Consider the following 57,671-nt stretch of genomic DNA (forward strand, 5'->3'; position numbering starts at 1 on the left):
TGCCCTGAACCTCAATGAAGCCGCCCGAGCTGGTCATGACCACGTTGAGGTCAGTCTCGGCTGCTGAGTCTTCAAGATAGTCCAGGTCAAGAACTGGCTCGCCCTGATACATGCCAACCGAAACGGCGGCGATCATTTGCTTGAGCGGGTCGCCGCCTTTGAGGCCGCCACGTTTCTTGATTACTTTCAGCGCATCAACCAGGGCGACCATGGCGCCAGTGATGGACGCTGTGCGGGTGCCGCCATCAGCCTGGATGACATCGCAATCGACGTACAGCGTAACGTCGCCCAGCTTGGACATGTCCAGTGCGGCGCGCAGTGAGCGACCGATCAAGCGCTGGATTTCCAGGGTGCGGCCGCCTTGTTTGCCACGGCTGGCTTCGCGCTGGTTACGCTCGCCGGTTGCGCGTGGCAGCATGCCGTATTCTGCGGTCAACCAGCCTTGGCCCTGGCCTTTGAGGAAGCGAGGTACGCCATTTTCGACGCTGACCGTGCAGATCACTTTGGTGTCACCGAACTCGACCAGCACAGAACCCTCGGCGTGCTTGGTGTAGTTGCGGGTGATGCGGATCGAGCGGAGCTGATCGGCGGCGCGACCACTTGGACGTTTCATCTGGATACCTGTACTGAGACGGAAAACTGCCGAGCATTATAGAGGCGCAAGTCGGCGCTGGGCACATCTAAAACCATTGGATACCAAACCGTTGGGCTGGCAGGGCTCTGATTCAGGCGTTTGCCCGGTTGAGCAAATGCCATGCATCGCATGTCGCATTAGTGGATTGGGGGCAGGGGTCGCACTGCGCTACAATCCTGCGCCTTTACAGACTGCCGTTTTTTCGTGACATCCAGTCATCGCGGATCGCGGCCTATTCTGTTCACCGAATTACAGAGGTATTCCCATGGTCCACAGCATGACGGCTTTTGCCCGGGTCGAACGGGCCAGTACTCAGGGCACACTGAGCTGGGAGCTACGCTCGGTGAATCATCGCTATCTGGAGCCCCATCTGCGTCTGCCGGAGTCCTTTCGCGACCTGGAAAGTGCCATCCGTGAAGCGCTACGCCAGGGCCTGTCCCGCGGCAAGGTGGAATGCACGCTGCGTTTCGTTGAAGAAACCGCTGGCAAGCCGCTGCAGGTTGATCGCGAACGCGCCGGTCAGTTGGTTGCTGCGGCGGAAATCGTTGCCAGCCTGATCAAGCAGCCTGCTGCCTTGAATCCCCTGGAAGTACTGGCCTGGCCTGGCGTTCTGGTGGGTGATGCTGTTGACCCGCAAGCCCTCAACAAAGAAGCCCTGACGCTGTTTAATGAGGCCTTGGCCGAGTTGAAAAACGGTCGGGGCCGCGAAGGTGCCGATCTGGCCAAGTTGCTCAATGAGCGTCTGGATTCCATCACCACCGAGGTTTCGACCCTGAAAAGTCTGGTGCCGCAGATGCTGGCGACCCAGCGTCAGAAGGTGCTGGATCGCTTCGCCGACATGAAGGCCGAGCTTGATCCGCAGCGCCTTGAGCAGGAAATGGTTCTGCTGGCCCAGAAAAGCGATGTGGCCGAAGAACTAGATCGCCTCAACACCCACGTCACGGAAGTGCGTCGCGTGCTCAAGGCGGGTGGTCAGGCCGGGCGCCGGCTGGATTTTCTGATGCAGGAACTCAACCGCGAGGCCAATACCCTCGGCTCCAAAGCTTTCGATCCGCGCAGTACCCAGGCTGCGGTCAACCTCAAAGTGTTGATCGAGCAGATGCGTGAACAAGTCCAGAATATTGAGTAAGGCTAATTCCGACATGACACACAGCACCGGCACCCTGTACATCGTTTCCGCACCCTCGGGTGCAGGCAAGACCAGTCTGGTCAATGCCCTGGTCAACGCGCAGCCGCAGATTCGGGTTTCCGTTTCGCACACCACCCGGGCCATGCGTCCGGGCGAAGTCGACGGCGTGAACTATCACTTTGTTGATCGCGCTGAATTTGTGCGCATGATCGAGCACGGTGATTTCCTTGAGCAGGCGGAAGTTTTCGGCAATATGTACGGCACTTCCCAGAGCCGCTTGCAGCAGACCCTGGACGAAGGTCATGACCTGATTCTGGAAATCGACTGGCAGGGTGCCGAGCAGGTACGCAAAGTCATGCCTGATGCGCGCTCGATCTTCATTTTGCCGCCGACCCAACAGGCATTGCGTCAGCGCCTGACGAATCGTGGGACGGATAGCGATGAGATCATCGAGGGGCGGATGCGTGAAGCGGTCAGCGAAATGAGCCATTACGCCGAATACGACTACATCGTGATCAACGATGACTTCGCCTCGGCGCTGGAAGATCTCAAGGCGATTTTCCGGGCCAACCTGTTGACGCAGACCCATCAGCAGCAGCGTTTCAGCGGTCTGCTTGAGCAATTACTGGCCTGAAACAGGGGCTTTGAGTGCCATGGGCGGCGAGCTAAATAATACCGCTCGTGGCTTGGCGCTTGAAGCTTATGGCTTGCAGCTTGTAAACTACCGAGTCCGCTCGCCCATCCGGGCATCGCGCATCCGCATTTGCTACGAGGAATACCCATGGCCCGCGTAACCGTTGAAGACTGCCTAGAACACGTGGATAACCGCTTTGAGCTGGTCATGCTCTCTACAAAGCGTGCCCGTCAACTGGCTACCGGCGGCAAAGAACCAAAGCTGGCGTGGGAAAATGACAAGCCTACCGTTATGGCACTGCGCGAAATCGCAGCCGGCCTGATGGATTACGCTGTAATCGCAGAAGCTGAAATCGTTGAAGATGAACCATTGTTCGCGGCGTTCGAAGACGAGTCCAACGAGGCCGTCTAAGCCTATGCCGTGTCGACGTAGTACGGCGCAGGGTAAAAGTCATTGGCAGGGGGTAGCGCCTTGCCGAGCATAGACGCCCTCGCCGATCGTATTTCGACCTATCTCGGCAAGGAACAGGTAAATCTGGTCCGCCGCGCGTATTTCTACGCCGAGCAAGCCCACGACGGCCAGCGCCGTCGCAGCGGTGAAGCTTACGTCACGCATCCTCTTGCGGTGGCGAACATTCTTGCCGATATGCACATGGACCATCAAAGCCTGATGGCTGCCATGCTGCATGACGTCATTGAAGACACCGGTATAGCCAAAGAGGCGCTTTGCGCGCAGTTCGGCGAGACCGTGGCTGAATTGGTCGACGGGGTCAGCAAGCTGACCCAGATGAATTTCGAGACCAAAGCCGAAGCCCAGGCTGAAAACTTCCAGAAAATGGCCATGGCCATGGCGCGCGATATTCGCGTGATCCTGGTCAAGCTCGCTGACCGCCTGCATAACATGCGCACGCTTGAAGTGTTGTCCGGGGAAAAACGCCGACGCATTGCCAAGGAAACCCTGGAAATCTATGCGCCCATCGCCAATCGGCTGGGTATGCACAGCATCCGTATCGAATTCGAAGACCTCGGCTTCAAGGCAATGTATCCGATGCGCTCCTCGCGGATTGGCCAAGCGGTCAAGCGCGCCCGGGGCAATCGCAAAGAGCTGGTCAACAAGATCGAAGATTCCCTGAGCCATTGCCTGGCGGTGGATGAAATCGAAGGCGAAGTCAGCGGGCGGCAGAAACACCTGTACGGCATCTACAAGAAGATGCGCGGCAAGCGTCGCGCCTTCAATGAAATCATGGATGTCTACGCGTTCCGCATCATCGTCGACAAGGTCGACACCTGCTACCGCGTGCTGGGCGCTGTACATAATTTGTACAAGCCCCTGCCCGGCCGCTTCAAGGATTACATCGCGATCCCCAAGGCCAACGGCTATCAGTCGTTGCACACCACGTTGTTCGGCATGCATGGCGTGCCCATTGAAATCCAGATCCGCACCCGTGAAATGGAAGAGATGGCCAACAACGGGATCGCTGCGCACTGGCTGTACAAATCCTCGGATGACGAAGTGCCCAAGGGCACCCACGCCCGTGCTCGTCAGTGGGTCAAGGGCGTGCTGGAAATGCAGCAGCGCGCCGGCAACTCTCTGGAATTCATCGAGAGCGTGAAGATCGACCTGTTCCCGGACGAGGTCTATGTCTTCACGCCTAAAGGCCGGATCATGGAGCTGCCTAAAGGCTCCACGGCGGTCGACTTTGCTTATGCCGTCCACACTGATGTGGGCAACAGCTGCATCGCGTGTCGGATCAATCGTCGACTGGCGCCGCTGTCTGAACCCTTGCAGAGCGGCTCGACTGTGGAGATTGTCAGCGCGCCGGGCGCCCGTCCGAATCCTGCCTGGCTGAACTTCGTGGTCACCGGCAAGGCGCGAACGCACATTCGTCACGCACTCAAGCTGCAGCGTCGCTCCGAGTCCATCAGCCTGGGCGAGCGTCTGCTTAACAAGGTGTTGAACGGCTTCGAAAGCAGTCTGGAAAAAATCCCCGCCGAGCGCGTTCAGCCGGTGCTGGCCGAATACCGGGTCGAGGTCATTGAAGACCTCCTCGAAGATATCGGCCTCGGCAATCGTATGGCGTACGTGGTCGCTCGTCGACTGCTGGGCGAAGGCGATCAGTTGCCTGGCACCGAAGGCCCGCTGGCGATTCGTGGCACAGAAGGCCTGGTGCTCAGTTACGCCAAGTGCTGCACGCCGATCCCGGGCGACCCGATTGTGGGTCATCTATCGGCGGGCAAAGGCATGGTTGTTCACCTGGACAACTGCCGCAATATCAGTGAAATCCGCCATAACCCGGAAAAGTGCATTCAGCTGTCCTGGGCCAAGGACGTTACCGGCGAATTCAATGTCGAATTGCGCGTCGAGCTGGAGCATCAGCGCGGCTTGATCGCCCTGCTGGCCAGCAGCGTCAACGCGGCCGACGGCAACATCGAGAAAATTAGCATGGACGAGCGCGATGGCCGTATCAGCGTCGTCCAGCTGGTGGTCAGCGTGCATGACCGTGTGCATCTGGCCCGAGTCATCCGAAAACTGCGTGCCTTGGCCGGGGTCATTCGAATTACCCGCATGCGTGCGTAGCCAATCATTCAACAGGAGTTCTTCATGACCAAGACCGTAATCACCAGCGACAAAGCCCCTGCGGCCATCGGCCCTTACTCTCAGGCGATCAAAGCTGGCAATACCGTCTACATGTCCGGGCAAATTCCACTCGACCCTAAAACCATGGAACTGGTTGAAGGCATCGAAGCCCAGGTCGTCCAGGTCTTTGAAAATCTGAAGTCGGTTGCCGAAGCTGCGGGCGGTTCGTTCAAGGATATCGTCAAGCTGAACATCTTCCTGACCGACCTGAGCAACTTCGCCACGGTCAACGAAATCATGGGCAAATACTTCGAGCAGCCATACCCGGCCCGCGCCGCCATTGGTGTTGCCGCATTGCCGCGTGGTTCGCAGGTCGAGATGGACGCGATTCTCGTCATCGAATAACACTCCCGCGGGGCTCGCAGCCCCGCTGCAGCTGATTAAGGAAGGACCTGTTATGCGCTTCGCGCTTGCCCTCTCGCTGACGGCCGTTTTTTTGAGCGGCTGTGCCAGCCACGCCGACCGCAATCCTGACGGCACGTGGATCAATCAAGCGGCTATCGAAGCCGCCGTAAAAGGCGACAACCTGCGCCAGGCACTGCTTGCCAACGGCCCGAATCTGGAATGGCAGATCGATACCAAAACCAGCCAGGCCTTGTACTCCAACGGCTTTGAAGTGGGCGAAGGTAAAATCACCAGCGCCGCCGACGGCAAGTTGCGCATCGACTATTACAACTTTGTCGAAGACCTGCAGGTCAAGGGCGACGAACTGGTTCAAGCGGCCAGCGAGTCAGGTCCTGAGCAGCGCTTCGAAAAGCCGAAAACCCCTGCTGCCGAAGGTGCGCCGACTGGTGCCAGTTTCGAAGCTGCGCTGTACAACGCCTACATGGGCGGAAAATGGACCATCGTCAATGGCGATGGCCAGGGCAATACCGTGGAATTCAAGCCGGATGGCAGCATCCAGGGCTTGCCGGATAATGACCGTTACGCGTTGTGCCTGGCTGGCGATTGCGCAGCCATGAGCGGCGAGTACGACAGCATGTGGCTGGAAAAGAATGAGCAGGGCAACCCGTGGATCTTCTCCCGCAAAGGCAAGCAGCTGGAGATTTTCCAGGCCGTCAATGCCGCAGAAGCTGACCAGATGCCAGAGCTCCGCCCAGGCCCGCGCCGCTGGTTGCTTGAGTTGAATTGATCAGCAACACGGTTTTTCTGTAGGAGCTGCCGAAGGCTGCGAATAATGGTGTGTCAGGCATACTGATTTCGCAGCCTTCGGCAGCTCCTACAAGATTTTCGTTTAATCAGCCTTCAGTAACACCTCATACCCTTCCTTATAAGTCGGATACCTCGGCACCCAGCCCAGTGCTTTAGCTCTCGCATTACTGCATCGTTTGCTGCCCGCCCGGCGCACGGCGGCGCCTTCGGCCCAATGCGTCACGCCCAGATACTCGCGGATCCACTGCACGACTTCGGCCAGCGGTACGGGCGCATCGTCCACGCCAATATAGCAATCCTCAAGCGCGACACCCTGAGCGTCTGCCTTCAGCAGCAAAGCCAACAATCCCGCGGCGTCGTCGGCGTGTATCCGGTTGCCATATAAAGGCGGGTCGATTGCCACGCTGTAACCCTGGCGCACCCGATTCGACAGGTCATTGCGGCCGGGGCCGTAAATGCCGGTCAGGCGCACGATGCTCGCCGGCAAGCCGCTGTTCAGCGCCACTTGCTCTGCCTCCAGCATGATTTTGCCCGAGAAGGTGTCGGCTTCCGTTGGCGATGTTTCGTCAACCCACTCCCCGTTTTGCTGGCCATAAACACCGCTGCTGGACACAAAAATGATCCGTTTTGGCTGCTGGCCTCGCTCTTTCAACCACTGAAGCGCCCGCTGCTGGCCTTCGACATACGCGGCCCGATAGCCGGTCTCATCACGCTCGGTGGGCGTGGCGCAATACACCAGATAGTCGATGGCCGTGTTGGGCCAGGTGGCAGGAATGGTCGGGCTGAACAGGTCGCCAGCCACGCCGTTCACGCCATCGGGCAGCAGGGCAGTAGTGCGCCGCAGGCCATGAACCACCCAGCCTGAAGACAGCAGCTGCGTGGCCAGACGACTTCCAATATCGCCGCAGCCAGCGATCAGGACAGAAGGTGTAGACATGATGAACTCCCTACAAACAAGGCGGGTCAGACGGCCACGAAACATGGGCCAAAGCTGACCCGCCAGATGCGTATGATGGAAAAAAAGATACTCTATTACTTTTGTTAACAAGAATTACTTGCAATAATACCGGCCCGTTTGTTCTCCTCCTGACGTCGAACGCATAGCGCGACGTAGCAGAGCGACCCACCTTCTTCTTTACTCAGGTCCGGCCAGCATGACACGTACTACCTCCTCCGCTTCGCCAACCCAGCTACCCAGCCTGCCGCGTGCATGGCGTGGTATCGCAGCACTGCTGCTGAGCCTGATGCTTGCACCTGCTGCTTTCGCTGGTCAGGCTGCTCCCGCTAATCCAGCCGCCGCCCCGGCGCCAGCAACTGCTCCAGCGACGACCACTGCGCCGTCGTCGCAAACCACTGCACCGGTTGCTCAGGAAGGCGCGGCGCCGGTTGAAGGCCCCGCGATTGTCGAGCCCGAGGATAACAGCCTCGGCATGTCCCACGACCTGTCGCCTTGGGGCATGTACCAGAACGCAGACATCATCGTTAAGGCCGTAATGATCGGACTGGCGATTGCGTCGATCATTACCTGGACTATCTGGATCGCCAAGGGTTTCGAATTGCTGGGTGCCAAGCGTCGTCTGCGCACCGAGATCGCCAACCTGAAAAAGGCCCGCACCCTGTCCGAAGCCAGCGAAAGCGCTGCCAAGGAAGGTACGCTGGCCAACCTGCTCGTCCATGACGCCATGGAAGAGATGCGCTTGTCGGTGAACAGCCGCGAGCGTGAAGGCATTAAAGAACGTGTGAGCTTCCGCCTCGAGCGTCTGGTTGCTGCGTGCGGCCGTAACATGAGCATGGGCACCGGCGTTCTGGCCACCATCGGTTCGACTGCGCCGTTCGTAGGTCTGTTCGGTACCGTGTGGGGCATCATGAACAGCTTCATCGGTATTGCCAAAACCCAGACCACCAACCTTGCTGTCGTTGCGCCGGGTATTGCCGAGGCTCTGCTGGCGACGGCACTGGGTCTGGTCGCTGCGATTCCTGCGGTTGTTATCTACAACGTCTTCGCTCGCTCCATCGCCGGTTACAAAGCACAGGTTTCCGATGCGTCGGCACAGGTTCTGCTGTTGGTCAGCCGTGATCTCGATCACCAGCCAACTGCCGACCGTACTCAGTCGCCACACATGGTCAAGGTGGGCTAAACCTTGGGCATGCATCTGAAAGAAGGCGACGACGATCTCGCCGAAAACCACGAAATCAACGTAACGCCGTTCATCGACGTCATGTTGGTCCTGTTGATCATCTTCATGGTGGCAGCGCCTTTGGCGACGGTTGATATCAAAGTCGACCTGCCCGCCTCGACCGCCAAACCGCAGCCCCGGCCCGAGAAGCCGGTCTTCCTTAGCGTCAAGGCCGATCAGAGTTTGTACCTGGGCGACGACAAAGTCGCTCCTGAGCAGTTGGGTCAGATCCTCGACGCCCGAACCAAGGGCAAAAAGGACACCACGATCTTCTTCCAGGCCGATAAAGGCGTGGATTACGGTGACCTGATGGAAGTGATGAATGCCCTGCGCTCTGCGGGCTACCTCAAAGTCGGTCTGGTCGGTCTCGAGACGGTTGGTAAGAAATGATCAGTACGCGCCAAAAACTGACGCGCTATAGCGGTAGTCTGTTGTTGGTGCTGGCCGTGCATGCCATCGCGATCGTGGTCGCACTCCGATGGCCTGCATCCCAGGCCATCGAGTTGCCGCCGGCGGCCATGATGGTGGAGTTGGCACCTGAGCCAGAACCGGCCCCGCCGCCGCCACCGCAAGTGGTTCAGCCGCCTCAACCTCCAGCCCCCGAGGAAGAAATCATTCCCAAGGTGGCTGAAGTCGAAAAGGCAGAGATTGCTGTGCCCAAGCCGGTGGTCAAGCCGAAGCCAAAACCTCAGCCGCCAAAGCCGGTGAAAAAGCCTGAGCCTCCGAAGGATTTACCAGCCGACGAGAAGCAGGTCGATACACCGCCAACGACAGCCAAGGTCGAGAAATCGGCTGCGCCAACGCCACCCAGTCAGCCAGCACCGCCAAGCAATGCGCTGCCAACCTGGCAGGGTGATTTGTTGAAGCATCTGGCCAAGTTCAAGAAGTACCCGGAAGACGCTCGACGTCGCGGCATGCAAGGGGTCGCTCGTCTGCGCTTTGTGGTTGATGCCGATGGCAACGTGCTGTCGTATTCGATTGCAGGCAGTTCAGGCAGTCCATCGCTGGACAGGGCCACCATGGAGATGATCCGTCGTGCCCAGCCATTGCCTAAACCGCCAGCGGAAACGCTGAACAACGGCACTATCGAGATCCTGGCGCCGTTCGTTTATTCACTTGATCGGCGTTAACTCGTAATTTTGATACAACGCAGTTACTTGATAACGTGCGTCTATCGATTGCAGCCGCTATGCTGGGGCCGCAACTTCATGGACGCACGTTATGACTCTCACAGAATTGCGCTACATCGTTACCCTCGCTCAGGAACAGCACTTCGGCCACGCTGCTGAACGCTGTCACGTCAGTCAGCCGACATTGTCGGTGGGCGTCAAAAAGCTTGAAGATGAACTGGGTGTGCTTATTTTTGAGCGCAGCAAGAGTGCCGTGCGTCTGACCCCCGTGGGTGAAGGCATCGTCGCTCAGGCACAAAAGGTTCTGGAACAAGCCCAAGGCATCCGTGAGTTGGCCCAGGCTGGCAAGAACCAGCTGACCGCGCCACTCAAAGTCGGTGCGATCTACACCGTCGGCCCTTACCTGTTCCCGCATTTGATTCCGCAACTGCACCGGGTCGCCCCGCAAATGCCGTTGTATATCGAAGAAAACTTCACTCACGTGCTGCGCGACAAACTGCGTAACGGTGAGCTGGATGCGATCATCATCGCCCTGCCGTTCAATGAAGCCGACGTGCTGACCATGCAGCTTTATGACGAGCCGTTCTACGTCCTGATGCCTGCAGATCACCCATGGACTCAGAAAGAAACCATCGACGCTTCGGCGCTCAACGACAAGAGCCTGTTGCTGCTGGGCGAAGGTCATTGCTTCCGTGATCAGGTCCTTGAGGCTTGCCCGACCCTGACCAAGGGCAGCGAAGGTGCCAAGCACACGACGGTGGAATCCAGCTCCCTGGAAACCATTCGCCACATGGTTGCTTCTGGTCTGGGGATTTCGATCCTGCCGATGTCGGCGGTGGACAGCCATCACTACGCGCCTGGCGTAATAGAAGTGCGTCCGCTGACGCCACCGGTTCCGTTCCGCACAGTAGCGATTGCCTGGCGCGCCAGCTTCCCGCGGCCCAAGGCGATCGAGATCCTCGCTGACTCCGTGCGTCTGTGCTCGGTGGCACGTCCGAAAACCCAAGCGAGCTGAGTGGTCCCATGAGCGAGTTGTCTCAAGTCTCGGTCACCGCGCTGAAGGGTGTCGGCGAGGCCATGGCCGAGAAGCTCGCCAAGGTCGGTCTGGAAAATCTGCAGGACGTACTGTTTCACTTGCCGCTGCGCTATCAGGACCGCACCCGTGTTGTGCCTATCGGTCAGTTGCGTCCCGGCCAGGACGCGGTGATTGAAGGAACGGTCAGCGGCGCTGATGTGGTGATGGGCAAGCGGCGCAGTCTGCTGGTGCGTCTGAACGATGGCACCGGAAGCCTGAGCCTCAGGTTTTATCACTTCAGTAACGCGCAGAAAGATGCGCTCAAGCGCGGCACCCACATCCGCTGTTTCGGTGAGGCCCGGCCCGGCGCATCAGGTCTGGAAATCTATCACCCGGAATACCGTGCGCTGACCGGCAGCGAACCCGCTCCCGTGGAGCAAACGCTCACGCCGATCTACCCCACGACCGAAGGCCTGACTCAGCAGCGCTTGCGCCAGTTGAGCCAGCAAACGCTGACCCTGCTTGGGCCGAAAAGTCTGCCCGACTGGCTGCCTGAGGAGCTCGCCCGGGATTATCAGCTTGCGCCGCTGGATGATGCGATTCGCTATCTGCACCATCCGCCTGCAGACGCCGATGTTGAAGAGCTCGCCCTCGGCCATCACTGGGCCCAGCATCGGTTGGCGTTTGAAGAGCTGCTGACCCATCAGCTTTCCCAACAGCGTTTACGCGAAAGCCTGCGTTCGCAGCGTGCTCCGGCGTTGCCGCTGGCCAAGAAGCTTCCGAAGCAGTTTCTCGCTAATCTTGGCTTCCCGCCCACCGGAGCCCAGCAGCGTGTTGGCAAGGAAGTGGCCTACGATTTGAGTCAGCCGGAGCCCATGCTGCGTTTGATTCAGGGCGATGTGGGCGCGGGCAAAACCGTGGTGGCTGCACTGGCCGCGCTTCAGGCGCTGGAGGCTGGTTACCAGGTCGCGCTGATGGCACCGACCGAGATTCTTGCCGAGCAGCACTACATCAACTTCAAGCGCTGGCTGGAACCACTGGGCATTGAAACTGCCTGGCTGGCGGGCAAGCTCAAGGGCAAAGCTCGGGTCAGCTCGCTGGAGCAGATCGCGGGCGGCACGCCCATGGTGGTCGGCACTCATGCGCTGTTCCAGGACGAAGTGCATTTCAAGAATCTCGCCTTGGTGATTATCGACGAGCAGCACCGCTTCGGTGTGCAGCAACGTCTGGCCCTGCGCAAGAAAGGCGTTGGTGGCCTGATGTGTCCGCACCAGTTGATCATGACCGCCACACCGATTCCACGCACGCTGGCGATGAGCGCCTACGCGGATCTGGATACGTCAATCCTTGATGAGCTGCCGCCCGGACGTACCCCGGTCAACACAGTGCTGGTGGTCGACTCCCGGCGTATCGAAGTGATTGAGCGCGTGCGTGCGGCCTGTGCCGAAGGTCGGCAGACTTATTGGGTCTGCACATTGATCGAAGAGTCCGAAGAGCTGACGTGTCAGGCGGCGGAAACGTCCTTCGAAGAGTTGACCAGTGCATTGGGTGAATTCCGCGTTGGCTTGATTCACGGCCGTATGAAGCCGGCTGAAAAGGCTGCCGTCATGGCCGAGTTCAAGCAGGGCGCGCTGCAATTGCTGGTGGCGACGACCGTGATCGAGGTTGGCGTGGATGTGCCCAATGCCAGCCTGATGATCATCGAGAACCCTGAACGACTGGGGCTGGCTCAACTGCACCAGCTGCGCGGCCGGGTCGGACGTGGCAGCGCCGTCAGCCATTGCGTGCTGCTTTACCATCCTCCGCTTTCGCAAATAGGCCGCCAGCGGTTGGGCATCATGCGTGAAACCAATGATGGTTTCGTGATTGCCGAGAAGGATCTGGAATTGCGCGGCCCCGGCGAGATGCTGGGCACCCGGCAAACCGGGCTGCTGCAATTCAAAGTGGCCGACCTGATGCGCGACGCAGACCTGTTGCCTGCCGTACGTGATGCGGCTCAAGCCCTGATCGAACGCTGGCCGCAACATGTCAGCCCGCTCCTGGAGCGCTGGTTACGTCACGGCCAGCAATACGGCCAGGTGTGATGCAAATCGTCGCTTTGATGATCGCATCACACCGGAAACATCCAAGCTGGTTATACTTCAGCGACTGTAGGAAATTGGATACCCGTCATGACAGAAGTTGCCCACGTCGATGAAGCGCCTCACGCCCCGTCCGTCATTCGGCAGTTGCTTGGCAAACTAGCGATCAGCTACCGCGAGGTCGATGAATCCCCGCACCTGCCAGCAGCACGAAGAGTCCAGGCCGTCCTGGTCGAGGATGCCGTTGGCGCACTTCTGATCCTTTTCCCGCAAAGCCAATTGCTGGACCTCAGCCGCATTACCGAGCTGACCGGTCGCAAGCTGGTGGCCGTGCCGCACTCGCGCATGCTGAAGATGCTGGCCAAGCACAGCCTGCAAGTGCTGCCGGGCTTGCCTGCCCTGACCAGCTCGCCGTGCCTGTACGATGATCGTTTGCTGCAAGAGCCTTCGGTGCTGATAGGCTCGGGTGAGCCCGGCGTCTTGCTGGAAATCAGCAGCGACGACTTCAAGACCATGTTGAACAAGGCCAGCGCTGCTCATTTTGGTGAGCTGCTGAGCACTATTCATCCCAATCTCGATCGTCCTGATGATGATCGCGAAGAAATTACTCAGGCCATGCAAGCCTTCACGGCGCGCCGCATCCAGCAGCGTCTGGAAGCGACCCTGGAAATCCCGCCGCTGGCCGAAACCGCGCAGAAGATCATCAAGCTGCGGGTCGACCCCGATGCAACCATTGATGACATTACCGGCGTCGTCGAGACCGATCCGGCGCTGGCTGCTCAAGTCGTGAGCTGGGCGGCATCGCCTTACTACGCTTCTACCGGCAAGATCCGCTCGGTTGAAGACGCCATCGTGCGCGTGCTCGGGTTTGATCTGGTCATCAATCTGGCACTGGGCCTGGCCTTGGGCAAAACCCTCAGCCTGCCCAAGGATCACCCGCAACAGACCACGCCTTACTGGCAGCAGTCGATTTATACCGCCGCTGTCATTGAAGGCCTGACCCGTGCGATGCCTCGCGCACAGCGCCCGGAAGCGGGCCTGACGTACCTGGCGGGTCTGCTGCATAACTTCGGTTATTTACTGCTGGCCCACGTGTTCCCGCCGCATTTCTCGCTGATCTGCCGCCAGCTCGAAGTTAACCCGCACTTGCACCATAGCTTTGTCGAGCAACATTTGCTGGGGATCAGCCGTGAGCAGATGGGCTCCTGGTTGATGCGCTACTGGGACATGCCGGATGAGTTATGCACAGCCCTGCGCTTTCAGCACGATCCAGGCTATGACGGCGAGCACAGCGCTTACGCCAACCTGGTTTATCTCTCGGTACGTCTGTTACGCCAGAACGGCATCGGTTCCGGTCCCAAGGAAGATATCCCCGACGAACTGTTCGCCCGCTTGAGCCTGAGCCGCGAAAAAGCAGAAGAGTCAGTGCGCAAGGTGCTTGAAGCCGAAGTGCTGCTACGGGAACTGGCTTCGCAGTTTTCTAGCTGATTCCTGTAGGAGCGCGCTTGCCTGCGACCGACTCGGACAGTCAGCTGACATCTTCGTCGACTGACCTGACGCTATCGCGGGCAAGCGCGCTCCTACAGTTAATATTCACCTTACACGCTCAATATTGAGTATTGCGCCGACCTGTTGGAGCGAGGCTTGCCCGCGATAAGGCTCGACGCGTTTCACTTTAGATCGCACTGTCCTTATCGCGAGCAAGCTCTGCTCCCACAATCGCTCGCGTTTAAACAGTCTCCTCCGTCTCACCAGGCAACTGCTCATCCAGATGCAGCCACGTCAGGCGATTGTCCGTCCGGCCGGCCCCGCGTCATCGCGCTAATGTTGAGTATCGCGCGGAACCTGTGGGAGCGAGGCTTGCCCGCGATAAGGCTGGACGCGTTTTACTTTAGATCGCAGTGTCCTTATCGCGAGCAAGCTCTGCTCCCACAATCGCTCGCGTTTAAACAGTCTCCTCCGCCTCCCCAGGCAACTGCTCATCCAGGTGCAGCCACGGCAGGCGATTGTCCGTCCAGATATGGCGGTCCGCAGGTGCCAGCTCGGGTTGATCGAAGGTGGCGACGGTGACGTCTATCTCTTCCGGGCTGTTGCGCGAGAGCAGAGCCAGTTGCGCCCCGCAGTTATTGCAGAAGTAGCGCACACAGGTCGGGCCGGAGTCGTAGGTCGCGGGGCTGCCCTCGGTCCATTCGAATGAACTGACCGGCACTGAAATCCAGGTCATGACAATGCCGCCCGACGTGCGACGGCATATGGAACAGTGACAGTGAGCGATGTCTTGCAGTGGCGCATCGAACTGATAACGCAGGTTGCCGCAATGGCATCCGCCGGTAGTGATCTGGCCCATATCCCTTTTCCCTTGTGCTAGACGTGCTGATGGAGTTCTGACCGTTCAGGCTCGCATTCGTCATTAAAAACTAACGCTCAAAGGTTTCAGCGGCGAAAGCTGAATGAAAGCTTGGCCGATTAGGATCAGCTCACCGCCGGCAACAGACCGGTCAGCCACATGTGCGTTTCACAACGTACTAAGGCCCAGTTAACAACAACAAATGGTGACCCTGATGTGCTCTAGTGCCTTGCTGCATTCCCCGCTTTCGCCCCCACTCCCTGCGCCGCTCTTTTTGAGCTGATTAGCCTTTCGCCTTAGCCAATCGCGTACCGCCTGGAGTATTTACTATGTTGACCTTCCTCGGCTTTGCCATGGTCATTGCTTTCATGTACCTGATCATGAGCAAGCGCCTTTCCGCGCTGATTGCCCTGATTCTGGTGCCGATCCTGTTCGCCATCTTCGGCGGTTTCGCTACCGAAATCGGCCCGATGATGCTGGCTGGTATCACCAAGCTTGCGCCAACCGGCGTCATGCTGATGTTCGCCATTCTGTACTTCGCCTTGATGATCGACTCGGGTCTGTTCGACCCGGCCGTGCGTCAGATTCTGAGGTGGGTCAAAGGCGACCCGATGAAAGTATCGGTGGGCACTGCGGTGCTGGCACTGGTGGTTTCTCTGGACGGTGACGGCGCAACGACCTACATGATCTGCGTCGCAGCCATGCTGCCGCTCTACAGCCGTATCGGCATGAGCCCGCGGATCATGGCCGGCCTGATCATTCTGGCAGGCGGCATCATGAACATGACCCCATGGGGTGGGCCGACCGCCCGCGCAGCCAGTGCGCTGCATGTGGAAGCATCCGATATTTTCGTACCGATGATTCCTGCCATGTTCGCCGGTGTGGTTGCACTTCTGTTGATCGCCTACTTCTATGGCAAGCGTGAGCGCGCTCGCTTGGGCGAGCTCCATCTGCAGGGCGATGAAGCCGATCACAGCGAAATCAGTGTTTCGCAGTTTCCGGATGCCCGTCGTCCGAAGATGATCTGGTTCAACGGTGCGCTGACTCTGTTGCTGATGATCTCTCTGATCATGAGCGTGTTGCCGCTGCCAGTCCTGTTCATGATTGCGTTCAGTATCGCGATGATCATCAACTACCCGAACATGCAGGATCAGAAAGATCGTGTGGCAGCTCACGCTGGTAGCGTGCTGTCAGTGGTCGGCCTGATTTTCGCCGCAGGTATCTTTACCGGCATTCTGACCGGCACCGGCATGGTTGATGCCATGTCCAAGAGCCTGTTGGCAGTGATTCCGGACGCAATGGGCCCGTACCTTGCGGTCATTACTGCTCTGGTCAGCATGCCGTTCACCTTCTTCATGTCCAACGACGCGTTCTACTTTGGCGTGTTGCCGGTACTGACTGAAGCGGCTGCTCACTACGGTATTTCGCCGGTGGAAATGGCCCGTGCCTCCATCGTCGGTCAGCCGGTTCACTTGCTCAGCCCGCTGGTTCCTTCGACTTACCTGCTGGTAGCTCTGGCCGGTATCGAATTTGGTGATCACCAGCGCTTCACCTTGAAGTGGGCAGTTCTGGTTTGCCTGTGCATAATGGTCGCCGCTTTGCTGATGGGGATCTTTCCTTTCTACAGCAGTCTATAAAGTCGGCTCACTTGTTTTGCGGCCCATGCCCCGGTCTTCATCGTCGGGTCTGGGCCGCAAAAGTTTAAACGCTCAAAGGATTACAAAATGGAATGGCTGACCAATCCTGAAATATGGATTGCTTTCTTTACCCTGACTGCCCTGGAAATCGTCCTGGGCATCGACAACATCATCATGATCTCGATTCTGGTCAGCCGCATGCCCAAGCATATGCAGGCGCGCACCCGGATTTTCGGTCTGGCGCTGGCCATGGTCACGCGCATACTGTTGCTGCTGTCGATCACATGGGTCATGCGTCTTACCGCTGACCTGTTCGTCGTCATGGGCCAGGGGATTTCGGGTCGCGACCTGATCCTGTTCTTCGGTGGTCTGTTCCTGCTGTGGAAAAGCTCGCAAGAGATCTACCACGGTCTGGAAGGCGAAGAAGAGTCGACAGACGAGCCGGGTGGCAAAGGTGGCAAGTTCATCTACACCATCATCCAGATTGCGATCATCGACATCGTGTTCTCGCTGGACTCAGTGATCACTGCTGTCGGCATGGTGTCCCACGTGCCGGTCATGGTTGCGGCCATCGTGGTTGCCGTTCTGGTGATGATGTTGTGCGCAGGCACCATCAGCGACTTCATCGAGAAGCACCCATCGTTGAAGATGCTGGCGCTGTCGTTCCTGATCGTTGTCGGTACCGTATTGATCGCCGAAGCGTTCGACGTGCATGTGCCTAAAGGCTACGTGTACTTCGCTATGGCGTTCTCGCTTGCTGTTGAAGCGATCAACATCAAAATGCGCGTTGCGCATGCGAAGAAGAAGGCGCAAAGCGACCCTGTAAAACTGCGTAAGGACGTTCCGGGCCAGTAAGCCGGTGTGTCACTGAAAAAAGGGGCGCACTGATGCGCCCCTTTTTTTGCCTGCAATCGCAGTTCGTGCATTGTAAATGCGGTTCTGGTGGGAGCGAATTCATTCGCGAAGGGGCGATTACAGATGATAAATATCCATCGGATGTACCGGCCTATCGCGAATGAATTCGCTCCCACAGGGATCGCGTTCTTTTTTTGCCTGCAATCGCAGTTCGTGCATTGTAAATGCGGTTCTGGTGGGAGCGAATTCATTCGCGAAGGGGCGATTACAGATGATAAATATCCATCGGATATACCGGCCTATCGCGAATGAATTCGCTCCCACAGGGATCGTGTTTCCTTGCACGCAAATGTAGATGGCTGATTTATTACATATTTGTTTCAATGGCTGGATGCCAATCATTGTTGGCATTTAAGTCAAAGGCCGACTAAAGGTTAGTAAGGCCTGGCAAGCGCGACATTCGCTGCACCTTCAATTCATTGCCCGTATGGGCACACTTCAGGGGGCTTTCCGTATGCTGACCCTGCTCGATTTGCTTTCGGCCGTGGCCTTGCTGATCTGGGGCACTCACATTGTTCGTACCGGCATTTTGCGCGTGTACGGCGCGCAGTTGCGTCAGGTCATCAGTCAGAACATGTCCAAGCGTCCGCTGGCGTTTATCGCCGGCATTCTGGTGACCGCGGTTGTGCAGAGCAGCAACGCCACCGCCATGCTGGTGACTTCATTTGTCGGTCAGGGCCTCATGGCGCTGACGCCTGCCCTGGCAATCATGCTGGGCGCGGATGTCGGCACGGCCTTGATGTCGCGCATCCTGACGTTCGATTTATCCTGGCTGTCGCCGCTGCTGATTTTCCTGGGCGTAGTGTTCTTTCTGTCTCGCAAGCAGACCCGTCTAGGTCAGATGGGGCGCGTTGCCATTGGCCTTGGGCTGATTGTGCTGGCGCTGCAACTGATCGTCGCCGCCGCCGCCCCGATTACTCAAAACGCTGGCGTGAAAGTACTGTTTGCTTCGCTCACCGGCGATTTGTTGCTGGATGCGCTGGTGGGCGCGCTGTTCGCGATGATTTCCTACTCCAGTCTGGCCGCCGTGCTGCTGACCGCAACGCTGGCAGGCGCTGAAATCATCAGCTTGCCGGTGGCTATCGGCCTTGTGATCGGCGCCAACATCGGCAGTGGCATGCTGGCCTTCCTGAGCACCAGCATGCAGAACGTTGCCGGTCGCCAAGTGGCCTTGGGCAGCTTGCTGTACAAATTGTTTGGCCTGCTGCTGGTCATTCCGGTGCTCGACCCACTCGTACGCTGGATCGACAGCCTGGGCTTCAGCCCGCAAGACATGGTCATTGGCTTCCACCTGGTCTACAACACCGCCCGCTGTCTGATCATGCTGCCCACCGTCGGCCCGATGGCGCGGCTGTGTTCGGTCATCTTGCCGGAGCGTCCCGAGGTCAACGGGCTGGCCAAGCCGCGCCATCTGGACCTGACAGCCCTGTCTACGCCTAGCCTTGCGTTGGCGAATGCCGTGCGGGAAACCCTGCGCATGGGTGACCTGATTGAAGGCATGCTCGGCTCGATGCTGGAAGTCCTGCGCGGTACGCAAACGTCCATGACTCAGGAAATGCGTCGCCTCAACGATGACGTCGAAGCGCTGTACAGCGCGATCAAGCTTTATCTGGCGCAGATGCCCCGGGAGGACCTCGGTGAGCAGGACAATCGGCGCTGGGCGGAAATCATCGAGCTGACCATCAACCTGGAACTGGCTGCCGGATTGATCGAACGCATGCTGCGCAAAATCCAGCAGCAGAAAACCTCCCAGCGTCGCTCCTTCTCCGAGGTCGGGCTGGAAGAGCTGGCGGGCCTGCAATCGCAGTTGCTGGCCAATCTGCGTCTGGGTTTGTCGGTGTTCCTCAGCGGTGATCCGGAAAGCGCTCGCCAGTTGCTGCGTGAAAAACGTCGCTTCCGCGCTCAGGAGCGTCGCCTTGCCCATGCCCACGTCAGCCGCCTGCAACGCAAAGTGGTGCAGAGCCTTGAAACCAGTTCGCTGCACCTTGAACTGATTGCCGACATGAAACGCCTCAATTCACTGTTTTGCAGCAGCGCCTACGCCGTACTGGAAACCGCCGACACTGGTGCATTGTCCAGCGAAAGCGAGCCAGAGCAGCCCGCGTAAAAGTGGTGATGTGAACGTACCGGGCACATCGAAGTCTGTTAGACATACCGATCCGCAAGGAAGCAATGTTTTATGCGTTGCCTGCTGTTCGCTTGTCTGTTTCTGATCGCACTGCCTTCCTCCGCTCTCGACCGTTTTCAGGTCGAGGGCTATATGCTGCCCAACGGTTTGCAACTGCTGCTCAAGCCGGGCTATGAAAAAGGTCACGTGGCCATTCGTTTGGTGGTCGGCATTGGTTTCGATGACTTCCCGTGTGAAGACAAAGAGCTGCCGCATTTGCTGGAGCATTTGCTGTTCAGCGGTATCGACGACGCGGGTGAAGGAGGGCTGGAAGAGCGCATGCAGGCGCTGGGTGGCGACTGGAATGCATTCACCAGCAACACCGACACCACATTCGTGATCGAGGCTCCGGCGCAGAATCAGCGCAAGGTGCTGGACCTGCTGATGGACGTGCTGACCAAGACCCACTTCGATCAGCCCGATCTGGATACCGTCAAACGTATCGTCGAGCGCGAAGATGGCGGCCATTACTCGCACCTGCAACGCTGGCTGGATCGCAAGGATCTGGGTCACAACGCAAGCAGCCAGTTGGCGGTAGAGATGGGCCTCAAGTGCGCCGAGCGCCCTCAGGTCGATCACATCACACTGGATCAGGTTCAAGAGGTGTTCAGCTCCTGGTATGCGCCGAACAACATGACGCTGATCGTGGTCGGCGATCTGGACCGGCTGTTGCCAAGCTATCTGGAGCGTACGTTCGGTGAGCTCGATGCGCTTGATCCCATCGACCATCCTCCGTTGGCCGAGCCCAATGACGCTGCTGAAAAAGACCGTACCTTGATTCGTGGAACGCTGGGCGACGCTGCGCGGCTGCATCTGATATTCAACGAGCCGCTGCTGGACGATCAGCATGATGAAACGCTGGAGCTCGTCAGCGACTACCTTGAATGGGCGCTCTACAGCGACCTGCGCCTCAAGCACGGTTTGTCTTACGGTCCGTGGGTCGACCGGGAGGTCTTCGGCGGCACGGGCTTCATGAGTCTGAATGCCGACCTTGAGTGTGACGACGTTGATCAAGCCAAGGAATACGTCCGCGCAATGCTCGAGCGTCTGCAAGTGGACGGCCTCGATCCGGCGGCATTCGCCCGGATCAAACAAGCCACCATCGCCAAGCAGGCCTGGGCCGTGCAGGGCAACAGTGCCTTGGCGGACTATTACTGGGGTGCGCTCAACGATTACGAAAAAGGCCGGTTTGCTGATCCGGTCAAGCGTTACAAAGCCGTCAGCCTCGACAGCGCCAATCGCGCGCTGCGCGAGCTGCTCAAGCAGAAGAGTTATTGGCGCACCGAGCAGTCGTTGCTGAGTTACGACAGTTTGTTCTGGTTGACGACGGCGGTGGTGGGCTTACTGGTGTTGCTGGTGGGATGGCGCGTTAACAGCTATCGCCGTAAACGCCGATGATCATTCAGGCTGGAATCCTGCTTCTGTGGGAGCCGAGCTTGCTTGCGATAAACGATGACGTGGTATGTCGTCTAGCTGCGTCTCATGTATCGCGAGCAAGCTCGGCTCCCACGGGGCCTTGTGTCTGCCGCTCCGCCCGCGCAACGGCAGAGATAGCCGTATCAAAACACCGAACAATGAATTCACTGGCAGCACTGTTATCCTGCTGACCCTTTTTTCCACACCATCAAGTGAATCGCTGAAATGCCTCAATGGAAATCCCTGATCGTCCGCATCGTTGAACTGATGAAGCGTTATCCGGGGCTTATTGCGGCGGGTGGTTTCGTTTCGGGTATCGCCAGCTTCATTCTGGTGGACCGTCAGGAAGGCCTGGCCACCTGGATCGCCGTGGTGATGCTGCTCAGCTGGTTGTGGCTGATGGTCGAAGGCAGCGCCATGGTGCTGTTCACCAAGGTTTTCAAACGCAGAATTCCCGAAGGAATACTGCGCTACGGCACACAGATGATTCACCAGGAAAGCCTGTTCTTCGTTCTGCCGTTCTTCTTCATTACCACTACATGGAACAGCGCCCAGGCGATTTTTACCGGGATGCTGGGTGCGGCCGGTCTTATCTCCATCATTGATCCGCTGTACTACAAATGGCTTGCCCCTCGGCGCTGGCTGTTCATGGCCTTGCACACCCTGACCCTGTTCGCTGCCTTGCTGACCGCCCTGCCGATCATCCTGCACCTGACCACCGCCGAGAGTTACAAGCTGTCGCTGGGCATCGCGATGCTGCTGTCATTCCCCAGCCTGATATCGAGTTTCCCGGTCACCAGTTGGCGGCGCGGCGTGGGCGTGGTGGTCATGATCCTGGCAATCGGCGGTGCAGGCTGGCTGCTGCGTTCATGGGTGCCGCCCGCGACGCTGTGGCTGACCGAAGTAGCGGTCAGCATCGACTTTGATAACAAGAACCGTACGCCGGGGGACAGCGTCACCCAGGTCAGCGCTAATCAGGTACGGAACAGTGGTTTGTATGCGTACACCTCGATCAATGCGCCGCGTGGTCTGGATGAGCGGATTTACCACGTGTGGCGACACAACGGCAAAGAAGTCGACCGGATTGCGCTGGATATCCATGGTGGCCGTAAAGAAGGCTACCGAGCGTGGACCCACAAGCGCAATTTCCCACAGGACGCGGTGGGCAAATGGCAGGTGAGGGTGCTGACTGAAGACGGACAGATGATCGGCGTGCTGCGTTTTGAAGTGACCGAGGCTGATCAGGCGCCTGTCACTCGACCTTCTGGTCGGATAATCCGTCTCAAGCCGGGTGGCGATGACAGCAACAGCGGGGCTGATGAGCCTGCGCCGCAGGGGTCAGAGCCCGAGGCAAAAGAGCCTGAAAAGGCTCAGCCTGAGGCGGCTGAGCCTGACGTCAAACCTGAAGCTGCCGAGCCCGCCGCTCAGTAACCCTGAGACTTACTGCGCGGTTGCGCCGAAGAACCAGTAAGTGACCATGATTGCTGCGATCACACCGGCAAGCTCGGCCAGCAGCGCGCAGCCTACGGCGTGGCGTGCGCGCTGGATGCCGACCGCACCGAAGTACACCGCCAGCACGTAGAACGTGGTTTCGGTACTGCCCTGAATCGTCGCGGCAGCCAGCGCTGCAAAGCTGTCTACACCTTGAGTCTGCATGGTTTCGATCAGCAACGCCCGAGCGGCGCTGCCCGAGAACGGCTTGACCATTGCCGTCGGCAACGCATCGACAAAGCGTGTGTCCACCCCCAGCCACTGAACCAGATGACGAATACCTTCCAGGCCCATGTCCAGCGCGCCCGAAGCACGCAGCACGCCGACCGCACAGAGCATCGCTACCAGATAGGGCAACAGGCCTTTGGCGACGTCAAAACCTTCCTTCGCGCCTTCGACAAACGCCTCATAGACCTGCACCTTGTGTAACGCACCGATCACCAGAAACATAATGATCAGGCCGAACAGCGTCAGGTTGCCGAGGATAGAAGAGAGGCCGGCCAATGCCGCTGCCGACATGGTTGCCAGTAACGCCATAAAACCGCCGAGAAGCAGTGCGCCGGGGATCAGGTAGGCTAGCACGACCGGGTCCCACAGCCGCAGGCGCTGCATGAACGCTACCGACAACAGTCCGACGATCGTCGAGGCGCTGGTCGCCAGAAGAATTGGCAAGAACACCAGCGTCGGGTCGAGGGCGCCTTGCTGTGCGCGGTACATGAAAATCGAAACAGGCAGCAACGTCAGCGAAGACGCGTTGAGTACCAGAAACAGAATCTGTGCATTACTGGCCGTGGTCTGGCTGGGGTTGAGCTCCTGCAGAGAGCGCATGGCCTTGAGGCCGATAGGCGTTGCCGCGTTATCCAGGCCCAATGCGTTGGCAGCGAAGTTGAGGGTGATCAGGCCAAGGGCAGGGTGGCCCGCAGGGACTTCCGGCATCAGGCGCAGGAACAGTGGCCCCAAGACTTTTGCCAGCCAGTCGACAATCCCGGCTTTCTCCGCAATCCGCAGAAAACCCAGCCACAGCGTCAGCGTGCCGAACAGCAGCACCATGACTTCAACCGACAGCTTGGCCATGGCAAAGATGCTTTCGACCATGGCCGCAAAAATGCCGGCGTTACCGCCAATCAGCCACTGGCCAAATGCGGAGATTGCCGCAATCAGAAAAAAACCGAGCCATAGAGCGTTAAGCATTCACAAGTCCCCCGCAAGATGCCGCGATGATAGCGGTGCGAGGGCAAACAACAAACCCTGGAGAGGTCAGGATAAATCTGAAAGAGCCCCACATATGTCCCTGAACCAGGCTTTCGTGCAATAAACGTGTAACCCTGTGGGAGCGAATTCATTCGCGAAAGCGGTGTGTCAGCCCCGGATATTTTTCAGGACTGCCGCCTTCGCGAATGAATTCGCTCCCACGGGAAATACCATTTCAATTCGGGTGGCGAAGAGCCGCCCCTTTTTACTCAGCGCAAAATCTTCGGCGCTTCATCCCGTGGCAGGTTGTTTTGCTGCACCGGCTGGCCGGTGTATTCCACTTCACCACGCAATTGCTCGCGCAGTTGACGGGCCACATCGACACCGATTGACCGAGACACGTCGCGCACAACGCGGGGGCGATTCAGAGAGACTTTAACGTCGCGGCTGTTGACCAGTTTGGTGTCCTGCCCTTCGCCCATGGCCGTAAACGCCGAGCTGATCTCGTAGGTACGGGTATTGATCAAACTGAAATCAGCCACCAGCGTCAGGCCAAGAATCGCCGAATAACTGTTGGTGTTCGCCAGTTCGCCGATGTCCTGCTGGAAATCGATATCCGACACGGTTCCGAACAGCACGTAATCCGCGCCCTTGAAGCTGCCGCTCTTGATACGCTTGATGACGTCATAAACGTCTTCTTTGGATTGGGCGGTGTACGGCGTGCCTTGCACCAGCTGGAACATGCCGGACTTGATGATCTCGCCCTTGATATCGCCGCTGAATTTGCGCAGCTCGCCCTGTTCGATGTAGCTGTAACGCGCTTCATATTCGTCGTAGCTGGAAGAGCCACTGGCGCTGTAGCGGTTGGCTTGCAGGTTGCTCTTGGCTGAGACGGTGTGGATATAAGCTTCCACGCGTTCCTGAAAAGCCAGGTCAGCCACAGCGATTTTCGGTGCGGCCTGAACGCCAAAGGCGCACATCAGGCCGAAGATGCCAATCCATGCACGCATTGGTTAACGCTCCGTGGTTTTGCGGATTTCTTTTTCGTCCATCCATTCAGCCAGACCGCTTTCGACGTCGATCAGTTGCAGGCTGAATTTATAGAAGACGTCCTTGTAGTCAGCGCTGCGCTTGACGATGGAGCTGATCGAGCCTTCGAGGCGGTACTTGGCAGCAACCATGTTGCCGGTTTTGCTGACCGTCGACTTCTTGTACAGACCGCTCTGGTTTTGCAGTTTGAGCTGATCAACCTGGCTCTGCATTTCAGTGTTGTCGCTGGCGAAGCGGGCGGTGCCGGACTTCATCAACTGGGTCTTGATCGACGTGGTGATTTCACGCGTATCGATGTACTCGCTGGTCTTGTTCTTTACGTCGTAAACCTGAACCACCGGACGACCCTGCAAGATCCCGGATTGAGCCAGGGAGCGGGTCATGGACTCGGCGATCATTTGCAGATCGGTGGAGCCAAATTCGTTGGTGATGGTTTCTACAGCTTTGGTATCGCCGTAACTGATGTTCTTGCTGCCCAGCGATGGCGAGTTGTTGGCGCAACCGGTAACCAGCAGGCCGAAAGCGGCGATGGAGCAAAGGCGAATAAACATGCGGTAGTTCTCTTCAACTGAACAAATGAGGGAGGGGCTCAAGGCGTTTTGACTTCGAGGCGAAAGTCAGTGGCTTTCGGCGTCGGCGCAATGGCGGGCAGGTAGGTAGTCTGGGTGCCGTACAACGTCGTACTTTTCCACACCTCTGCATCGGCTACGGGAAAGCCATCGTTACCCAGCCAGGCGAAGCGGTAATACATCTGTTTGTTGTAGCTGCTGGTGTTATTGAGTTGCACGTTAACGGTCAGAAACCCGTTTTCGCGAGCCACACGCATAGCGCCGACTTCGATGTTCTTCATGTTACTCAGCGACACCACTTTGCTGGCAGCACTGCCGGGAGCTGGCTGTGGTGGTGTGGCGCATCCGGCGAGCAGGGTCAGCGCAATGACGCCGAGAATCTTGATACGCATCGGGTTCTCCATTCAGGGTTGTTTAGTGGTCGCGATGGCTTGTGGCGCCGACAATGGCGTTACCTGAGCCATCAGGCCATCGGTGTAAACCTGATTGCCAATTGCACGCAGTGCGACGACTTGATAGCGCTGATCGACCTTCACCTGGACGTGAGTGCCTCCCGTACTAGAAGGCAGAATCACGGTGTGCGTGCCTTGTGGCAGACGCAGGCGAGCAACTTGTGTGTTGTCCGGCAGGGTTCGCCAGGTGCGGGTATCTGCCCCCTCGGTAATGGCTGAGGCGATACCCACGGCCAGACCGGCTAGGGGGTTCACATCATTGATCTGTTTTTGCGCCACGCCGCGAGTGATTGCACGAACTGTGGTACGCAGGATGATGCCTGGCATGTCGTCACGCAGGGCGCGGCGAGACATGTCTGTGGTGCTGTTGAGCTTGGTCAGGTTAATCTGCTGGCCGTCGAGGCCAATCTGGGTGAAGGCTGCGGTCGTGGTATCCGGCTTGATCACCGGGAACGACAGTGGAGTAATCACTAGATTGCCACTGATGGGCAGGGGCAGCGGAATACGTACCGAATCGCGAGCGGGAGCGAAGCCGCTTTGTACGACGATTAATACTTCGCTGTAGCCATCTTTGCTTTCATTGCCATCAAGCTTGAGCAGCGCTTCATCCAGCAATGGCGTGTTGGGGCGTAGTTCTGCTGCCTTGCGATAACCCGGCGCAGCGAGGCCTTTTTCGCCCATGGCCTCATAGACAAAACCCGACAGGTAATGACTGAAAGCACTCTGATAGCTGTTCTTGAGGCCGACAACTTCAGGCGCATCAAGTGAGGATACCGGGTAGCCCTTCAAGTCCTTGAACCGGGTTTTTACGCCCTTGTTCTCGGCTTCCTCTTCGCTCTTGAGATATTCCTTGTCACGCAGTTCGGCGATCACCGCTTCACGTTCGTGAGTTTTTTTGATCTCGACGCGAGCGCCTTCGAAGTCATTCTTCGCCAGCAGGTTCAGGGCCATCTGTGTGGTCAGCATGACCTTTTCGTAGTCGTAGCCTTCGTAGCGACGCACCTTGTCGTTGATCAGAAAACTGCCGAACTGAGCGAGGTACTTATCGGTGTCGAGCTTGACCGACTCTTCCCACTGGTAAACCACGTTGTCGGCGGAACGCCACGCGGCCTGGCTGCCAGCAAGGTCGCCTTTGGCGCGCAGTAATTCGCCTTTCTCGAAATAGTAGAGCAGGTCCTTGTCGGCGCTGGTGTTGTTCTTTTCCAGTACGCCCAACGCGCCGTCAACGTTACCGCTGGCCAGTTGCAGGTTGGTTTCTTTGAGTTCGGTATCGTAGCTACGGAAGGCAGAGCAGCCTGCCAGTTGTACTGCGGCGAACAGCACGAGCGCAGTCAAGGCACGAGAAGACATGAGGCGTTCATTCCCTGAAATAGATAGCAGGGACTAAGTCATCTGCTACGCAAATCCGTTTGAGTGGGCAACCATTACCGGCTGCCCGGCGAGCCTCTTTGTGCGAGCTAATGTCACTTGCAGCCGAGGGCGCGGGAGTATAAGCCGCTTTTCGGTGCGAACAATGGCTTTTTGATGGCTCACAGGTTTTTAGGCTGATTCCTACACCTGAAGATAGAATTACCTCACGCATGCAGGTAACTACGATATGCCTTGAGGCCTGATCCAGGAGGGGGGTTACGCGATCAATGTAGCTGTGCAAATATCTCCTTTTTAGTGGTTGTTCATATCACGGAGGCCTGCATCTTGCACATTTCAACCGTCAGCAATATCGAGCTTTGCCGTTTTGAATCTGCTGATCAGCAAGGTGTGATTGACGTCATCCTGCCCATCCAGCGTGAAGAGTTCGGCATATCCCTAACCGCCGAAGACCAGCCGGATCTGCAAGCCATTCCTGACTTCTATCAGGTCGGCAACGGCGACTTCTGGGTTGCTAAACATCAAGGCCAGGTCATCGGCACCATCGGCCTCAAAGACATCGGCGCACGGCAGACCGCCTTACGAAAAATGTTCGTGGCAGCGCCGTTTCGTGGTCGTGAGTTTGGAGTGGCGGCGCAGCTGCTCAACATGCTGCTTGAAAACGCCTGGCAACGTGGCGTGCAGGAGATCTACCTGGGCACCACCGACAAATTCCTCGCCGCGCACCGGTTTTACGAGAAGCACGGGTTTGTTGACGTGGCGAAGGAAGACCTGCCGGATAGCTTTCCGGTGATGAAGGTGGACAGCAAGTTTTATGTGTTGCGGCGTGTCTGAGTAGCTTTTGTGGGAGCCGGGCTTGCCCGCGATGAAGCTGACGCGGTGAGCCTGAAATCCGCGTCGCCTTTATCGCGGGCAAGCCCGGCTCCCACAAAGATTGCGATAACTCTTACCTACTTCTGCTCCGCATGCGCCCAACGATAATCAAGACGCGGTGCACGAACTTTAACCTTGCGCTTGGTCTTGGTCAGTGTCGGTTCGAACACAGGCTCAGGATCGCGCAGGAACGCGGTCATCACTGCGCTCAGGGCATACAGGCCGGTGAACGCCCAGACCACGCCAGCAAGGCCGAAGCTGTCCTGGAAGATAGCAACCACAGCAGGGCCGACCCAGGTCGATGCGCCTGCGCCGAGGCTGAGGACTGACAGTGCAGCGGCTTTGTTCTGCGGCGCGAGGGCGGGTGCCAGTGCCGACAGCGGTACGAAGCATGCCAGCGTCAGGCCGTAGAAGGCGCCGAAGATCGAAGCGATCAGGAAGTCATTCGGGAAGGCCTGGGGCATGAAGAAGAACAGCGGCGTGCTGATCGTGCTGCCGACGGCACCCAGCCACAGGATCGTATTGCGATAGCCAATCCGGGTACTGATGATGCTGGAGGCGAGGTTGCCGATGATGTTGAACACAAACACGATGGTCAGCAGTCGCAGCCACTCTTCAAGGCTGAAGCCTACGGTGTGCATGAAGAAGCCGGGCATGATCACCAGAAAGCCGAACATCGACGAGGTGTTGATCACGCGCACCAGACCGGCAAGCGACACCTTGGGCATTTCCCACATGATGGTGATGTTCTTGGCCATCGAGACCAGCGGTTTTTCACCTTCCGGCGCCAGACGCTGCATACCGTGTGCTTCGCGCATGCCCACCAGACCAATCACGCCACCCACAACTACCAGCGCAAACGACAACCAGAAAGTCGCCATGGCACCAATCAGCGGGATGCTCACACTGGCGACCAGCGAGCCAAGAGTTGGCAGCCCGGCTGCGTAGGCAACCCAGAACCAGCCGACGGCCATGCCCATTTTGCGGGACGGCGTTGCGGCGGCGATCCAGACCAGAAAACCGTAGGCGAACAATGGGTAGCCGAAGCCACGCAGGCCGTAGGTCAGGAGGATCATCGAGTAGCTGAGTTCTTGCAGGCCGTAGATCAGGAACAGGACTTCAAAGACGCTCCAGATCAGCAAGCCAAGAATCATCACGCGCTTGGGGCCCCAGATGTTCGACAACGCGCCGGCCAGCCAGGAGGAGACACCGACGGTGACACCGTAGATGGTAAAGACCATGGCGATTTCATCGGCAGGCATGCCGCGTTCGCTAAGGAAAGGGGAGAGATAACCCAGTTCGACGCCATCGCCGATCATAAAGATAAGCAGGCCGACGAAGCCCCAGAACATTGGATAGGGGATGCCGGTTTTCTCGCAGAATCTGGCGAGTGCAGTGTTCGGAGTGGATTGATCGCTCAATTTTCCGGTCCTTTTTTTTAGGTACAGCACGGCGTTTGGTGACGCCGTATGAATGGCCTCAATGAGGTTGAAAGGCAGGGTTGCCCGACACGCTGTTGGCAAATGCGCGAACACAGAACGTGTGGACTTTCATCTGATGCAGGATCGCCGCTATACGACTTCAATGACCCATGAATCTATGTTTTTTATAGATTTTCGAGCCCGTTTGCTTTTTATTTATCCCATCTGGGGACGATGATGGCAACCGCTCTAGACCGGGCCACCTGTGGCGGGATGACGCACCGGTTTGCATGTGGTCCCCAGTTTATAGGGGGAAGGGCGTTACAAAAGATGTCGGAAAAAAATGGCAAAAAAATATCAACCGAGTGGATTGCTAGCAATATTGATGGGCATAACGGCATTTCTGCCATCACGACACGCGCTTAACTCAGTGGATTGAAGCCATCACCGGCCGAGCAGAAACGCTCCCGAACCGCCTGGCTGGCGTCGCTGCCATCTCTGTCACGACGCTTGCCCCATTCGCGGCATTTTTCCCGGAAGTAAACTTTGGCGCCTTTGCGGCATTCCCGGTGTTCGATTGAGCCACGTCGATAGTTGGCGCAGACACTGGTGCCGTCGATGCGATTGTTATTGATCGCCCATTCGGCAGCGTAAGTGCGTTTACCGTCCCATTGCCAAACGGTGGCCCGCTCGACGTTGAAGGCCGTGACGCGCTTGGTTCGGGCAGGTTGTTGCTGCTCGTTTTTGTATCTCGCCATGTAGGACGCGCTCACCATACCGCGGGCGTCTGGATTCTCGGTTGCGCGGGGGAATTGACCGTAGCGGCAAGTGGCTACGGCTTCGTCGATGATGTTGTCTGGTTTTATGCAGTCGGCCAGCGGTTTGGGTTCGATCAAGGCGTCCTGCGTGTAAATCGGCGGCACCGGGTTTGAGCTGACGGGCAGCGTGGGCGCGGGAGTGTGGTTCACGGTCACACGGCTAACGGTATTGCTTAAAAGATCGCTGAAATGCACCAGCAGATAGCCCGCTGCAGCGACCACTATCAGTGGCAGGAAGATGCGCCGCCAGGTTCGTGCAGGGCTGGAACGGTGGCGTCTATACGCTATGGGCGCGTCATCTGCCTGAGCATGCAAGTGCTCAAAGGGATTGAGCTTTCCCCGAGGCTGGCTCTCGCTTGGATCCATACACTCTTCCTTGATGTGGGCTGCGCATCCTTTGCGCCAAGTGAGTCGAGGGTAAACCGATTGAAAGTGTTTCGCCAGCGTTACACATGGCTCTGTGGGAGCCGGGCTTGCCCGCGATAGGTTTTTGGTGATCTACCTGAAAGGTTGCGGTGTCTGCATCGCGGGCAAGCCCAGCTCCCACAAAGTCCGGCGGTGTCGAATCACTGACGCTTACCGCCTTTGTTCCGTGCTTTCACACGCTGCTCGCCGATCTTGACCAGCTCACATGGCTCTGTGGGAGCGAGGCTTGCCCGCGATAAGGTTTTGGTGATCTACCTGAAAGGTTGCGGTGTCTGCATCGCGGGCAAGCCCAGCTCCCACAAAATCCGGCGGTGTCGAATCACTGGTGCTTACGGCCTTTGTTCCGTGCTTTCACACGCTGCTCGCCGATCTTGACCAGCTCACATGGCTCTGTGGGAGCCGGGCTTGCCCGCGATAGGTTTTTGGTGATCTACCTGAAAGGTTGCGGTGTCTGCATCGCGGGCAAGCCCAGCTCCCACAAAATCCGGCGGTATCGAATCATTTGTGCTTAAGGCTTTTGTTCCGGGCTTTCACGCGCTGCTCTCGAATTTTGACCAGTTCATCCCGCATTTCCCGATGCCTTTTCGAGTTGAGCATCAGCAGCCCAAGCAAAGGGAAAAGTATTCCAGTGGTGTAGGAGAACATATGCGGCCTGTAGCCAAAGGTAAGCAGCACCGTGAGCAGGCTGATTATCAGCAATGCGACGATGATCCAGACACCCCAGGTCCTCCCCCGGATCATCATGAAATTACCGAAACACAGGACCACCGAGAGCGCGATGGCTGCCATCGCTGAGTAGCTACCCCGCTCGGAATACTCGCGAAAGTAAGTACTGCTAGCCAATGAGATGGCGACACTTATGGAAAATACCGCGAGAAAGAATGCGCCGATGAATGTTGGGAAGTATCTGGCAAGGAAGGCTTGTAAGCCGTCGGTCTGCATCATGGTGCTAGCTCCTCGTAAAGACCGACCGCGATGCTTTGAACTGTGCCGCTGCCTACCAAACCGATAGATGCTCCCAGCGCGTCTTGTATCTGGGTGCGTGTGGCATGTTGTATTTGCGTAGGAGTAAAGCGTTTCGTGAGAGCGCCGGATTGCTGCTTTAGTTTTAGCAATTTGCTTGTGAGCTCCGGGTGCTTAAGCGTGAGCAACTCCTCCGTCAAAGCTTTACGCTGCTGTCTGGACAGGCCTTTCGACGTTTCATACCAGCTACGGCCTGTGGCTGCCTTACGAGCCTGTAAAAACCTGAGTGTTGTCAGTCCTGATGCACCAACTCCTAGCAGAGAAACAGCATCCAGAACGGGGGTAACGTTACGGTACCAGTTAGCGTCGTCCATCGAGTCGTTAGCTAATGGATCGTCTGTTTCATTGTAGGTGCGCACCATTCCAATTACACATTGCCCGGTACTTGCAGTCGCAGCAGCAACCCCAATCCCCGCCACCACAATACTAGCCCCAGCCGTAAACGGCACCGCCACCGTTCCGCTGAACACCACGAGCCAGCCCAGTATTGCGCCAGCGCAGGACAGGGTGGCGCCGACCGCTTCCTTGACCACACGTGATTCGCGGGGGTTGTTTTGAACCTCGTGGGCAAACTGGGCGGGGGCGATGTATTTCTTGGCTTCGCGCAGGATGATGCGCTTGGGCTGGATGCTGCAGATGGGCGTGAATTCGCGCAGTGTGACGACGTTGAAATCAGCATCTATGTAGACCACGCCAGCACCCACGATGCCGGGGTCGGCATCAATCGCGGCGAACAGCCGGGGCAGGTTGATGCGGCTTTCGATGCGTTGGCGGGCCAGGAATTGAGAGGGGTTGTTGCTCAGTCCGGTGAGAATCTGGGTCATGTTGTTTCTTCCTTGTCATGCACGATAAACCGCCATCAGCCCCCTCATGCAGAGAGGGCCGATGGCGGTTATCGATTACAGCGACAGCCAGTCAATCAAACGTTAGGGCAAGGAACCGGAGCCCAGTCGCCTACGTCAGGGCTTTTGCACATGCCCTCAACCTGGCTTTTACCAGCGGTGGCAACCTTGTCGCTTTCAGCCTGCTTGGCTTTGGCGTCGACCAGGGTTTTCTCGGTCTTCACGGCTTCTTGTGGAACGACCGGCAGTTTGGCTTTCGCTGGCTGCTTGGTCTTTTTCTTGGTGGTCGCTGCGGCAGCTGGAGCGGCGTCGGCTGCAGCCACGGTTGCTACGTCGGTGCGCTGTACGCCGACTTGTTGCAGGTCTTTTTCGTAAGCCTGGGTGTAGTTGCTCAGGTCTTCACTGGCACGACCGTTTACGGCAGTGATCAGGTCGTTGGACTCTTTCAGGCCCGATACGATTTCCGCCAGGCGCTTACGGCCTTCGGTGTCGTTGATGGTCTTGGCTTTGCGGGCCGTCATCAGGTTGGCGAACTGCTGCTGATAGCAGGACTGCGAAGCACGAGCGTAAGCAGTGCTGCGGTCGATGTCAGCGGCGCTCTTGTTGATGTCGCCTGCGTACGAAGCGATACGCTGCTTGTCATCGGTGATCTGCTTCTGACGCTCGGTGTAGTAACCGGCTGCGCCGCCGACCAATGCCCCGCCCGCTGCGCCGATGGCGGCGTTGCGGCCACGCTTCTCGGAGTCACCGGTCAATGCGCCGGCCAGTGCGCCACCCACAGCGCCCAATGCGGCACCGGTAGCGACCGATTTGGTCATGTCCGAATCAGTGCTGCGCAGGTGTTGTACCGGCTCGTAGCATGTCGGGTAGTACTCGACCTTGGTGGTCGCGCCTACTTTGGACACTGGCGAGCTGGCGCAACCGGTAAGAATGACCGCGCCAAAACCAGCCGCGGTCATCATCAGAGCGCGACCAGTGGAACGGGTGAGCAGGGGTTTACGGGACAAAAGCATATTTGCGTTCTCTTCTTTAGTTTGGACTAGCCCGACGCGGCTTACAGCCGCCCGAGTCCCCTCTGTATTTGCAAGACTACGACGGGTCATTGCTGACCTGCCGATGCAAGCAATTCCTTCAATATCGCCGCCGGATCGGCCCGCTTTTGCTGGCGGTAGTTACCGACATGACGCACGAATAGTGTTGCCCGTGTCACCAGACTCTTGCCGATGACCGGTTTGCGATTGAGTTCTTCCTTGATGCGCTGGAATTGCGCCTGAATCACCGCATCGGTGTAGCGAGTGCCGGTGGCCAGGTTGTCGATATAGATCGCAACGGCGCCATCCAGCGCGCTACGGCCGTTGTCCAGCGCCGTGCCGAACAGCTTGGCGGTCGCCTCATCCTTGGCGTCCAGCGCCTGCTGCTGGCTCTTTTTCAGATTGGTCAGCCGGATGTTGTAGTTGCTGATGGTCTCGGCCACCAAGGCCGCTGACTGGATCAGGTTGCCTGCGGCCTCTTCGCGCTGTCGGGCGATCAGCGAGACGTTGCGCTTGAGCTCTTCGTTGACCAGTCCCAACTCGGCTTGCAGGCGCGGATCGGCGCTGGCGGCGATGATGCTGTCCAGACGCTTGGTCGGATCCTGAGCGTCATCAATGGCGTCGGTCAGCGAGGCCAGACGACCTTCCTTTTCCCACTGGGTGAACAGCTCTTTGTAGCGTGAGCGGGGTGCCGACAGCGCGCCGATGGCAACGCGAAAACCGGTGGTTTCATTGCTCTGTTCGGTGCCGTCGGCGGCAAACAGCGGGTACTCGCGGCGCATGCCGGTAAACAGCGTGCCTTCGCCCTCAAGGTAGTTGCCACCTTTGGCAACGAAGCCGCCGTAGGTGCCTTGGCGACGCCCGGCATGAACCAGCTGGAAAGACTCCTGAACCATTTCCGCCGCGTTGCCGATCACGTCGAACATGCCAATAGGGTTAGGCAGTTTGGTGCCAATGGGCGTCAGTCTTGCAGCCTGGCCGGTACCGCCCGCCACCTGATTGAAGACTGCCCAGTCTGCGAGCGGGCCGTCGCTTTCGCTTCCTTCAACACGACGAGGGAACAGCCGGGCTTCTAGCTCCTGCCGACTGACCGCCTGACCGCCACGCGCCGCGAACTCCCATTCCACTTCAGTGGGCAGGCGAACGAACCCAATACCACCGTCCTCGACGTCGTTGCCGCGGCCGCTGACTGGCAGCAGGTCGCGATGGTTTTTCATCAGCCAGGCGCTGTAGACCGCCGCAAAGCGTTCGGCTTCGAAGCGCGACAGTTTGACCTTCGGCAAGCGAGCGGCCATGCCTTGGGGCTCTTCGCATGCCGGGGCAGGTTCACCGCTGGCCAGCGACTGAGCCTGAGCCATGACTTGCGCGTATTGACGTGCCGTGACCTCGTACTTGCCGATGAAGTACATCATCGGCTTGAGCGGCGTGCCCTTGTCGGTTTTGGGCAGTACCGGGCCAATGGTTTTGCCCCAGTCACTGGACAAGTCCTTGAGGGTGAACTGACCGTTGATGAAGTCGCGCCGATAGCCGGAAATAAACGACTGTTTGTAGCCAGGCTCGCCTTCGCTGAACGGATAGCCGAGGCTGATTTCGCGATCATCCAGGCTGCCTTGCGCGAGGATGTAAACGTAGCGAAAGACCATTTCGCCGTCACAGGGCAGCGGCAGGCTGACGTCATCCGGCAGTGGCTTGGGGTTGTCCAGTTTGTCGGTATCGTCGGCCAGCACCTGACCGGCCATACACAGCGACACAACAGCCAAGGCCAGCGCGGCTTTGCGAAACTCAAACATCTCGAATTCCTTCTGAAGCTTCAATTCGTGCCACGCGCCAGCCGCCCATCGCCGCCGCGCTGAGGCTGGCACCGAGCACCGCGAGCAGGGCGACGAGGTAGTGAACAGGTAGCAGGTGACTGGCGTACTCGTTGGTTGCCTGCGCGAACAATCGGTTCAGTCCAGTTTCGGCCAGGCCATACACGCCGGCCGCGAGCAGGGCCGCCAGCCCGCCGCTGTAGAGAGCCTGGAGCACCACGAACAGCAGCAGCGCGCCGGTACTGAAACCGAGCAAACGCAAGACCGATAGCTCACGCCGCTTACGCTCAACGGCCGCCAGCGCCCCGGCGAAAATAGCGGCGAATGCACCGGTCACGGCCAGCCCGGCAATGATCCAGAAGGTGATGGACAGGTTGTTGCTCAGGGACCGAACCTGATCGATGGCCTGTGCCTGAGTTGAAACCAGTTGTCCGCTGTCAGCGAAATAGCGGCGCAGGGATTCGACGCCATCGAGGTCGTTTGCATACAGCCGAAACGCCGGATAGACCCGCTTTTGCACAGACGTTGTAGGGTCGCCAGCCCAGCCCAGCGCTGTGACTTCACGGCCGTCGCGGTAATCTTCGGCAGCTTCCAGCAGGCTCAGCGTTGCGAACATTGCGTCACGCTCGAAGGCTGCCAGAGGCAACACCGCCAGCACTTGCAGACGAGTGCGTTGCACCTGTGCCTGCCCGGCGACTTGCCGGGTGAAAGAGGCGTCCAGCCAATCGCCCGGTTTGCTGCCAAGTTTTTCCGCAGCGGTGTGACTGAGGACCACGCTGTTGATTTGCACTGGCAATTTCAGACCTTCCAGCAGCGGGTCACCGGCTGCCGTGGGGATCATCTCCACGTTCACTGCCGGACCTGCCGCCTGGCTGTTCAAATCTGCGGTGGCTGCGATTTGTCGGGTGCGCGGTATGGCGAATGCCACGTCAGGCCGTTGTGCCAGGAGTTCGACGAAGCCTCGGGTGAAGCGGCCGCCGCCCATGGGGATTACTTCGCGCACGCCGGGATCTTGTTCCAGACGTTGGGTCAGGCTACTGATCAGGCCGAACTTGAGACCAAACAGCACCAGCAGCGGCGCGATCACGGCCACCAATGCCAGCACGGCACAGGCCGAAAGGCGTGCATCGGCGCGGTAGTCTTGCCAAGACAGGCTGGCCACCAGAGAAGGGCGCATCAGCGGGCCTCCTCAAGGGTTGCCGTGACACCGCCGTCCGCGTCGCGTCGGCAAGCAATCCGCAGGCAACGCAGGCCGTTCGTGCGGGCCAGTGTTTCGTCGTGGGTGGCGATCACGCAGCAGGTCTGCTGATCTGCCGCGCCTCTGAGCAGAAGCTGCATGACCCTGTTGGCATTGAACGGGTCCAGTGCGGCGGTAGGCTCATCGGCCAGTACCAATTGCGGCGAGTGAGCCAGCGCACGGGCGCAACTGACTCGTTGGCGCTGCCCAACAGAAAGCGAAGGTGGCTTCTTGTGCAGTTGGTCGGCGATTTCCAGTTGCTCGGCCAGGCGCTGCACGCGGCCGTCGTCCTTCAGGCCGAGTAACTGGAGGGGCAGGGTGATGTTGCCGCGCACATCGAGATAGCTCAGCAGGCCGCCGGTTTGCAGCACGTAACCCAGATGACGGCTGCGCAATTGCGCCAGGTGGTTCTGCTGCGCGTTACGCCACAGGCCACCGATGTCGAATTCGCCTTGTGACGTCGAGAAGTCAAAACGCTGGGCATGATCCGGCGACGACACCAGCGCCAGCAGATCCAGCAGCGTGCTCTTGCCACTGCCGCTTGGGCCGAGCAACGCCCATTGTTGCCCGGCACTCAGCTCCAGGCGCGGAATCACCAGGCTGTAACGCTGGCTGCCCGAGCCTCGCGTCTTGCGCACATCTCGCAGGCTGAGCATCAGGGCAGCGTCGAAAGCGGGACGCGATACAGCGCGTCGCCCGGCTCGGCGTCGCCGAACCGGACCCAGTTGGCCAGATCATTGTGGAAGGTTTCGTAGAGACGGATTTTCGAATCCAGTTCGTCGATGAAGTCTTCCTGTTCCGCCACGCTCAACGACAGCCACAAGTCCTGAGTCATGCTCAACGCCTTGCTGCGATAAGGCAGGCCATCAAGGTATTCACCGAGGACGCCGCCTTCGGCCAGTTTTGCGCCTTTGCGCAGTGCCGAAGGATCACGACTCATGTAGGCGCTGGCGCTGGCGATTTCCTGGAAAAAGTCCTTCGGTGAGGTCTTGGTTTTGCGAGCGGCATCAACGATCAGTTTCAGGGACTGCTGCAGGTCGTTGAGTTGCAACTTGGTCAGCATGACGCAGACCTGAAACGCGGGCAGCGTCGGGTTGGTCAGGTCGCGGTCAGCGGCCCAGGCGCTGACCAGTTGCGGGGCCTGACTCGCCGATTTACGCCCAAGGAAATCCATGTGCATCGCATAACCGATGGCCGCTGACTTGTCGGCAACGCTGGGCGCAGCAGCCAGATTTGGCACAGCCTGCGGTTGGTTGCTGCGTACCTGATGCACAAGGTCGGCGAATACCGTGCCGATCTCATCGACTTGAGCGCCGAATTTGCTGACATCACCGCCCGCGACAGGGATGTAAAGATCACCGATTTTCGGGTTGGCGTCGGCGGTCAGCGTTCGATATTGCTGCTCTGCCTGCGCATGGTTTTTCTTGCCTGCGTCGGTGCGCAAGTGCAGCGCATAGATTTTGATCTGCTTGCTCAGCGCCGCCTGACGGACCTCCGCCTCGTTCATTTGCGTGCTGCTGTAAGGGTCGTTTTTGCGCAGAGAACCGGCATCACTGACCAGCAGAATCAAGCGCCCACCGTAGCCGGACCAATCCATGTCATTGACCGCTCGCATGACCCCCGCGAACGAATCTTCGTTGAAGGAATGGCTCGATACCGAGGTTGCCTTGACCTGACTGGCCAGTTGCATGAATCGCTCTGGATCGCGGCCCTGATCAAGGGTGATCAGGGTTTTACTCAAGTATTCCAGCCCGGGGGTCTTACTGACATTGTTGCGAAACCCGACCATCCCGAAGCTGACACTGTCGAGCTCGCCGCGCTGAGCGATCTTGCTCTGCAGTTCGTGCACGACATTGCGAACCTGATCGATGTAGGGCTGCATCGACACCGACGTGTCCACAACCAGCACGACTGCCGTGCGGAAGTTGTCGGTGCTGGCCTTTGTTTTAGCGTTCGCGCTATCGGCAGATTTGCGTTGCTCGCTGCCGGGGTCGATGGACGCCACATTCAACAACTGAACAGGCTGGCCGTTTTCATCGAAGGTTTCCCGGGATTCGAAAATCGGCAACAGGTAGAACTGATCCGGCGGTACTGCGCTGGCGCTGGGCTCCAGTGCCAGCACCTGTTGGCTATCGTCCGGGTCGTTTTGTGCCTTGAGCAACAGGTTTCTTGCGGCGGTGGTGTTGCTCAGCATGTTTTCCAGTTCGCCGGGCTGGCGCAGGAACATCACGGGTGAACGGCCGGAGCGCTCAGTGAATTTAAGCACCAGGCTTTGTTTCCAGTCGCTGATCTGAGCAGCAGGCAGCCAGCCTTCGCTGCGTCCATCGCTGGCCGGGCCGACGCGTAGCCACTGGGTGCCATCGACGGTCTGGCGCTGGTAAACGTAAAGCACAGAAAACGAAGGCAGCGGTTTGCTTGCCTGACCACCCGGTTCGCTCGCATAGCTCGCGCCGGGCTTGCTCAACACACGCTGGAACAGGGTTTTCTTGCCGGGCATCAACAGTGGGCGCTGTCCGCCATCGGCGTTGGCTGCAAGGGCCGGATCCACCGCTGACGATTGACCAACAGGCGCTGTGTTTGCCGCTGAAGAGCGGGGTGTTGTCGGTGCGTTGTCTGTCTGGGTCGTTCCCGTTGAGCTTTGTGAGCTCATCCACCAGTAACCTCCGCCCGCAAGGCCCAGTGCAGCAGCGATTGCGACACCGAGCAACGCCAGCATCGGGCCTTGACGCTGGCCAGAAGTCTCCGTTTTCTCAGCTGTCGGTTTTGCCAATGGGGGCGTCGGCGTTGGCGCGCTGCGCGGAATTTCGATGGATTCCGGGGTGATTCCGGCCAGATCAAGACCGGCCTGTGGTGGAATCGGCAGCGTTTGAATGAGCGTGCTTTCAGTCGCTGTCGCGGGCAGGTTATCCAGCGCAGCAATCAGTTGTTCGGCATTGGCAAAACGCTCCGCCGGGTCCTTGGCCAACAGCCGACGCAGAATGTCCTGATAGCGGTCGTGATGAATCGGCAGCTCTGGCAACGGCTCGGTCAGGTGGGCCAGCGCAGTGGAGAGTGCGTCGACACCGGTGTACGGCAGCCTGCCGACGAGGATCTCATAAAGCACCACGCCCAAGGCATACAGGTCGGCGCGCCCGTCGATGTCCTGTCCGCGAGCCTGTTCGGGACTCATGTAGCTGGGAGTGCCCACGGTGAAACCGGCCTGAGTGAACTGCGTGCGGTCGTCCAGGGATTTGGCGATGCCGAAGTCCGATAGCACCGCTGTGCCGTCGGCACGGAACAGGATGTTGGCCGGTTTCACATCGCGATGGACCAGCCCTTGAGCATGGGCGTAACCCAGCGCGGACGCGATCTGACGGATGAACAGCAAGCCCTGCTCGGGGCTCAGGCCCTCAGCGATGCGTTCCTTCAGCGTGCCATTGGGCAAGTATTCCATGGCCATGTAGTACAGCTCGTCTACATTGCCGATGTCATGGATGGTGACCGTATGCGGATGCGACAACCGCGCGAGGGTGCGTCCTTCGCGCAGGAAGCGTTCGCAGAAGCTGGGGTCGGCGGCGAGCGACGCGGCCATGATCTTCAGCGCCACCTTGCGTTGCAGTGAACGCTGGGTCGCCAGATAGACCGTGGCCATGGCGCCTTCGCCAATCTCACCTTCTATGTCAAAACCGGGTATCAAGATATCCATGGATGCTTTCTTCAGTTGGCTTTGACGACGATTGCCGTGATGTTGTCGGGTGCACCACGCGTCAACCCGAGGTGTATCAGGCTGCGCACCACTTGATATGGGTCGCTGTGGCCAAGTACGTCGCGAATTTCATGATCTTCAGCGGTTTTGTTCAGGCCGTCGCTGCACAGCAGATAGGTATCACCGGGGACGATCTGAAGCGGCACCATAGCCAGCTCCAGTCCTTCCTCCACGCCAACGGCGCGGGTCACGATGTTGGCGCGCGGGTGCACTCTGGCTTGTGCTTCGCTGAGCAGGCCGCTGTCCTGCAAGTCCTGGACGTAACTGTGATCGCGGGAGAGGCTTTCCAGTACACCGTCGCGCAAGCGATACAGGCGGCTGTCACCGGCCCACAGGCACACGCCTTCGTCCTCTCTTACGGCGAGCAACACCAGCGTGCTGCCCATCATGCTCACGCCACGGGTTTTGGTTTCTTCGCGCACCGTCGCGTTGACCTCGGCCATCCGGGACCGCAACTCGCGGGTGTACAGCGACAGATCCTGCGACACCGGAATACCCCGCAGACTGTCCACGATCAGGCTGCTGACATAGTCCCCGGCGGCGTGACCACCCATGCCGTCGGCCACAGCCCACAGACCGTTGTCGGTCGCTTCCAGAAAGGCGTCTTCATTGATCTTGCGCACCATGCCGACGTGGCTGTAGCAGGCAGATTTATAGGTAATGCGAGACATCTAGTTCGTGGCTCCTTGCCCAAGCAGAAAACTGCCGAATTGCGCGGCGGCTGGCAGCCCTGTGCAATGCAGCAGGCCCGGCGCGATCTGTTCCGAGCCCTTGCCCCACCACAGACTCGCGTGGTCGCAGGCCTTGTCCACCAGTGCCGCGCTGCGCTGGGCAGGTTCCGTCGCGGCCATTCGCTGCAGGCCGGCGAACTTGCCCACAGGCTTTCGTGGTGTGGCAGGCAGCGCACCCAGTACTTGCAGGTTGCTGTCGAAGATTTCGAAGCTGGCACCTTCGTCCAGCGTCGAGAGCAGCAATGATTCGGTCTGTTCGAACCAGTCTTCAGGGCCGGTCACCACTGCGCCAAGGCTGTAATTGCTCGCCAGAGGTTGAGCGACGGTCAGCGGAAAATAACGCCCGACCCGGTCAATACTCGGCATCAGCACACCCACCACGGCATCAGGCCCGCACACGCCGGGGGCCAGTGCGAAACGCCAGAGCGGGCTGACCAGATAAGCGTCCAGCCACTGGCTGCCCAGTTGCTGTTGGCTGGCGAGCAAACCGGCGGCGAGCCAGGCGTCCCAAGGCTTGATGAAACTCTGCGGCAGGCCACGGCTGACAAAATCGCCGCGGCTGGCCAGCTTGCCGTAAAACCCTGTCGTCATAACCGCTCCGGCAGGCTGAAGCCGCTGAGGACGCGACTCTTGAATGGGTTGAAAGCACTGTTGGCGCGCAGCTCGTAGGAGATGCTCGCGCTGTCGACCCGCAGGCGCAGATTGAAACGGTCCGGCGAGCTGCCCGCCACCAGATCCGATTGCTCCAGCAGACGGAACCAGGCCCAGGGGCCGTCCAGGGTAATGGCCGAGCGACCACTGGCCGATGGCGGCGAAATGGACATACGGACCACGCCGATGCTCCCGGCATTCGGCCATTGCATCGCCACAGGGCGGCTTGGGCCGTGGTCGTAACTGATCTGCTGGCCATCAAGGTCGAGCAGGAACTGGGTGATCGAAGCATCCATGGCCACCGGTTTCAGCTCGAAGCGCACCATCGGTTGGGTTCCACCTGAACGGAAGAACGCATCACGGATCGCCGCAGCACGCTGGAAGGTCTGCAGCACGCCTGCATTGATCCCCAGTTTCTGTGCTGCACCGGGCTGCCAGCGCCAGGTGGAAGCCGATGTATCGACGTAAGGTTGCAGGTATCTGCGGAAGTAGTTGTCCATCACTCCGCCAACCCCGAAGAACTGGCCGAAGTCATCCAGCGTGGCATCGCGATTGCTGCCGGGCGACAGGGGATAACGCCCGCTCAGGGACTGGCGATAAACGTTGACCACTTCGCTCACCCAGGCGGCGTTCAACTGGTTACGCACACCGCCCATCATCGTGTTGGTGGTGGAGCTGACCACGGATTTGACCAAGCCTTGTACCAGAGGCGGTTGGCGCTCTGCCGTCAGACTGACGCGTTGTGCTGCGGCCGTGGCCGAGTTTTTCGCCTCGCCAAGCAGCGCATCACCGCTGGCACCGACCATGGCGCTGACCTGTACATACAGCGCGTTCATGTCCGCCAACAGACCGTCAATGGCAGCCGGTTCGCCTTCGCCCTTGCTGACCAGACTGTTGAGTTCGGCAAAGTGCGCACTGACCGGGTCTTCGCTGCTGACCGGCGTTGCGGTGTTGCTGGCCGGTTGTTCCTGACCCAGCAACGAGCCGAGCTTTTGCTTGAGCTGATCGACATTGCCATCGACTTTCTTGCCTTGAGCAGCGAGCAGTTTTTCTTCCTGTTGCAGGTCTGTTTCTTTGGCGACCGCCACCAGCAGTTTCTTCAAGGGCGAAGAAGGCCCGGAGAGGACGCGCAGCACGTCCGCGGCCTGCGCCACGCTGGTGATGGGCACGAAGTCGATGTCGGCGAGCAGGGCGTCCCAGTTTCTCAGGTAGTCCTGGAAATACAGACGCCTGACGTCCGCGGCCAGACTGGCAACATTCTGTTGATCAGCCTGATCGCGGCCCAGCACCCATTGCTCTTCTGACAGCGTGCCTGCTTGCGTCAGGCTGGTGGCCAGAAAGGCTTCCCGATAGCCCTTGGCGGTAAAAAAGCCGCTCAAAGGATCGCCTAACGGTTTGCCACTCTTGCGCGCAAACACCAGCGGCGCATCGCGACCGGCTGCCTCACTGAGGCGAAAGTCAGCGACACCTTCGGGCAGTTTGTGCCGCTTGACCCGGTCATAAACGCGTTGCGCAACGGGCAACTGTTGCAGTTGGCGGCGCAGGTCGTCGATCAGGCGCTGGTCCAGGCGTGCGTTAGGAGGGTGGCGCTCGAACAGCGCCTGCAGATGTTCACCCAATTGCTGGCGTTGTTCCGGCGGCAGGTCGCGGGGCAGGTTTTGGTCCCAGTCCAGAGCGATCCATGCCTTGATGAAGTCAGGGTCGTAATGCTCGTTGTCGGCGAGCATCAGGTAGGCCTTCAGACCTTCGTACAGGTAATCGGAACTGCCACCGCTGTGCAGTTGCTCTTCAATGCGCGTCACCAGGCGTGGTGCGAAGACCGCGATGAGGAGTTTGCGATAGACGCTGCCGGACTCTGCCTCAAGCATGTCGCCTTGATAAAGCCCCAGCCCCTCAGACCAGTCCGGTGCGTCACCTGCCAGATGCTTGACCGCATTGAGCAATGGCAATACCGCCAGCACATCGCGTTGTGCCGGGCTCAGGTTTTGTACGCTTTGGCCCAAAGGCGCGACCTTCTGATCGACCTGAGCGATGTACGCCTGGTTGGCGCGATAACTGACCCACCACAATGCACTGACCGTCAGCACCACCGCGATGGTCGCTGCCAGAACCCCGCGGGCGATCCATTTGCGGCGCTGTTCGACTTTCGGGTTGACGCCCACCAGTCCCCGCTCGGCAAACGCCACGGCGGTGAACAGCTTGTGGATGAAATAACTGCGCCCGGTGCCGCTCTGGCGCGCCAGATGCTGGCGGTCCAGGCTCATACTTTGGGCCATGGCGCCGATCAGGCGGTCAATCGGGCTGCCTTCCTGGGTGCCGCTGGTGAAGTACACCCCACGCAGCAAAGCACGGTCTTCGTAGGCGTTGGGTTTGAATACCCCGTCCAGGAAGCTTTGCAGACAATCTTTCAACGCGCCGAATTGCTGGGGGAAGCCGTAGATCAAATCGCGCCGCGCCGGATCCCGCTCCTGCTGCAAGCGCTCCACCAGACGTGCGTTGATTCGTTGCTCCAGCAGGGCGAATTCACTGAGAAATTCAGCCAGCGGACCTTGCGCGTTCTTCCCATCGTCGAGGGCAAAGGTCATCCCCCAGACCTGCTCCCGCTCTTCTTTGCTCAAGGCATCGAAGAACTCCATGAAGCCAGGCACCAGATCCAGCTTTGTCAGCATCAGGTAGATCGGGAAACGCACGCCGAGCTGGGTATACAGCTCTTGAATACGCGCGCGGATTGCAACGGCATGCGCCTCACGCTCAGCATCAGTGCCGAGCAACAGGTCAGACAGACTGATGGCAATGAAAGCGCCGTCGATAGGACGCCGCGAACGCTGATTTTTCAGCAGGTCCAGAAAGCCCAGCCACGCGGCTTTATCGACCTGCGCATGGCTGTCCTGAGTGGTATAGCGCCCGGCGGTGTCGAGCAAGACGGCCTGATCGGTGAACCACCAGTCGCAGTTACGCGTCCCGCCCACACCGCGAATCGCGCCCGCACCCATCTGCGCCGCCAGCGGAAAATGCAGACCGGAATTGACCAGCGCAGTGGTCTTGCCCGAACCCGGCGGGCCGATGATCACGTACCACGGCAGCTCGTACAGATTGCGTCGCTCATCGCCGCCCAGGCGGGCCTTCTTGAGCAGTGTCAGCGCTTCGTCCATGCGTTGGCGCAAGGTGGCGAGTTCTTCTGCCGTGGCGACACTGGCCGGGTCTGGAACCTCTTGCGCAGCCAGGCTTTGCATGACCTTGGCGGCCTGACGACGCGCCTGAACGATGCGAAATACCCGGTACGCGAGCCACGCCGCGAACAGCAGGATGATCAGCGCCCAGCGACGGCCTTCCGGCACCAGGGCTTCGAGTAACGGACCGACAAACCAGATAATCAGACTTAACGCGATCAGGCCCAGAACCGGGACGATCCAGCGAATGAAAAAACCGAAAAACGCCTTCACTCGACCCCCTCCGCCAGAACAGTGATTTCTACCCGGCGATTCTTCGCCCGGCCTTCGCTGGTGTTATTTGGTGCCAGCGGTTCGGTGTCGCTACGCCCTTCGGCGGTAAAGCGCTGCGGCTGACCGGTTTTAGCGGCGAGAATCTGCAACACCTGCTCGGCACGCGCCTGGGACAATGCCCAGTTCGACGGGAAACGCAGGGTGGCGATGGGGCGATTGTCACTATGGCCCGTGACGCGAACCTGGCCTTTGACGTTACGAATCGCGTCGGCGATGCGCAGCATCAGGGGCTGGAAATCGTCGACGATGCTGGCGCTGGCGGAAGCGAAGAGCTCGTCACCACGAATGGTTACCACCGAGCGATCCACAGCGTCTTCCACGGAGACCCGGCCTGCCTTGATCTCATCAGCGAGGAAGCCCGCCAGGCGGGGACGCTCTACCAGCTTGGGCTGCACGACAGGACGGTCAATGGCCTGCACCGGAATTTCCCCCAGTGCGTGGATATTCTTGAAGACCGGTTCTGCATCGGATGCCAGCTTCAGGCGCAGGCCGAAGAGCAGCAGTAACAGCAGCGCCAGGCCAATGGCTACGCCGACCCAGGGCGGCATGAATTGGGAAAGCCGATCACGCGCCACGCTCAGCCCGCGCCAATGAGGCGACAGCTCGCGTTCGTATTCACCCCGTGCACTGCGGATGGCTGCACTGGTCCGCTCACGCAAAGCGTCCAGCTGACTGCGACCGTCATTCATGACCCGATAGCGGCCCTCGAAACCCAGGCACATGCACAAGTACAGCAACTCGAGCAGATACAGGCGTTCACGCGGGCTTTGCAGGCAATGTTCCAGAAGCTGAAAGACCTTTTCACCGCCCCAGGCTTCGTTGTGCACCGTGATCAGCAGGCTTTGTTTGCCCCACTCGCTGGTGCTGCCCCAAGGCGTACTCAACACTGCTTCGTCCAGCGCGGTACACAGCGCATAACGGGCCAGCAGCACCTCATTGCGAGCGATACCGGCTGCTTCGGCGTCCTGTTCGAACTGGCGCAGATAACCCAATAGTTGTGCGCGCAGGCTCGCCGGTGCGGGATGCGCGATGGTGCTGCGCAAGCGCGTGAGCAGGGCCAGCAATGGCCCAGCGGCGGACTCCAGCGGGTTCAGGCCTTGCGCCTTGCCGGTCAGCGCCGGGCCGGCGGGAGCAGCAGGTGGGGCCGTCGGTTGCTCCGGATTTACCGGCTGCGGCCCGCGTCCACCGGGTCGCGGCATGAACTGCGTGCGGTCATTGGGGGATTCAAACGGGTTCGAAGGATCGTCGTTCCGGGTCATCGCCATTTATCCTCGGATGGCCCAGAAAGCCAGGTTCAGCCCAGGGAAATCACCGGCTACATGGAAAGCAAAGCCACCGGAATTCATCAGCTGTTTCCAGTGTTCACTGCCACGGTCCAGTTCGTAATAGGTGGAGCCTGCGTGATACGGAATCTGGCGAGGCGCAACCGGCAATGGCAGCAGGCCGATGCCCGGCAGTTGCAGGTTGACCAGATCCCGGATGTGTTCAACCGAACCGACTTTGCTCTGTTGGGCAAAGCGGCCGCGCAAGGTTTCGCCCGGCACGTCGGCGCGGACGACAAGAATGAAGCTGGCGCTTTCGATCAGGCTGCGGTCGGCCAGCATGGCGACATGAATACCGTAGGCTTTCTCGACAATCGGAATCGGCGTGGCTTTGCTGTCGATCAACATCGACAGGGCTTCACGCAGGGCGTGCATCACCGGGGTGAAGCTCAGCGCCAGATTGTCATGCTGGTACGGCGGATACTCCGCTGGGCGACGCTCGGCCACGGAGAACGTCGCGAACTCTCCCGCCAGGCTGACCAGTTCGCTGAACAACCGCTCGGGGTGCAATGGACTCAGGTGAGCGAGGTGCTGGATCAGGGGCTGAGCCCGATTGACCAGTTGCAGCAGCATGAAGTCAGCGATCTCCGAGGCTCCGCCCGCGCCGGACGCTACCACGCGCCCGGCCAGTGCTTCGCCGCGCTGATGCAGCAGGCCCAACAGCTCGCTGCGAAACGCGCTCAAAAGGGCGCTGGCCGCGATATCCAGCACCGGCGGGATGTAAGTGTCATCCAGCACCAGCGCCCGGTCGGCACGTTTTTCCTTGATTCGCACCATGCCGATGGCTGCGTAATCACCCAAGCCATCCTGTGCGGTCAGCAAGCGCAGCGCGCGGGAGCCAATGGCTACCGGTGCGCGGTTCTCAAACGGCGCATTGTCATCGCGCACTTCGCGCACCTGGCTGATGTAGCGCGCCGCGCCGGGTTCTTCGCCTTCATCAACCGTGTCGCGAGCGCCCGCGCGACGCAGTGGCAAGGCCAGGTAAATCAGCCCGTCACGTAGATTGTCATCAATGCTCAGCGGGCTCGGTGCCAGGTCATCCTGAGGGATATTGAATGGCGTCCCGTCCGGCAACAGCCCACGGGCCGAGATGATTGCGAGTTTGCCCTGTGCAAGCAGGCCCTGATCGATCAATAACTCGGAGAACCCCCAGGCACCGGCTGACAATGGCCGACTGCGGGCATCGATGAGGTTTTCCAGGTAACGGTCATGCTGCTGGAAATGCTGTGTTCCAATGAACATGCCTTCCGACCAGACCACTCGATTGTTCCAGGACATGAGTTCTCCGATTGCCTATTGAGCGGGACGGGTTGGGATCGCGGCATCGGTGCGTATGGCTCGCACGTCGAGGCTGATCTGATATTCGCGGCGTTGGTCGGGGGCGACATCAAGCACCGCACGCCATTGCGCCTGGTCTATTTCGCGGTAACCGACGACGAGCCCGACATGACGGGTTGCAGGATCAAGCGGGCGCTGGATGCTCAATTGTTCGCCGGGCTGCAGCAGCACTTCGTCCTGATCAATCAGGTCAGGACCGAGCGTCGCAGGTGCACGCTCCACCAGGCCAAAGTAATCGGCGCGGGTGAAGTTAGCGGCGTTCTTGAGCTCAAAAATTCGCACTCGAACGGGTGCTGGCTGGCCGCTTGCGCCGGGATTGAGGCCGGCGATCGCCTGGAAATTCAACGTCAACGCGTTTGCGCCCGGCGCTGCGTCTGCAGAAGGTGGAGCGTCTTTGGCACAAGCGGCCAGCAGCATGATGAAAAGAGCTGCTACAGCACTACGAAACATCCTTTTTTCCTCGATATCCAGGGGCGTTGTCTGTTGCCGAACACGTTGTTACGGACGCCGCAACCGGGCGCTGTGCTCCTCGTAGGCGCGGCTGAACTCGCGACCGAACAGGTCTTGAAAATCATCCTCCGCCTCGCGGGAGATATTGCTGTAAAGCTCGCTGAACTGCTGCCAGTACTGAGCTTGACGCGATCCGGGCAGGAGATTTGAAAGCCCGCCGGGTTTACTCATCCGCGCTTCCAGTTCACTGGGTTCAAACCGTTTGAGCAGGTGTTTGATTGCGGCCTCGACGCCTGCCATGACGGCCAGTTGATGCGCGCGCAAATCGTCGAAACTGTCGCTGATTGCCTGGTCCGGTGGCATGAAAGCCTGATTGCCATGGCGCAGCAGGAGCAGCAGCGCTTCATCGGCATTGGGCGCGAACTTCAGCGGGTTGTTTTCCACCGGGCGGATCATGGTTTGCTGCATGCGGAACTCACCCTTGAGGCTGGTGCGCGCGCGCAGTACATCGATCAGGCCTTCAACCATCAACCGATAACTGCGGCCGATGGCTTCCATTTGCGCTTCGGCTTGAGCGTGATCGATGCGCAATTGATCCAGCCCTGCGCCGCGCAGAAAAGCTTGCTGTAATTGAGGTTGGGCGTGACTGGCGGCAGGTTCTGTAACCGGGGGGGGCGTCGGTTGCTCCTGGGCCGGGACGGGCGCAGCAACGGCCACAGGAATCGGCGCTGGCGGGATTTCTGGCACAGGTTCAGCGCTGACTGCCGCTGGCCTGGCTGGCGCAGGCATATCTGCAAACAGGTCCCAGTCTTCCGGGATTACCCCTGCCGTGGGAGCAGCGGGCGCAGGTGTTTCGAATACAGGAACGGGAGCCGCAGGCGCATGGGTGGCTGTCGGCGGCCGGAAGTCATGTCGTTCAGCTGGCACATGGTCCGGCTGAGTAACCGGCGGGACGGCAGACGGCGCCAGAAAGTCGAACAGGTCGGGCAGGGTATCGAACGAAGACGAGCCCTGAAAACCTGACGCGCTCGGCATGTCCAGCGGTGCAGCAGCGGGGACGGGCGACGACGGAGCCTGCTGGCGACCCATCAGCGCTTCAAAGCTGTTTGAGGCGTCCACGTTGCCGAGGCCGGGTTCCATCATTTGCAGATTGAAATCAATGCGTGCCTGTATTTCGTATTCGCCAATCCGGATAACTTCGCCGTCTTGTAATGGCTCACTGTTTCCACGGCGCAGCCTGATGCCTGCATTGACCAATTCAACGCCATTGGTGCTGTTATCGGTCAAATAATAACGGCCGTCTTTATATTGAATGACGCAATGTCTGGCTGAAACGAGGCGTTCAGGATCAGGTAATACCCAATCATTATCCGTGCTGCGCCCAATCGCTATCACACCTTTGTCCATTGATTTTTCGGGACATTGGCCTGGCGTTATCTTGTGATAACTCGTAATGGTCAAACGCAGCGACATCGCGCCTCCTTGCATGCATCGCGAACAAAAAAACGGAAAGGTTGTTTCTGCGACAAAACGATTACAGTTTGATCAAAACAGCAAAAATATCCCTTTGTATCGGCCATTTCGCTGAAATTCCGCGATTGTAAACACACCTTCATGAATGTCGTACAGATTGTGACCGTAGAGTTCAGTGGGATGCCAGTCCGGTCACAACTGTTTCACAAGCTTTACAGCTTACCTTGACATTGGCTGTTTCCTACACCAAAAATGCACAACTTATAAAATAATGGTGATGTCGACGTGACATCACAGATCGTACGCTTTCAGCAAAGTTCCGAAGTTACCCGGAAGAATTTATGCAAAGTGATTGCGATATTTTCGTAACTATTCCCGGACCTCGATAGGGAGATCGATTTGGTGGATGTTCCGTTGTTACTCGCCGCTGTTTCCGCGAACTCTCCGTGTGGCGAAGACCTGGAATATGACGCCGATTTTTTGCAGTTGGAGCGCGACGCACTCGGCAAACCCGAGCGCGTCATGGGCGATTCAATTCAGCCCGCTGAGCCGCCCCAATGGCGCAAGATCGAGCAGTCCAGCACCGCTCTCCTGCAGCGCAGCAAAGACCTGCGCATCACCCATTTCCTCCTGCAAAGCGCCCTTGCCCTCGACGGCATCAGCGGCCTGAGCAACGTCCTTGTTCTGACTCGTGATTTGCTCACGCAGTACTGGACCGATCTTTATCCGCAGCTTGACGCCGATGACGACAACGACCCTACCGTCAGAATCAATGCGCTGGCCGGTCTGACCTGCGACACCAATATCCAGTTGTTGCGTGAAAGCATCCTGATCCGCTCCCGGGCGTTTGGTCCGATCAGTCTTCGCGCTGCGCTGAATGCCGCTGGCTTGCAGCATTTCGCCGATGAGCGCCTGACGTCCGATGAGTTCGCGGGCGCGCTGCAGGACGTAGACGCCGAGCAGTTGGACGGTATTCGTGCCGCGCTGGGGGCTGCTCGTGATGCCGCTGAAGCCATCGAGCAGATAGTTTCCGAGCAAGTGGGTTCGGCCCAGGGCGTTGATCTTTCGGCCTTGAAACAGCCACTCAAACAGGCGCTACAAGTGCTGGGTGAGACTGCCGTTCACCGCGAGTTCGAGACGCCGCTCACAGAATCAAACGAACCTCGCGAACTTTTCAGTGAAACCAGCGCTCCGATTTCGGCCCGTTCTTCAGGGACGATCAGTAGTCGTGAGGACGTGTTGCGCAGTCTGGATCTGATACTCGGTTATTACGCCCGTCACGAGCCTTCGAGCCCGCTTCCGGTGTTGCTGAATCGCGCAAAGCTGTTGGTGAATGCGGACTTCGCAACCATCGTGCGCAATCTGATTCCCGACGGCATGAACCAATTTGAAAATCTGCGCGGACCCGAGGCCGACTGACTCGTAATCGAGTTGTTCTGGCCCGAGTTACGCAACACCGTTACCGGCACCGGCCGATGACGCTAACACAGTCGCATCAGCGACCAGGAGGAGCAACGTGGCGAACAGCAGTTCTCAGAAATTCATAGCGCGCAACCGCGCGCCACGGGTCCAGATCGAGTACGACGTAGAGCTTTACGGTGCCGAGAAGAAGGTCCAGCTGCCGTTCGTGATGGGCGTGATGGCCGATCTGGCGGGCAAACCTGCCGAGCCGCTGCCAGCGGTTGCCGATCGCAAGTTTCTGGAGATAGACGCTGATAACTTCGACTCGCGTCTCAAGGCGATGCAGCCACGCGTTGCGTTTCATGTGCCGAACGAACTGACCGGTGAAGGTAACCTGAGTCTGGATATCACGTTCGAAAGCATGGACGACTTCAGTCCGGCTGCCGTTGCTCGCAAGATCGATTCGCTGAACCAGTTGCTCGAAGCCCGCACCCAGCTGGCCAACCTGCTGACCTACATGGACGGCAAGACCGGCGCCGAAGAAATCATCATGAAAGCCATCAAGGATCCGGCGTTGCTCCAGGCCCTGGCCAGTGCGCCAAAGCCTCAGGACTCCGAGCCCAGTGCTTAATCAGGACAAATGATCATGACCGATTTGATGCGTGACAATCAGGCGCCACAGGGCTCCACTCAGGAAACCAGCGAGTTTGCTTCGCTGCTGATGCAAGAATTCAAACCCAAGACCGAGCGTGCTCGCGAAGCGGTTGAAACCGCCGTGCGGACCTTGGCCGAACACGCTTTGGCACAGACTGACCTCATCTCCAACGACGCGATCAAATCGATCGAGTCGATCATTGCGGCCATCGACGCAAAGCTCACCGCGCAGGTGAATCAGGTCATCCACCACCCGGAATTCCAGCAAGTGGAAAGCGCCTGGCGTGGTTTGCATTACCTGGTCAACAACACCGAAAGCGATGAGCAACTGAAGATTCGCGTGCTCAACATCTCCAAGCCGGAATTGCACAAGACCTTGAAGAAATTCAAAGGTACGGCCTGGGACCAGAGCCCGATCTTCAAGAAAATGTACGAAGAAGAATACGGCCAGTTCGGCGGCGAACCTTACGGTTGCCTGGTAGGCGATTACTACTTCGACCAGTCGCCGCCGGATGTCGAGCTGCTGGGTGAACTGTCAAAGGTCTGTGCAGCCATGCACTCGCCGTTTATTGCGGCCGCATCGCCTACCGTAATGGGCATGGGCTCGTGGCAGGAACTGTCCAACCCGCGTGACCTGACCAAAATTTTCACCACTCCGGAATACGCCGGCTGGCGCTCGCTGCGTGAGTCCGAGGACGCACGCTACATCGGCCTGACCATGCCGCGCTTCCTGGCACGTCTGCCTTACGGTGCCAAGACTGATCCGGTAGAAGCCTTCGCCTTCGAAGAAGACACCGACGGTGCCGACAGCGCCAATTACACTTGGGCGAATGCGGCCTACGCCATGGCCGTGAACATCAACCGTTCGTTCAAACACTACGGCTGGTGCTCGCGCATTCGCGGTATCGAGTCCGGTGGTGAGGTGCAGAACCTGCCTGCGCACACCTTCCCGACCGACGATGGCGGTGTGGACATGAAATGTCCGACTGAAATTGCCATCTCCGACCGTCGCGAAGCCGAACTGGCCAAGAACGGTTTCATGCCGTTGCTGCACAAGAAGAACACGGATTTTGCCGCGTTCATCGGTGCTCAATCGCTGCAGAAGCCTGCCGAATATGACGATCCGGATGCGACCGCCAACGCCAATCTGGCAGCGCGTCTGCCTTACCTGTTCGCCACATGCCGTTTCGCGCATTACTTGAAGTGCATCGTGCGTGACAAGGTCGGCTCGTTCAAAGAGAAGGATGAGATGCAGCGCTGGTTGCAGGACTGGATCCTGAACTACGTCGATGGTGATCCTGCGCACTCTACCGAGACCACCAAGGCCCAGCACCCACTGGCTGCGGCCGAAGTTGTCGTGGAAGACGTAGAAGGCAATCCAGGTTACTACACCTCGAAATTCTTCCTGCGCCCGCACTACCAGCTCGAAGGTCTGACGGTATCGCTGCGTCTGGTTTCGAAGCTGCCGTCGGCAAAAAGCGCCTGATTCAGCAGTTATCGCAGGACCGGCTTTGACCGGGAGTCAGCACTGGCTGCTTCCCCCCAAAGCCGCTCCTGCGTCGTAGACCAAACGGCGCTGCCGTTTTACACAAAACCAGTGGCCATCGCCACATCAGGAGAGAACATGGCTGTCGATATTTTCATCAAGATCGGTGACATCAAGGGCGAGTCCATGGACAAGGCCCACAAGGACGAAATCGACGTGCTGAACTGGAGCTGGGGCATGTCCCAGTCCGGCAACATGCACGTCGGCAGCGGTGGCGGTGCTGGCAAGGTGAACATTCAGGACCTGTCGATCACCAAGTTCGTCGACAAGTCCACGCCAAATCTGATGATGCTGTGCAGCTCCGGTAAACACATCGACAAGGTCACGCTTACCGTGCGCAAGGCCGGTGGTGAAAGCCAGGTCGAGTACCTGATCATCAACCTCGAAGAAGTGCTGATCACCTCGCTGAGCACTGGCGGCTCGGGCAGCGATGATCGTCTGACTGAAAACGTGACCCTGAACTTCGCTCAGGTTCTGGTCGACTATCAGCCACAGAAAGCTGACGGCACCAAAGATGGCGGCGCGGTCAAATACGGCTGGAACATTCGTTCGAATACCAAGCGTTGATCGCAGGCGCCCCCGTTCAATCGGGGGCGCAACTTCACGTTCGATCTTTTGCCGGATGCCTGAATCATGGCCAAGCCTTCGTTTATCAATCTGTGGAATGGCTATCCCCCGTATCCCGGGCCAGCTGCGTGTGACGGGCCGTGGTCCAATCAGTGCGCCATTCGGATGAGTATCGCGCTGTGCGCTGAGCGAACTCTGCCGGTCAATTCGTCAACCTATACCGAGCCGCGCTGTGCTCATGGTCATGCGCGTGGGGCTGAGTCCCTGGCGAACTGGCTGTGGAAGAAGAAGCAGCTTGGGCCGCCAAAGATTTACACCAACAGCCCGGCTGACCGGCTCAGCTTGATTAACAAGACCGGGATCATTTTCTATAAAGATTTCTACTATCAGCCCAACGATCCAGACGGCAGTCCGAGCGGTGACCACATCGACTTGTGGAATCGTGGTCTAACTGCAAGCAAGGGCAGTGACTACTTCGTTCGCGCCAAGGCTGTCTGGTTTTGGGAGCTGAACTGATGCGCCTGTTCGCCGGGTTCACGTTGCTGTCTGCCAGCCTGCTCAGCCTCACTGCATGTGCAGCTCAGCCGTCTGCCACCAGTAGTAGCACGCTGACGACGGCCGAAATTGCCGGTCAGCCTGCCCATCTGAGCGACGGGCAGGGCCGTTGCGTCCTGACTCGCAAAGGAAGCGCAGCGCTAACGCTGGATATGCAGTGGCCATGTCGCTTCAGTGAAGATCGGCAACACAAAGTGCGAGTGGAGGATTTTCGCAAGGCACTGATCGTCATGGTCGAGCGTAGCGAGCCTATGCCGCCGCCAAGTACTGATTGCCTGACCGATTTACAGCCTGTTCGCTTCTACAAGGGCAAACTTGAGGCCGCGCCAGTGAGTCGGATTGCCGCTTGCGGCCCAGGCTTCTGGGATCAGAAAACCTTTACCTGGCAGTTCGACTGGTGAGCGACCTGACCCTGCGCGAGCGCCTGCAACCATCGTTGCTTGATCGCCTGACCGACCACGACCCGAGCAACCCTCAGGAAAGTGCCGACAAACGCGTGCTGTCCTTGAGTCAGCTCAAGGCTTCAGTGCTGCGCGACCTGGCGTGGTTACTCAATACCACGTCACTGCTCGATGGCGACGCGACGCTCAATACACCAGCGGGTACTTCTGTGATCAATTTTGGCTTGCCAGCTTTGGCGGGCAACAGTGCTTCGAGCATCGATATCGGCGCGCTGGAAATACTGATCCATCGCGCCATTGCGACGTTTGAGCCGCGCATTTTGCGCAACACCCTGCGGGTGAGGGCGCGGGTCGGGCAGGGCGAAATGAATCACAACGCCCTGAGCTTCGAGATCGAAGGGGACTTGTGGGCCGAGCCGGTAGCCTTGCCATTGCTGCTGCGCACCGATCTTGATCTCGAGTCCGGGCACGTCACCGTAGCACCTGCCGAACAGCGGAGACGCTCATGAATCCGCGCTTGCTGGCCCTCTACAACCAGGAGCTGCAGCACGTCCGCGAAAGCGCGGCGGAGTTTGCCAAGGAATACCCGAAGATCGCGGGCCGCCTGACGCTTTCGGGTATGGACTGTGCCGATCCCTACGTGGAACGCCTGCTTGAAGGTTTCGCCTATCTGACGGCGCGGGTGCAGCTCAAGCTCGATGCGCAATACCCGACCTTCACGCACAACCTGCTGGAGATTGCCTACCCTCATTACCTGGCACCGACGCCGTCGATGACCGTGGTGCAAATGCAGGCCGATACCGACGAGGGCTCCCTGGCCAGCGGTTTTACGCTGCCGCGAAACAGTGTCCTGCGCGCGGCCCTTGGCCGTGACTCGCAAACTTCCTGCGAATACCGCACTGCTCACGCCGTCACGTTGTGGCCGTTGCAGGTCAGCCAGGCAGAGTATTTCGGCAACCCTTCGGCGGTGCTGGGGCGTCTCGCGGCGAGCGAACCCAAGGCCAAGGCGGGCTTGCGCATTACCCTGCGCACCGGGGCCGAGCTGGCGTTCAGTAAGCTGAGCCTGGAAAGCCTTCCGCTTTACCTCAACGGGGTCGATGAGCAACCGTTCCGTCTCTACGAGCAACTGCTGGGCAGTGCCTGTGCGGTATTCGCTCGTCAGCCCGGCAGCGACTGGGTCGAGCGGCTGCCCGCAGATGCGCTGCGCTCCTGTGGTTTTGATGACCGTGAAGCTGCATTGCCGGTCGTGCCGCAGGCGTTTCAGGGCTATCGGCTGTTGCAGGAATACTTCGCCTTGCCACAGCGTTTTCTGTTCGTCGAATTCGCTGAGCTGACCCGTGCCGTGCAGCGTTGTGACGGACAGGAACTGGAGCTGATCATTCTTTTTGATCGCTTTGACCAGAGTCTTGAAGGCTCCGTGGGCCGCGACCAGTTCGTGCCATTCTGCTCACCGGCCATCAACCTTTTCCCGCGTCGCGTGGACCGGATTCACCTGTCTGATCGGGTCAATGAGCATCATGTGATTGCTGACCGCACCCGGCCGATGGATTTTGAAATCCATTCCCTGACCAGCGTAACGGGCCACGGCACCGGGCCGGATCAGCCTTTTCTTCCGTTCTACGCCGTGCGCGATCCTTCGCGTTATGGCCGCGATAAAGCGTATTACACGGTACGGCGCGAGCCGCGTGTGCTGTCCAGTGAACAGCGCCGCAACGGCACCCGCTCGACGTACGTTGGCAGCGAAACGTTCGTCAGCCTGGTGGACGGTCAGCAGGCACCTTATCGTCAGGATCTGCGGCAACTGGGCGTCAGCGCCTTGTGCACCAACCGCGACCTGCCGTTGTTCATGAGCGTGGGGAGCGGCAATACCGACTTCACGCTGGCCGACAGCGCGCCGGTGTCCGCAGTACGTTGCCTGACCGGCCCGAGCCGCCCGCGGGCCAGTCATGCCCACGATAACAAGGCCTGGCGTCTGATCAGCCAGCTATCGCTCAATTATCTTTCACTCAGCGAGCAGGGCCAGGGTGCTGCGGCGCTGCGCGAACTGTTGCGCTTGTATGGCGACAGTAACGACGCCGCACTCCAGTTGCAGATCGAAGGCCTGCGAGAAGTCAGCAGCAAAGCGGTAACCCGCCGACTGCCGATGCCCGGGCCTATCGTGTTTGGCCGTGGGCTGGAGATCACGCTTGAGTTTGACGAAAACGCGTTTCGAGGCACGGGCGTGTTTCTGCTCGGTGCCGTTTTCGAGCGCTTCCTGGCACGTTATGTGTCGACCAACAGCTTTACCGAAACGGTGATTCATACCACCGAACGCGGTGAGATCATGCGATGGAAAGCCAAGCCCGGACGCCGCCCAACTCTGTGAGCACGATAACGTCAATGCAGAGCGAGCCCTGGGAATATGATTTCTTCCAGGCATTGCGACGTATCGAATGCGAATCCCCGGACCTGCCCAGATTTGGCCATTCGTTGCGCCTTGCAGATGATCCACTGCGTCTGGGGCAACAGCCCGATTGCGCCTTCGCGCCGTCGACACTGGCGTCCATGAGCCCGGCGGAAGACGGCAAGGCCCCGCGACTGGAGCAGTTCTTCTTTGGCCTCGGTGGCCCCAACGGTCCATTGCCGCTGCACATCACTGAATACGTGCGCGAACGTCAGCGCAA

General features: G+C 58.8%; 51 protein-coding genes (2 of these 51 cut by a window edge). 27 read left to right on the forward strand and 24 right to left on the reverse strand.

Translation table 11 applies throughout. From position 1 onward, the window contains the following. Positions 1–613 carry the 5' portion of a ribonuclease PH gene (rph, locus tag K3169_RS00800; protein ID WP_027900043.1) on the reverse strand. It extends 110 nt beyond the left edge of the window, so only the first 613 of its 723 coding nucleotides appear in the window; it begins with the start codon at positions 611–613; the stop codon falls past the left edge of the window. Positions 614–899: 286 nt separating this feature from the next. Here rph and K3169_RS00805 point away from each other — a divergent pair, with 286 nt between their 5' ends. The 6 genes from K3169_RS00805 (at position 900) to K3169_RS00830 (ending at position 6,166) form a co-directional block, all read left to right on the forward strand. Further along, positions 900–1,763 carry a YicC/YloC family endoribonuclease gene (locus K3169_RS00805; RefSeq protein WP_099270293.1) on the forward strand — a complete coding sequence of 288 codons (864 nt, stop codon included), beginning with the start codon at positions 900–902 and terminating at the stop codon, positions 1,761–1,763. A gap of 13 nt (positions 1,764–1,776) precedes the next feature. Beyond that, positions 1,777–2,397 (forward strand): guanylate kinase, encoded by a 621-nt coding sequence (gmk, locus tag K3169_RS00810; protein WP_027900041.1) that lies wholly within the window; start codon positions 1,777–1,779, stop codon positions 2,395–2,397. A 147-nt stretch (positions 2,398–2,544) separates the two neighbouring features. Then, a complete protein-coding gene (rpoZ, locus tag K3169_RS00815) occupies positions 2,545–2,808 on the forward strand; it encodes a DNA-directed RNA polymerase subunit omega (protein WP_002551500.1) in 264 nt (87 codons plus the stop codon). Positions 2,809–2,868: 60 nt separating this feature from the next. Then, entirely contained in the window at positions 2,869–4,974 is a 2,106-nt protein-coding gene (gene spoT, locus K3169_RS00820; protein ID WP_099270295.1) for a bifunctional GTP diphosphokinase/guanosine-3',5'-bis pyrophosphate 3'-pyrophosphohydrolase, read from the forward strand. A 24-nt stretch (positions 4,975–4,998) separates the two neighbouring features. Then, complete coding sequence (locus tag K3169_RS00825; RefSeq protein ID WP_122705183.1) at positions 4,999–5,379, forward strand: RidA family protein; 381 nt, start codon at positions 4,999–5,001, stop codon at positions 5,377–5,379. Positions 5,380–5,431: 52 nt separating this feature from the next. Next, positions 5,432–6,166: a hypothetical protein gene (locus tag K3169_RS00830; protein ID WP_231676987.1), complete on the forward strand. Its 735-nt coding sequence runs from the start codon at positions 5,432–5,434 to the stop codon at positions 6,164–6,166. Positions 6,167–6,268: 102 nt separating this feature from the next. Here K3169_RS00830 and K3169_RS00835 read toward each other — a convergent pair whose 3' ends face one another. Next, the gene (locus K3169_RS00835; RefSeq protein WP_231676986.1) at positions 6,269–7,123 is read right to left on the reverse strand and encodes an NAD-dependent epimerase/dehydratase family protein; all 855 of its coding nucleotides are present in this window, start codon (positions 7,121–7,123) and stop codon (positions 6,269–6,271) included. Between the two features lie 217 nt (positions 7,124–7,340). Here K3169_RS00835 and exbB point away from each other — a divergent pair, with 217 nt between their 5' ends. From exbB to K3169_RS00865, 6 genes are all read left to right on the forward strand, one after another. Continuing rightward, positions 7,341–8,324: a tonB-system energizer ExbB gene (exbB, locus tag K3169_RS00840; protein WP_231676985.1), complete on the forward strand. Its 984-nt coding sequence runs from the start codon at positions 7,341–7,343 to the stop codon at positions 8,322–8,324. A 3-nt stretch (positions 8,325–8,327) separates the two neighbouring features. After that, entirely contained in the window at positions 8,328–8,753 is a 426-nt protein-coding gene (gene exbD, locus K3169_RS00845; RefSeq protein WP_027900035.1) for a TonB system transport protein ExbD, read from the forward strand. After that, a complete protein-coding gene (locus K3169_RS00850; protein WP_027900034.1) occupies positions 8,750–9,493 on the forward strand; it encodes an energy transducer TonB in 744 nt (247 codons plus the stop codon). The genes exbD and K3169_RS00850 overlap by 4 nt, the downstream gene beginning before the upstream one ends. A 91-nt stretch (positions 9,494–9,584) precedes the next feature. Beyond that, a complete protein-coding gene (locus K3169_RS00855) occupies positions 9,585–10,508 on the forward strand; it encodes a hydrogen peroxide-inducible genes activator (protein ID WP_027900033.1) in 924 nt (307 codons plus the stop codon). Positions 10,509–10,516: 8 nt separating this feature from the next. Beyond that, on the forward strand, positions 10,517–12,592 hold the full coding sequence (recG, locus tag K3169_RS00860; RefSeq protein ID WP_027900032.1) for an ATP-dependent DNA helicase RecG: 2,076 nt from the start codon (positions 10,517–10,519) through the stop codon (positions 12,590–12,592). Positions 12,593–12,679: 87 nt separating this feature from the next. Then, positions 12,680–14,077 (forward strand): aminoacyl-tRNA deacylase and HDOD domain-containing protein, encoded by a 1,398-nt coding sequence (locus tag K3169_RS00865; RefSeq protein ID WP_263269535.1) that lies wholly within the window; start codon positions 12,680–12,682, stop codon positions 14,075–14,077. Between the two features lie 457 nt (positions 14,078–14,534). Here K3169_RS00865 and K3169_RS00870 read toward each other — a convergent pair whose 3' ends face one another. Then, the gene (locus K3169_RS00870) at positions 14,535–14,936 is read right to left on the reverse strand and encodes a GFA family protein (protein WP_122396632.1); all 402 of its coding nucleotides are present in this window, start codon (positions 14,934–14,936) and stop codon (positions 14,535–14,537) included. Positions 14,937–15,265: 329 nt separating this feature from the next. Between K3169_RS00870 and K3169_RS00875 the strand changes: the two genes are divergently transcribed. The 5 genes from K3169_RS00875 (at position 15,266) to K3169_RS00895 (ending at position 22,502) form a co-directional block, all read left to right on the forward strand. Further along, positions 15,266–16,573: a CitMHS family transporter gene (locus K3169_RS00875; protein WP_099270300.1), complete on the forward strand. Its 1,308-nt coding sequence runs from the start codon at positions 15,266–15,268 to the stop codon at positions 16,571–16,573. Between the two features lie 87 nt (positions 16,574–16,660). Beyond that, positions 16,661–17,428, forward strand: a complete 768-nt coding sequence (locus K3169_RS00880) for a TerC family protein (RefSeq protein WP_099270301.1) — start codon at positions 16,661–16,663, stop codon at positions 17,426–17,428. A 514-nt stretch (positions 17,429–17,942) separates the two neighbouring features. Beyond that, the gene (locus K3169_RS00885) at positions 17,943–19,595 is read left to right on the forward strand and encodes a Na/Pi cotransporter family protein (protein ID WP_027900027.1); all 1,653 of its coding nucleotides are present in this window, start codon (positions 17,943–17,945) and stop codon (positions 19,593–19,595) included. Between the two features lie 72 nt (positions 19,596–19,667). Beyond that, complete coding sequence (locus K3169_RS00890) at positions 19,668–21,053, forward strand: M16 family metallopeptidase (RefSeq protein ID WP_263269538.1); 1,386 nt, start codon at positions 19,668–19,670, stop codon at positions 21,051–21,053. Between the two features lie 243 nt (positions 21,054–21,296). Continuing rightward, positions 21,297–22,502, forward strand: a complete 1,206-nt coding sequence (locus tag K3169_RS00895) for a DUF5924 family protein (RefSeq protein ID WP_122705173.1) — start codon at positions 21,297–21,299, stop codon at positions 22,500–22,502. Positions 22,503–22,511: 9 nt separating this feature from the next. Here the strand turns inward: K3169_RS00895 and K3169_RS00900 are convergent, their stop codons facing one another. The 5 genes from K3169_RS00900 to K3169_RS00920 all read right to left on the reverse strand — a co-directional run bounded on the left by K3169_RS00900 (position 22,512) and on the right by K3169_RS00920 (position 27,174). After that, entirely contained in the window at positions 22,512–23,753 is a 1,242-nt protein-coding gene (locus tag K3169_RS00900) for a nucleoside recognition domain-containing protein (protein WP_263269539.1), read from the reverse strand. A 269-nt stretch (positions 23,754–24,022) separates the two neighbouring features. Then, positions 24,023–24,763: a penicillin-binding protein activator LpoB gene (locus K3169_RS00905; RefSeq protein ID WP_099270305.1), complete on the reverse strand. Its 741-nt coding sequence runs from the start codon at positions 24,761–24,763 to the stop codon at positions 24,023–24,025. 3 nt (positions 24,764–24,766) lie between these two features. Beyond that, positions 24,767–25,354, reverse strand: coding sequence for a penicillin-binding protein activator LpoB (gene lpoB, locus K3169_RS00910; protein WP_231676981.1), 588 nt, complete (start codon positions 25,352–25,354; stop codon positions 24,767–24,769). Between the two features lie 38 nt (positions 25,355–25,392). After that, positions 25,393–25,764, reverse strand: a complete 372-nt coding sequence (locus K3169_RS00915) for a YcfL family protein (protein ID WP_263269541.1) — start codon at positions 25,762–25,764, stop codon at positions 25,393–25,395. 12 nt (positions 25,765–25,776) lie between these two features. Continuing rightward, positions 25,777–27,174: a COG3014 family protein gene (locus K3169_RS00920; protein ID WP_122705166.1), complete on the reverse strand. Its 1,398-nt coding sequence runs from the start codon at positions 27,172–27,174 to the stop codon at positions 25,777–25,779. Positions 27,175–27,525: 351 nt separating this feature from the next. Here K3169_RS00920 and K3169_RS00925 point away from each other — a divergent pair, with 351 nt between their 5' ends. Then, positions 27,526–28,026: a GNAT family N-acetyltransferase gene (locus K3169_RS00925; protein WP_263272378.1), complete on the forward strand. Its 501-nt coding sequence runs from the start codon at positions 27,526–27,528 to the stop codon at positions 28,024–28,026. A 116-nt stretch (positions 28,027–28,142) separates the two neighbouring features. Here K3169_RS00925 and K3169_RS00930 read toward each other — a convergent pair whose 3' ends face one another. The 16 genes from K3169_RS00930 to tagH form a co-directional block, all read right to left on the reverse strand. Next, positions 28,143–29,486: an MFS transporter gene (locus K3169_RS00930; RefSeq protein ID WP_231676979.1), complete on the reverse strand. Its 1,344-nt coding sequence runs from the start codon at positions 29,484–29,486 to the stop codon at positions 28,143–28,145. 422 nt (positions 29,487–29,908) lie between these two features. After that, positions 29,909–30,670 carry a hypothetical protein gene (locus K3169_RS00935; RefSeq protein WP_263269542.1) on the reverse strand — a complete coding sequence of 254 codons (762 nt, stop codon included), beginning with the start codon at positions 30,668–30,670 and terminating at the stop codon, positions 29,909–29,911. A gap of 558 nt (positions 30,671–31,228) precedes the next feature. Continuing rightward, a complete protein-coding gene (locus tag K3169_RS00940; protein WP_263269544.1) occupies positions 31,229–31,675 on the reverse strand; it encodes a hypothetical protein in 447 nt (148 codons plus the stop codon). Continuing rightward, positions 31,672–32,577: an NAD synthetase gene (locus K3169_RS00945; RefSeq protein ID WP_027900019.1), complete on the reverse strand. Its 906-nt coding sequence runs from the start codon at positions 32,575–32,577 to the stop codon at positions 31,672–31,674. Before K3169_RS00945 ends, K3169_RS00940 begins: the two co-directional genes overlap by 4 nt. A gap of 95 nt (positions 32,578–32,672) precedes the next feature. Beyond that, positions 32,673–33,608: a type VI secretion system-associated lipoprotein TagQ gene (gene tagQ, locus K3169_RS00950; protein WP_099270311.1), complete on the reverse strand. Its 936-nt coding sequence runs from the start codon at positions 33,606–33,608 to the stop codon at positions 32,673–32,675. Positions 33,609–33,694: 86 nt separating this feature from the next. Next, a complete protein-coding gene (locus K3169_RS00955; protein WP_255885777.1) occupies positions 33,695–35,416 on the reverse strand; it encodes a formylglycine-generating enzyme family protein in 1,722 nt (573 codons plus the stop codon). Continuing rightward, on the reverse strand, positions 35,409–36,611 hold the full coding sequence (locus K3169_RS00960) for an ABC transporter permease (RefSeq protein ID WP_231676976.1): 1,203 nt from the start codon (positions 36,609–36,611) through the stop codon (positions 35,409–35,411). Before K3169_RS00960 ends, K3169_RS00955 begins: the two co-directional genes overlap by 8 nt. Next, positions 36,611–37,327, reverse strand: coding sequence for an ABC transporter ATP-binding protein (locus K3169_RS00965; protein ID WP_263269546.1), 717 nt, complete (start codon positions 37,325–37,327; stop codon positions 36,611–36,613). Before K3169_RS00965 ends, K3169_RS00960 begins: the two co-directional genes overlap by 1 nt. Further along, a complete protein-coding gene (locus tag K3169_RS00970) occupies positions 37,327–40,356 on the reverse strand; it encodes a serine/threonine-protein kinase (RefSeq protein WP_263269548.1) in 3,030 nt (1,009 codons plus the stop codon). Before K3169_RS00970 ends, K3169_RS00965 begins: the two co-directional genes overlap by 1 nt. Before the next feature lie 11 nt (positions 40,357–40,367). Next, positions 40,368–41,087 (reverse strand): PP2C family protein-serine/threonine phosphatase, encoded by a 720-nt coding sequence (locus K3169_RS00975; RefSeq protein ID WP_263269550.1) that lies wholly within the window; start codon positions 41,085–41,087, stop codon positions 40,368–40,370. Continuing rightward, complete coding sequence (tagF, locus tag K3169_RS00980) at positions 41,088–41,738, reverse strand: type VI secretion system-associated protein TagF (protein ID WP_263269552.1); 651 nt, start codon at positions 41,736–41,738, stop codon at positions 41,088–41,090. After that, positions 41,735–45,241 (reverse strand): type VI secretion system membrane subunit TssM, encoded by a 3,507-nt coding sequence (gene tssM / locus K3169_RS00985; RefSeq protein ID WP_263269554.1) that lies wholly within the window; start codon positions 45,239–45,241, stop codon positions 41,735–41,737. Before tssM ends, tagF begins: the two co-directional genes overlap by 4 nt. Next, positions 45,238–46,560 carry a DotU family type VI secretion system protein gene (locus K3169_RS00990; RefSeq protein ID WP_122396895.1) on the reverse strand — a complete coding sequence of 441 codons (1,323 nt, stop codon included), beginning with the start codon at positions 46,558–46,560 and terminating at the stop codon, positions 45,238–45,240. Before K3169_RS00990 ends, tssM begins: the two co-directional genes overlap by 4 nt. A gap of 6 nt (positions 46,561–46,566) precedes the next feature. Beyond that, positions 46,567–47,901 (reverse strand): type VI secretion system baseplate subunit TssK, encoded by a 1,335-nt coding sequence (gene tssK / locus K3169_RS00995; RefSeq protein ID WP_122396883.1) that lies wholly within the window; start codon positions 47,899–47,901, stop codon positions 46,567–46,569. Positions 47,902–47,916: 15 nt separating this feature from the next. After that, a complete protein-coding gene (gene tssJ / locus K3169_RS01000; RefSeq protein WP_263269555.1) occupies positions 47,917–48,411 on the reverse strand; it encodes a type VI secretion system lipoprotein TssJ in 495 nt (164 codons plus the stop codon). 48 nt (positions 48,412–48,459) lie between these two features. Continuing rightward, a complete protein-coding gene (gene tagH / locus K3169_RS01005) occupies positions 48,460–49,884 on the reverse strand; it encodes a type VI secretion system-associated FHA domain protein TagH (protein ID WP_263269556.1) in 1,425 nt (474 codons plus the stop codon). 402 nt (positions 49,885–50,286) lie between these two features. Between tagH and tssA the strand changes: the two genes are divergently transcribed. From tssA to tssG, 9 genes are all read left to right on the forward strand, one after another. Then, positions 50,287–51,303: a type VI secretion system protein TssA gene (tssA, locus tag K3169_RS01010; RefSeq protein WP_122396894.1), complete on the forward strand. Its 1,017-nt coding sequence runs from the start codon at positions 50,287–50,289 to the stop codon at positions 51,301–51,303. A gap of 97 nt (positions 51,304–51,400) precedes the next feature. Continuing rightward, positions 51,401–51,916 carry a type VI secretion system contractile sheath small subunit gene (gene tssB, locus K3169_RS01015; protein ID WP_099270322.1) on the forward strand — a complete coding sequence of 172 codons (516 nt, stop codon included), beginning with the start codon at positions 51,401–51,403 and terminating at the stop codon, positions 51,914–51,916. A gap of 15 nt (positions 51,917–51,931) precedes the next feature. Next, complete coding sequence (tssC, locus tag K3169_RS01020) at positions 51,932–53,425, forward strand: type VI secretion system contractile sheath large subunit (RefSeq protein WP_027900004.1); 1,494 nt, start codon at positions 51,932–51,934, stop codon at positions 53,423–53,425. A gap of 138 nt (positions 53,426–53,563) precedes the next feature. Next, complete coding sequence (locus K3169_RS01025) at positions 53,564–54,052, forward strand: Hcp family type VI secretion system effector (protein WP_027900003.1); 489 nt, start codon at positions 53,564–53,566, stop codon at positions 54,050–54,052. A gap of 66 nt (positions 54,053–54,118) precedes the next feature. Next, positions 54,119–54,568, forward strand: coding sequence for a type VI secretion system amidase effector protein Tae4 (locus tag K3169_RS01030; RefSeq protein WP_027900002.1), 450 nt, complete (start codon positions 54,119–54,121; stop codon positions 54,566–54,568). Continuing rightward, entirely contained in the window at positions 54,568–55,008 is a 441-nt protein-coding gene (locus K3169_RS01035) for a hypothetical protein (protein ID WP_122705148.1), read from the forward strand. Before K3169_RS01030 ends, K3169_RS01035 begins: the two co-directional genes overlap by 1 nt. Then, positions 55,005–55,517 carry a type VI secretion system baseplate subunit TssE gene (gene tssE / locus K3169_RS01040; protein ID WP_373562239.1) on the forward strand — a complete coding sequence of 171 codons (513 nt, stop codon included), beginning with the start codon at positions 55,005–55,007 and terminating at the stop codon, positions 55,515–55,517. The genes K3169_RS01035 and tssE overlap by 4 nt, the downstream gene beginning before the upstream one ends. Then, positions 55,514–57,373, forward strand: coding sequence for a type VI secretion system baseplate subunit TssF (gene tssF / locus K3169_RS01045; protein WP_263269557.1), 1,860 nt, complete (start codon positions 55,514–55,516; stop codon positions 57,371–57,373). The genes tssE and tssF overlap by 4 nt, the downstream gene beginning before the upstream one ends. Further along, a protein-coding gene (gene tssG / locus K3169_RS01050) for a type VI secretion system baseplate subunit TssG (RefSeq protein ID WP_263269559.1) crosses the window boundary here: on the forward strand, positions 57,337–57,671 show its 5' portion. 718 nt of this gene lie beyond the right edge of the window; the window shows 335 of its 1,053 coding nt (coding positions 1–335); the start codon lies at positions 57,337–57,339; the stop codon falls past the right edge of the window. Before tssF ends, tssG begins: the two co-directional genes overlap by 37 nt.

It is taken from the genome of Pseudomonas phytophila (genome assembly GCF_025643095.1).
In the GTDB taxonomy this organism is placed as follows: Bacteria; Pseudomonadota; Gammaproteobacteria; order Pseudomonadales; family Pseudomonadaceae; genus Aquipseudomonas; species Aquipseudomonas quasicaspiana.

Excerpts from the sequence above, each read along its gene's own strand:
- K3169_RS01035 (WP_122705148.1), top strand. The coding sequence starts at position 54,568 with ATGCGCCTGTTCGCCGGGTTCACGTTGCTGTCTGCCAGCCTGCTCAGC.
- K3169_RS00830 (WP_231676987.1), top strand. The coding sequence starts at position 5,432 with ATGCGCTTCGCGCTTGCCCTCTCGCTGACGGCCGTTTTTTTGAGCGGC.
- K3169_RS00825 (WP_122705183.1), top strand. The coding sequence starts at position 4,999 with ATGACCAAGACCGTAATCACCAGCGACAAAGCCCCTGCGGCCATCGGC.
- K3169_RS01025 (WP_027900003.1), top strand. The coding sequence starts at position 53,564 with ATGGCTGTCGATATTTTCATCAAGATCGGTGACATCAAGGGCGAGTCC.
- K3169_RS00855 (WP_027900033.1), top strand. The coding sequence starts at position 9,585 with ATGACTCTCACAGAATTGCGCTACATCGTTACCCTCGCTCAGGAACAG.
- K3169_RS00955 (WP_255885777.1), bottom strand. The coding sequence starts at position 35,416 with ATGTTTGAGTTTCGCAAAGCCGCGCTGGCCTTGGCTGTTGTGTCGCTG.
- tssC (WP_027900004.1), top strand. The coding sequence starts at position 51,932 with ATGACCGATTTGATGCGTGACAATCAGGCGCCACAGGGCTCCACTCAG.
- K3169_RS00890 (WP_263269538.1), top strand. The coding sequence starts at position 19,668 with ATGCGTTGCCTGCTGTTCGCTTGTCTGTTTCTGATCGCACTGCCTTCC.
- rpoZ (WP_002551500.1), top strand. The coding sequence starts at position 2,545 with ATGGCCCGCGTAACCGTTGAAGACTGCCTAGAACACGTGGATAACCGC.
- tagQ (WP_099270311.1), bottom strand. The coding sequence starts at position 33,608 with ATGCTTTTGTCCCGTAAACCCCTGCTCACCCGTTCCACTGGTCGCGCT.
- tagH (WP_263269556.1), bottom strand. The coding sequence starts at position 49,884 with ATGTCGCTGCGTTTGACCATTACGAGTTATCACAAGATAACGCCAGGC.
- K3169_RS00805 (WP_099270293.1), top strand. The coding sequence starts at position 900 with ATGGTCCACAGCATGACGGCTTTTGCCCGGGTCGAACGGGCCAGTACT.
- K3169_RS00975 (WP_263269550.1), bottom strand. The coding sequence starts at position 41,087 with ATGTCTCGCATTACCTATAAATCTGCCTGCTACAGCCACGTCGGCATG.
- K3169_RS00940 (WP_263269544.1), bottom strand. The coding sequence starts at position 31,675 with ATGATGCAGACCGACGGCTTACAAGCCTTCCTTGCCAGATACTTCCCA.
- K3169_RS00965 (WP_263269546.1), bottom strand. The coding sequence starts at position 37,327 with ATGCTCAGCCTGCGAGATGTGCGCAAGACGCGAGGCTCGGGCAGCCAG.
- K3169_RS00880 (WP_099270301.1), top strand. The coding sequence starts at position 16,661 with ATGGAATGGCTGACCAATCCTGAAATATGGATTGCTTTCTTTACCCTG.
- K3169_RS00945 (WP_027900019.1), bottom strand. The coding sequence starts at position 32,577 with ATGACCCAGATTCTCACCGGACTGAGCAACAACCCCTCTCAATTCCTG.
- K3169_RS00970 (WP_263269548.1), bottom strand. The coding sequence starts at position 40,356 with ATGGATATCTTGATACCCGGTTTTGACATAGAAGGTGAGATTGGCGAA.
- recG (WP_027900032.1), top strand. The coding sequence starts at position 10,517 with ATGAGCGAGTTGTCTCAAGTCTCGGTCACCGCGCTGAAGGGTGTCGGC.
- exbB (WP_231676985.1), top strand. The coding sequence starts at position 7,341 with ATGACACGTACTACCTCCTCCGCTTCGCCAACCCAGCTACCCAGCCTG.
- K3169_RS00835 (WP_231676986.1), bottom strand. The coding sequence starts at position 7,123 with ATGTCTACACCTTCTGTCCTGATCGCTGGCTGCGGCGATATTGGAAGT.
- tssJ (WP_263269555.1), bottom strand. The coding sequence starts at position 48,411 with ATGTTTCGTAGTGCTGTAGCAGCTCTTTTCATCATGCTGCTGGCCGCT.
- K3169_RS00960 (WP_231676976.1), bottom strand. The coding sequence starts at position 36,611 with ATGCGCCCTTCTCTGGTGGCCAGCCTGTCTTGGCAAGACTACCGCGCC.
- K3169_RS00885 (WP_027900027.1), top strand. The coding sequence starts at position 17,943 with ATGCTGACCCTGCTCGATTTGCTTTCGGCCGTGGCCTTGCTGATCTGG.
- K3169_RS00870 (WP_122396632.1), bottom strand. The coding sequence starts at position 14,936 with ATGGGCCAGATCACTACCGGCGGATGCCATTGCGGCAACCTGCGTTAT.
- K3169_RS00990 (WP_122396895.1), bottom strand. The coding sequence starts at position 46,560 with ATGACCCGGAACGACGATCCTTCGAACCCGTTTGAATCCCCCAATGAC.
- gmk (WP_027900041.1), top strand. The coding sequence starts at position 1,777 with ATGACACACAGCACCGGCACCCTGTACATCGTTTCCGCACCCTCGGGT.
- tssF (WP_263269557.1), top strand. The coding sequence starts at position 55,514 with ATGAATCCGCGCTTGCTGGCCCTCTACAACCAGGAGCTGCAGCACGTC.
- K3169_RS00850 (WP_027900034.1), top strand. The coding sequence starts at position 8,750 with ATGATCAGTACGCGCCAAAAACTGACGCGCTATAGCGGTAGTCTGTTG.
- K3169_RS00915 (WP_263269541.1), bottom strand. The coding sequence starts at position 25,764 with ATGCGTATCAAGATTCTCGGCGTCATTGCGCTGACCCTGCTCGCCGGA.
- K3169_RS00900 (WP_263269539.1), bottom strand. The coding sequence starts at position 23,753 with ATGCTTAACGCTCTATGGCTCGGTTTTTTTCTGATTGCGGCAATCTCC.
- K3169_RS01030 (WP_027900002.1), top strand. The coding sequence starts at position 54,119 with ATGGCCAAGCCTTCGTTTATCAATCTGTGGAATGGCTATCCCCCGTAT.
- tagF (WP_263269552.1), bottom strand. The coding sequence starts at position 41,738 with ATGACGACAGGGTTTTACGGCAAGCTGGCCAGCCGCGGCGATTTTGTC.
- K3169_RS00875 (WP_099270300.1), top strand. The coding sequence starts at position 15,266 with ATGTTGACCTTCCTCGGCTTTGCCATGGTCATTGCTTTCATGTACCTG.
- K3169_RS00865 (WP_263269535.1), top strand. The coding sequence starts at position 12,680 with ATGACAGAAGTTGCCCACGTCGATGAAGCGCCTCACGCCCCGTCCGTC.
- K3169_RS00895 (WP_122705173.1), top strand. The coding sequence starts at position 21,297 with ATGCCTCAATGGAAATCCCTGATCGTCCGCATCGTTGAACTGATGAAG.
- K3169_RS00920 (WP_122705166.1), bottom strand. The coding sequence starts at position 27,174 with ATGTCTTCTCGTGCCTTGACTGCGCTCGTGCTGTTCGCCGCAGTACAA.
- tssK (WP_122396883.1), bottom strand. The coding sequence starts at position 47,901 with ATGTCCTGGAACAATCGAGTGGTCTGGTCGGAAGGCATGTTCATTGGA.
- K3169_RS00935 (WP_263269542.1), bottom strand. The coding sequence starts at position 30,670 with ATGGATCCAAGCGAGAGCCAGCCTCGGGGAAAGCTCAATCCCTTTGAG.
- lpoB (WP_231676981.1), bottom strand. The coding sequence starts at position 25,354 with ATGTTTATTCGCCTTTGCTCCATCGCCGCTTTCGGCCTGCTGGTTACC.
- K3169_RS00905 (WP_099270305.1), bottom strand. The coding sequence starts at position 24,763 with ATGCGTGCATGGATTGGCATCTTCGGCCTGATGTGCGCCTTTGGCGTT.